52 protein-coding genes (1 of these 52 cut by a window edge) are annotated in these 55,607 nt (G+C 63.8%); 28 read left to right on the top strand and 24 right to left on the bottom strand.

Translation table 11 applies throughout. From position 1 onward, the window contains the following. Positions 1-126 precede the first annotated feature (126 nt). A complete protein-coding gene (locus AC3WR3_RS12330; RefSeq protein ID WP_319917233.1) occupies positions 127-1,392 on the top strand; it encodes a DUF1479 domain-containing protein in 1,266 nt (421 codons plus the stop codon). Positions 1,393-1,511: 119 nt separating this feature from the next. On the opposite strand, the gene ybaK is transcribed toward AC3WR3_RS12330, so the two are convergent. Next, the gene (gene ybaK / locus AC3WR3_RS12325; RefSeq protein ID WP_492291987.1) at positions 1,512-1,973 is read right to left on the bottom strand and encodes a Cys-tRNA(Pro) deacylase; all 462 of its coding nucleotides are present in this window, start codon (positions 1,971-1,973) and stop codon (positions 1,512-1,514) included. A 181-nt stretch (positions 1,974-2,154) separates the two neighbouring features. On the opposite strand from ybaK, the gene AC3WR3_RS12320 reads away from it, so the two are divergent. Beyond that, positions 2,155-3,636, top strand: coding sequence for a sensor domain-containing diguanylate cyclase (locus AC3WR3_RS12320; protein WP_492291986.1), 1,482 nt, complete (start codon positions 2,155-2,157; stop codon positions 3,634-3,636). A 384-nt stretch (positions 3,637-4,020) separates the two neighbouring features. Here the strand turns inward: AC3WR3_RS12320 and AC3WR3_RS12315 are convergent, their stop codons facing one another. The 3 genes from AC3WR3_RS12315 to argE all read right to left on the bottom strand — a co-directional run bounded on the left by AC3WR3_RS12315 (position 4,021) and on the right by argE (position 9,329). Further along, positions 4,021-4,599, bottom strand: coding sequence for a hypothetical protein (locus AC3WR3_RS12315; protein WP_492291985.1), 579 nt, complete (start codon positions 4,597-4,599; stop codon positions 4,021-4,023). A gap of 736 nt (positions 4,600-5,335) precedes the next feature. Further along, a complete protein-coding gene (gene ppc / locus AC3WR3_RS12310) occupies positions 5,336-7,969 on the bottom strand; it encodes a phosphoenolpyruvate carboxylase (RefSeq protein ID WP_492291984.1) in 2,634 nt (877 codons plus the stop codon). 214 nt (positions 7,970-8,183) lie between these two features. After that, positions 8,184-9,329 (bottom strand): acetylornithine deacetylase, encoded by a 1,146-nt coding sequence (gene argE, locus AC3WR3_RS12305; RefSeq protein ID WP_139433966.1) that lies wholly within the window; start codon positions 9,327-9,329, stop codon positions 8,184-8,186. A 261-nt stretch (positions 9,330-9,590) separates the two neighbouring features. Here argE and argC point away from each other — a divergent pair, with 261 nt between their 5' ends. From argC to AC3WR3_RS12275, 6 genes are all read left to right on the top strand, one after another. Further along, the gene (argC, locus tag AC3WR3_RS12300) at positions 9,591-10,598 is read left to right on the top strand and encodes an N-acetyl-gamma-glutamyl-phosphate reductase (protein ID WP_139433967.1); all 1,008 of its coding nucleotides are present in this window, start codon (positions 9,591-9,593) and stop codon (positions 10,596-10,598) included. 23 nt (positions 10,599-10,621) lie between these two features. Continuing rightward, positions 10,622-11,401 (top strand): acetylglutamate kinase, encoded by a 780-nt coding sequence (argB, locus tag AC3WR3_RS12295; protein ID WP_005324857.1) that lies wholly within the window; start codon positions 10,622-10,624, stop codon positions 11,399-11,401. Between the two features lie 25 nt (positions 11,402-11,426). Then, a complete protein-coding gene (locus tag AC3WR3_RS12290; protein ID WP_265435158.1) occupies positions 11,427-12,338 on the top strand; it encodes an ornithine carbamoyltransferase in 912 nt (303 codons plus the stop codon). Positions 12,339-12,392: 54 nt separating this feature from the next. After that, positions 12,393-13,628, top strand: coding sequence for an argininosuccinate synthase (locus AC3WR3_RS12285; RefSeq protein ID WP_202047235.1), 1,236 nt, complete (start codon positions 12,393-12,395; stop codon positions 13,626-13,628). Positions 13,629-14,023: 395 nt separating this feature from the next. After that, the gene (argH, locus tag AC3WR3_RS12280; protein ID WP_492291983.1) at positions 14,024-15,409 is read left to right on the top strand and encodes an argininosuccinate lyase; all 1,386 of its coding nucleotides are present in this window, start codon (positions 14,024-14,026) and stop codon (positions 15,407-15,409) included. 153 nt (positions 15,410-15,562) lie between these two features. Next, positions 15,563-16,090, top strand: coding sequence for an RBBP9/YdeN family alpha/beta hydrolase (locus tag AC3WR3_RS12275; protein ID WP_492291982.1), 528 nt, complete (start codon positions 15,563-15,565; stop codon positions 16,088-16,090). Between the two features lie 453 nt (positions 16,091-16,543). On the opposite strand, the gene AC3WR3_RS12270 is transcribed toward AC3WR3_RS12275, so the two are convergent. Continuing rightward, positions 16,544-17,434, bottom strand: coding sequence for a LysR substrate-binding domain-containing protein (locus AC3WR3_RS12270; RefSeq protein WP_492291981.1), 891 nt, complete (start codon positions 17,432-17,434; stop codon positions 16,544-16,546). Between the two features lie 96 nt (positions 17,435-17,530). On the opposite strand from AC3WR3_RS12270, the gene AC3WR3_RS12265 reads away from it, so the two are divergent. The 4 genes from AC3WR3_RS12265 to AC3WR3_RS12250 all read left to right on the top strand — a co-directional run bounded on the left by AC3WR3_RS12265 (position 17,531) and on the right by AC3WR3_RS12250 (position 19,567). Then, positions 17,531-17,857: a carboxymuconolactone decarboxylase family protein gene (locus AC3WR3_RS12265; protein WP_139433974.1), complete on the top strand. Its 327-nt coding sequence runs from the start codon at positions 17,531-17,533 to the stop codon at positions 17,855-17,857. Next, on the top strand, positions 17,848-18,240 hold the full coding sequence (locus AC3WR3_RS12260) for a tautomerase family protein (protein WP_492291980.1): 393 nt from the start codon (positions 17,848-17,850) through the stop codon (positions 18,238-18,240). The genes AC3WR3_RS12265 and AC3WR3_RS12260 overlap by 10 nt, the downstream gene beginning before the upstream one ends. Continuing rightward, the gene (locus AC3WR3_RS12255) at positions 18,237-18,764 is read left to right on the top strand and encodes a DUF4865 family protein (RefSeq protein WP_492291979.1); all 528 of its coding nucleotides are present in this window, start codon (positions 18,237-18,239) and stop codon (positions 18,762-18,764) included. Before AC3WR3_RS12260 ends, AC3WR3_RS12255 begins: the two co-directional genes overlap by 4 nt. A 140-nt stretch (positions 18,765-18,904) precedes the next feature. Continuing rightward, positions 18,905-19,567: an FMN-binding negative transcriptional regulator gene (locus AC3WR3_RS12250; protein WP_492291978.1), complete on the top strand. Its 663-nt coding sequence runs from the start codon at positions 18,905-18,907 to the stop codon at positions 19,565-19,567. A 153-nt stretch (positions 19,568-19,720) separates the two neighbouring features. Here AC3WR3_RS12250 and AC3WR3_RS12245 read toward each other — a convergent pair whose 3' ends face one another. The 9 genes from AC3WR3_RS12245 to AC3WR3_RS12205 form a co-directional block, all read right to left on the bottom strand. Next, complete coding sequence (locus tag AC3WR3_RS12245) at positions 19,721-19,933, bottom strand: hypothetical protein (protein ID WP_111873993.1); 213 nt, start codon at positions 19,931-19,933, stop codon at positions 19,721-19,723. A 95-nt stretch (positions 19,934-20,028) separates the two neighbouring features. Beyond that, entirely contained in the window at positions 20,029-20,370 is a 342-nt protein-coding gene (locus tag AC3WR3_RS12240) for a DUF1294 domain-containing protein (RefSeq protein ID WP_492291977.1), read from the bottom strand. Further along, complete coding sequence (locus AC3WR3_RS12235; protein ID WP_492291976.1) at positions 20,367-20,957, bottom strand: sugar O-acetyltransferase; 591 nt, start codon at positions 20,955-20,957, stop codon at positions 20,367-20,369. Before AC3WR3_RS12235 ends, AC3WR3_RS12240 begins: the two co-directional genes overlap by 4 nt. A 74-nt stretch (positions 20,958-21,031) precedes the next feature. Beyond that, complete coding sequence (locus AC3WR3_RS12230; protein WP_492291975.1) at positions 21,032-22,291, bottom strand: MgtC/SapB family protein; 1,260 nt, start codon at positions 22,289-22,291, stop codon at positions 21,032-21,034. A gap of 209 nt (positions 22,292-22,500) precedes the next feature. After that, positions 22,501-23,337, bottom strand: a complete 837-nt coding sequence (locus AC3WR3_RS12225; protein ID WP_492291974.1) for a transporter substrate-binding domain-containing protein — start codon at positions 23,335-23,337, stop codon at positions 22,501-22,503. Then, complete coding sequence (locus tag AC3WR3_RS12220; protein WP_492291973.1) at positions 23,334-24,095, bottom strand: amino acid ABC transporter ATP-binding protein; 762 nt, start codon at positions 24,093-24,095, stop codon at positions 23,334-23,336. Before AC3WR3_RS12220 ends, AC3WR3_RS12225 begins: the two co-directional genes overlap by 4 nt. Further along, positions 24,092-24,754: an amino acid ABC transporter permease gene (locus tag AC3WR3_RS12215; protein WP_492291972.1), complete on the bottom strand. Its 663-nt coding sequence runs from the start codon at positions 24,752-24,754 to the stop codon at positions 24,092-24,094. Before AC3WR3_RS12215 ends, AC3WR3_RS12220 begins: the two co-directional genes overlap by 4 nt. A gap of 74 nt (positions 24,755-24,828) precedes the next feature. Further along, positions 24,829-25,494 carry an amino acid ABC transporter permease gene (locus AC3WR3_RS12210; RefSeq protein WP_492291971.1) on the bottom strand — a complete coding sequence of 222 codons (666 nt, stop codon included), beginning with the start codon at positions 25,492-25,494 and terminating at the stop codon, positions 24,829-24,831. After that, entirely contained in the window at positions 25,491-26,702 is a 1,212-nt protein-coding gene (locus tag AC3WR3_RS12205) for a threonine synthase (protein WP_492291970.1), read from the bottom strand. The genes AC3WR3_RS12210 and AC3WR3_RS12205 overlap by 4 nt, the downstream gene beginning before the upstream one ends. 218 nt (positions 26,703-26,920) lie before the next feature. On the opposite strand from AC3WR3_RS12205, the gene AC3WR3_RS12200 reads away from it, so the two are divergent. From AC3WR3_RS12200 to AC3WR3_RS12190, 3 genes are all read left to right on the top strand, one after another. Continuing rightward, positions 26,921-29,068: a prolyl oligopeptidase family serine peptidase gene (locus tag AC3WR3_RS12200; RefSeq protein ID WP_492291969.1), complete on the top strand. Its 2,148-nt coding sequence runs from the start codon at positions 26,921-26,923 to the stop codon at positions 29,066-29,068. Positions 29,069-29,217: 149 nt separating this feature from the next. Then, complete coding sequence (locus AC3WR3_RS12195; RefSeq protein ID WP_492291968.1) at positions 29,218-31,383, top strand: AsmA family protein; 2,166 nt, start codon at positions 29,218-29,220, stop codon at positions 31,381-31,383. Between the two features lie 144 nt (positions 31,384-31,527). Further along, positions 31,528-32,262, top strand: coding sequence for an SDR family oxidoreductase (locus AC3WR3_RS12190; RefSeq protein ID WP_202047219.1), 735 nt, complete (start codon positions 31,528-31,530; stop codon positions 32,260-32,262). Between the two features lie 72 nt (positions 32,263-32,334). Here AC3WR3_RS12190 and glnE read toward each other — a convergent pair whose 3' ends face one another. From glnE to AC3WR3_RS12175, 3 genes are all read right to left on the bottom strand, one after another. Further along, on the bottom strand, positions 32,335-35,229 hold the full coding sequence (gene glnE, locus AC3WR3_RS12185; protein ID WP_492291967.1) for a bifunctional [glutamate--ammonia ligase]-adenylyl-L-tyrosine phosphorylase/[glutamate--ammonia-ligase] adenylyltransferase: 2,895 nt from the start codon (positions 35,227-35,229) through the stop codon (positions 32,335-32,337). A 138-nt stretch (positions 35,230-35,367) separates the two neighbouring features. Next, the gene (locus AC3WR3_RS12180) at positions 35,368-35,808 is read right to left on the bottom strand and encodes a GNAT family N-acetyltransferase (protein WP_429108556.1); all 441 of its coding nucleotides are present in this window, start codon (positions 35,806-35,808) and stop codon (positions 35,368-35,370) included. A 73-nt stretch (positions 35,809-35,881) separates the two neighbouring features. Continuing rightward, entirely contained in the window at positions 35,882-37,132 is a 1,251-nt protein-coding gene (locus tag AC3WR3_RS12175; RefSeq protein ID WP_139433997.1) for a methyl-accepting chemotaxis protein, read from the bottom strand. A gap of 32 nt (positions 37,133-37,164) precedes the next feature. Here AC3WR3_RS12175 and AC3WR3_RS12170 point away from each other — a divergent pair, with 32 nt between their 5' ends. The 9 genes from AC3WR3_RS12170 to AC3WR3_RS12130 all read left to right on the top strand — a co-directional run bounded on the left by AC3WR3_RS12170 (position 37,165) and on the right by AC3WR3_RS12130 (position 47,019). Beyond that, a complete protein-coding gene (locus tag AC3WR3_RS12170) occupies positions 37,165-37,986 on the top strand; it encodes a potassium channel family protein (protein ID WP_139433998.1) in 822 nt (273 codons plus the stop codon). A gap of 153 nt (positions 37,987-38,139) precedes the next feature. Beyond that, positions 38,140-38,745 (top strand): TIGR04211 family SH3 domain-containing protein, encoded by a 606-nt coding sequence (locus tag AC3WR3_RS12165; protein WP_139433999.1) that lies wholly within the window; start codon positions 38,140-38,142, stop codon positions 38,743-38,745. Positions 38,746-38,915: 170 nt separating this feature from the next. After that, positions 38,916-39,698, top strand: coding sequence for an NAD(+) diphosphatase (gene nudC, locus AC3WR3_RS12160; protein ID WP_492291966.1), 783 nt, complete (start codon positions 38,916-38,918; stop codon positions 39,696-39,698). Positions 39,699-39,834: 136 nt separating this feature from the next. Beyond that, a complete protein-coding gene (gene hemE, locus AC3WR3_RS12155; RefSeq protein ID WP_492291965.1) occupies positions 39,835-40,902 on the top strand; it encodes a uroporphyrinogen decarboxylase in 1,068 nt (355 codons plus the stop codon). 186 nt (positions 40,903-41,088) lie between these two features. Then, entirely contained in the window at positions 41,089-42,018 is a 930-nt protein-coding gene (locus AC3WR3_RS12150; RefSeq protein ID WP_404837150.1) for an ROK family protein, read from the top strand. A 49-nt stretch (positions 42,019-42,067) separates the two neighbouring features. Next, a complete protein-coding gene (epd, locus tag AC3WR3_RS12145) occupies positions 42,068-43,078 on the top strand; it encodes an erythrose-4-phosphate dehydrogenase (RefSeq protein ID WP_139434003.1) in 1,011 nt (336 codons plus the stop codon). 66 nt (positions 43,079-43,144) lie between these two features. Beyond that, entirely contained in the window at positions 43,145-44,308 is a 1,164-nt protein-coding gene (locus AC3WR3_RS12140) for a phosphoglycerate kinase (RefSeq protein ID WP_202047212.1), read from the top strand. A gap of 116 nt (positions 44,309-44,424) precedes the next feature. After that, complete coding sequence (gene fbaA, locus AC3WR3_RS12135) at positions 44,425-45,504, top strand: class II fructose-bisphosphate aldolase (RefSeq protein ID WP_005332814.1); 1,080 nt, start codon at positions 44,425-44,427, stop codon at positions 45,502-45,504. A gap of 210 nt (positions 45,505-45,714) precedes the next feature. Continuing rightward, the gene (locus AC3WR3_RS12130; protein ID WP_492291964.1) at positions 45,715-47,019 is read left to right on the top strand and encodes an NAD(P)/FAD-dependent oxidoreductase; all 1,305 of its coding nucleotides are present in this window, start codon (positions 45,715-45,717) and stop codon (positions 47,017-47,019) included. A gap of 30 nt (positions 47,020-47,049) precedes the next feature. On the opposite strand, the gene AC3WR3_RS12125 is transcribed toward AC3WR3_RS12130, so the two are convergent. From AC3WR3_RS12125 to cutA, 4 genes are all read right to left on the bottom strand, one after another. Next, a complete protein-coding gene (locus AC3WR3_RS12125) occupies positions 47,050-47,469 on the bottom strand; it encodes a hypothetical protein (protein ID WP_139434006.1) in 420 nt (139 codons plus the stop codon). Between the two features lie 79 nt (positions 47,470-47,548). Further along, positions 47,549-48,082, bottom strand: coding sequence for a GNAT family N-acetyltransferase (locus AC3WR3_RS12120; protein ID WP_492291963.1), 534 nt, complete (start codon positions 48,080-48,082; stop codon positions 47,549-47,551). After that, positions 48,083-49,858, bottom strand: a complete 1,776-nt coding sequence (locus tag AC3WR3_RS12115) for a protein-disulfide reductase DsbD (RefSeq protein WP_492291962.1) — start codon at positions 49,856-49,858, stop codon at positions 48,083-48,085. Next, positions 49,855-50,172: a divalent-cation tolerance protein CutA gene (gene cutA, locus AC3WR3_RS12110; RefSeq protein WP_139434009.1), complete on the bottom strand. Its 318-nt coding sequence runs from the start codon at positions 50,170-50,172 to the stop codon at positions 49,855-49,857. Before cutA ends, AC3WR3_RS12115 begins: the two co-directional genes overlap by 4 nt. Positions 50,173-50,366: 194 nt before the next feature. Between cutA and AC3WR3_RS12105 the strand changes: the two genes are divergently transcribed. Then, positions 50,367-50,708: a hypothetical protein gene (locus AC3WR3_RS12105; RefSeq protein ID WP_411668914.1), complete on the top strand. Its 342-nt coding sequence runs from the start codon at positions 50,367-50,369 to the stop codon at positions 50,706-50,708. 77 nt (positions 50,709-50,785) lie between these two features. Here AC3WR3_RS12105 and AC3WR3_RS12100 read toward each other — a convergent pair whose 3' ends face one another. Then, positions 50,786-51,223 carry a PACE efflux transporter gene (locus AC3WR3_RS12100; protein WP_139434011.1) on the bottom strand — a complete coding sequence of 146 codons (438 nt, stop codon included), beginning with the start codon at positions 51,221-51,223 and terminating at the stop codon, positions 50,786-50,788. 132 nt (positions 51,224-51,355) lie between these two features. Between AC3WR3_RS12100 and AC3WR3_RS12095 the strand changes: the two genes are divergently transcribed. Then, on the top strand, positions 51,356-52,237 hold the full coding sequence (locus AC3WR3_RS12095) for a LysR family transcriptional regulator (protein WP_319914098.1): 882 nt from the start codon (positions 51,356-51,358) through the stop codon (positions 52,235-52,237). Between the two features lie 6 nt (positions 52,238-52,243). Here the strand turns inward: AC3WR3_RS12095 and ygfZ are convergent, their stop codons facing one another. Next, the gene (gene ygfZ / locus AC3WR3_RS12090; protein ID WP_492292011.1) at positions 52,244-53,149 is read right to left on the bottom strand and encodes a tRNA-modifying protein YgfZ; all 906 of its coding nucleotides are present in this window, start codon (positions 53,147-53,149) and stop codon (positions 52,244-52,246) included. 119 nt (positions 53,150-53,268) lie between these two features. On the opposite strand from ygfZ, the gene AC3WR3_RS12085 reads away from it, so the two are divergent. Both AC3WR3_RS12085 and AC3WR3_RS12080 read left to right on the top strand, forming a co-directional pair. After that, positions 53,269-53,538 carry an FAD assembly factor SdhE gene (locus AC3WR3_RS12085; protein WP_492291961.1) on the top strand — a complete coding sequence of 90 codons (270 nt, stop codon included), beginning with the start codon at positions 53,269-53,271 and terminating at the stop codon, positions 53,536-53,538. An 18-nt stretch (positions 53,539-53,556) separates the two neighbouring features. After that, positions 53,557-53,931, top strand: a complete 375-nt coding sequence (locus AC3WR3_RS12080) for a protein YgfX (protein WP_265435192.1) — start codon at positions 53,557-53,559, stop codon at positions 53,929-53,931. Between the two features lie 173 nt (positions 53,932-54,104). On the opposite strand, the gene nadB is transcribed toward AC3WR3_RS12080, so the two are convergent. Continuing rightward, on the bottom strand, positions 54,105-55,607 hold the 3' portion of the coding sequence (gene nadB, locus AC3WR3_RS12075) for an L-aspartate oxidase (RefSeq protein ID WP_492291960.1). It continues 105 nt past the right edge of the window; 1,503 of the gene's 1,608 nt are visible here — the last part of the coding sequence; its start codon lies off the right edge, out of view — the gene reads right to left on this strand; the stop codon is at positions 54,105-54,107.

Genomic DNA, 55,607 nt, shown 5'->3' with positions numbered 1-55,607 from the left:
TCCCGAAGCAACCCGGGCCTTTCTCTTTACATCTCCCCCCTTGCATTAACTTCCGCTTACTGTATTTTACATTTAAAGATTTTAGTCTTTCGAACGAAAGCAAAAGGGAAGAGAGCGAGGGATATCATGGCTGACACTTTTACCTGTGAAACACTGCCTGCCGATCACAAGGCGGCTATCCGCGAGATGAAGCGGGCGCTGCGCGCCCGGCTTGGCGATGTGAACGCGCTGTTTCGGCGGCTGAGCCAGAGGATCGAAGAGCGCCTTGCCGAGATTGAACGGCTGAAGGCGAGCGGAGACCCCGTGTGGCCGGTGCTCGATTATCGCGATGTCGCCGCAGGCTGCGTGCCGGAGTCGGTGCGCGAGCTGATCAAGCGGCGGGGTTGTGCCGTCATCAAGGGCCATTTCCCCCGCGAGCAGGCGCTGGCCTGGGATCAGTCGATGCTGGCGTACCTGGACCATAACCGCTTCGACGACATCTACCAGGGCCCCGGCGACAGCTTCTTCGGCTCCCTGGAGGCCTCGCGGCCCGAGATCTATCCCATCTACTGGTCACAGGCACAGATGCAGGCACGCCAGAGCGAGCAGATGGCGTCGGTGCAGTCTTTCCTCAACCGGCTCTGGACCTTCGAGCGCGATGGCAAGCGGTGGTTCGACCCCGACATCAGCGTGATCTATCCGGACCGGATCCGCCGCCGCCCGCCCGGCACGACCTCGAAGGGGTTGGGGGCCCATACCGACTCGGGGGCGCTGGAGCGCTGGCTGCTGCCGGCCTATCAGCGGGTGTTCGCCAGGGTCTTCGATGGCCGGCTCGACAGCTATGATCCCTGGGATGCCGCGCACCGCACCGAGGTGGATGAGTATACGGTCGACAACACCACCAAGTGCTCCGTCTTCCGCACCTTCCAGGGGTGGACCGCGCTCTCCGACATGATCCCGGGGCAGGGTTTGCTCCATGTGGTACCCATTCCCGAGGCGATGGCGTACATATTGCTGCGTCCGCTGCTGGACGACGTGCCGGAAGACGAGCTCTGCGGCGTCGCGCCGGGCAGGGTATTGCCCGTCTCCGAGCAGTGGCACCCCTTGTTGATCAAGGCCCTGACCTCGATCCCTGCGCTGGAGGCGGGTGATTCCGTCTGGTGGCACTGCGATCTCATCCATTCGGTGGCCCCGGTCACCGACCAGCAAGGCTGGGGCAACGTGATGTATATTCCGGCGGCGCCCATGTGCGACAAGAACCGGGTCTATGCGCACAAGGTGAGGGCGGCGCTGGAGCTCGGCGCCTCGCCGGGCGACTTCCCGCGGGAGGACTACGAGACCGACTGGCGTGATCGCTTCACCCCAGCCGATCTGAACCGCAATGGCCGACGGGCGCTGGCGATGGAGGATTGATGGCCTCCTTCGCCAGCTGTATCGGGTTGGCGCCTTGAGGTGCGACCCGTCACGGGACAGGGAGAAACGACAAGGGCGGCCATCGGGCCGCCCTTGTCATCTACATCGCTTGCGCAGCATCACTCGCCTATGGGGGCGGCAATCCAGTTCATCAGGCGCACCATGTCTTCCGGGGCTACCCCGACCGAGAGGCCGCGCTTGCCGCCACTCACCAGTATCTCGTCAAAGGCCATGGCGGAGTCGTCCAGCACGGTCGGCAGCAGCTTCTTCTGGGCCAGCGGGCTGATGCCCCCCACCTTGTAACCAGTCAGCTTCTCGGCGTCGGCCGGCTTCATCATCTCCACCTTCTTGAGCCCGGTGGCCTTGGCGAGTCGCTTGAGGCTGCACATGCCGGAGGAGGGGACTATGGCGACTACCGCCTGCTTGTCGTGGTGGGCCAGCAGAGTCTTGAACACCTGAGCCTGGGGCAGGCCCAGCTGGGTCGCGGCATGCTTGCCGAAATCGTCGTGGGCCTCGCACTCGTAGGGGTAGAGCTTGTGGGGGATCTTGAGTTTCTTCAGCAGGTTGATGGCGGGTGTCATGGGGTCTCCTCGGGCCGGAACAAGGCCAGACAGTCTGCGCCCGGGCGACGGGCATGGCAAGTGTCAGCCTTCCCCCCCCATGGGGGCCTCTGTTCGCGCAACCGGATGCCGGATCCTATGATCTGAGCTCTTGTTCCCGCATTCCACCGCGATGCGATGGCGATCGAAAGGAATCGTAGCCATGAATACCCCAGCAATCCGCTCTCGCGATATCGACACGTTCGATCGTTATGAGGCCCTGGCCCGGCTGACCGCCCTCGACCGTACCTACGGCATGGTCGAGTTCGATCTGGATGGCCGCATGGTGTCGGTCAATCCGCTGTTCTGTCGCATGTTCGGTTATGCCGCCGATGCGCTGGTCGGCGAGTCCCATCTGCTGCTGTTGCCGCCGGAGCTGCACGCCGACTACGGACGCTTCTGGCAGGACGTGCTGAAGGGCGAGATCCACTCGGGGGAATTTCGCCGCATCATGCGCGATGGCGGTACCCTCTGGATCCACGCCACCTACATGCCCGTCACCGACGAGGCGGGGGCCCTGCTCGGGGTGATCAAGCTGGCCCACGACATCACCTCAGAGGTGCTGGCCAAGCAACGGGTCGAGCAACAGAGCCAGCTGTTCGACATCGTCGTGGCCGCCCACCAGAGCTTTCTGCTCGATCGCAATCTCGGCTCCGCCTGTGACACCGTGTTCGAGCGGCTGCTGAGCGTCAGCCAGAGCACCTATGGCTTCATCGGCATCGTCCAGTACGAGGAGGGGCGGCCCAGCCTCTACATCCCCTCCATCTCGAACGTCTCCTGGGACGAGGCGACCCATGCCTGGTACGAGCAGCAACGCCAGAACCGGGGCGGCCTCATCTTCAGCAAGCTCGACAACCTGTTCGGTCACGTGGTTACCCACAATGCCCTGGTGTGCTGCAACGATCTGCCGAGTCATCCGGCGAGCCGCGGCGTCTCCCCCCGGGGGCATCCCCGTCTGGACAGTTTTCTCGGCATCCCCATCCGCCACAAGGGGGAAGCCATCGGCATGATAGCCCTGGCGAACCGTCCCTGTGGCTTCGACGAAACCCTGGTGACCCAGCTCGAACCGCTCACCACGGCCCTGGGCACCCTGATCCACGCCCGCAATCTGGAGGACGAGCGCAGCCGGATGGAGCGGGTGCTGCGCTTCAACGCCGAGCACGACTTTCTCACCAAGCTGCCCAACCGCAGCAGCTTCTTCACCCAGGCCAATGTGCTGCTCGATCACATCCAGCGCCATCCGGCCGAGGGGGAAGCCTGCTGCCTGGTCCTGATCGATATCGACTTCTTCAAGCAGATCAACGATGAACATGGCCACCTTGCCGGGGATGCGGTGCTCGAGGAGCTGGCCCGTCTGCTGATGCAGTCGGTGCGCAGCCAGGATCTGGTGGCGAGGTTCGGCGGGGAGGAGTTCATCATGCTGCTGCGCGGCACCACCCAGGAGGAGGCTCGCGCCATCATGGAGCGCATCCGGCAACTGGTCGAGCAGCACAGCTTCCAGTATCAACACCAGACGATCACCGTCACCATCAGCCTGGGCCTCACCCCCTATCAGATGAGCTACCGCTGCATGGATGACTGGCTGCTGTGCGTGGATCAGCGCCTCTACGAGGCCAAGCGCCGGGGACGAAACCGGATTGCCTAGGCTGGTTGCCAGCTGACATAAAAGGGCGCCATATAGGCGCCCTTTTATGTCAGCTGGATAGCCCGGCCATCAACCCGTGTTTAGCATCTTGGATCGAGTTGCGACATGCTTGCCGAAATCGCCGTAGGCCTCGCACCGTAGGGGCAGAGCTTAAGAGGGATCTTGATCTCATTCAGTAGATTGATGGCGGTAGTCATCAGACTTCCTCTAGTCTGATCAAGGCCAAATAGTCTGCTCCTGCAGCGGGGATGCACCTTAGGTTCGATTAGCGAAGCGTAATAGAGCCTAAGTGGCAGGGTTACGGCAGGTATTTATTACTTTAATTTAAATAGCCATAAATATGTAGCCACAGCCAAGTGGCCACATGCTCCATGTTATTATTTACTACATAGGCTCAAGATAGATAAATATCGTGTCTTGGCCTGTTACGGCTGGGTCGTAATACCCTCTTAGCCTGGAGTTTTTATGGCCGCTAATACCATCGGTATCGTTAACAGTCGAGACTGAACCGGAAGTCATGTCGACGACTATGGCCTGCCTTTCCCCTCCATACTCATACTTCAAAAAGTCATTGCCGTTTGACTCATCAGGGAATAAATCATCCGATTTCCCCCCGTCATTCAGATCCAGCATCTGAATGCCAGCTCCAGTATATTCGAACCGGGCTTGTCCATTATCCCAGTCGAAGACGAACTCATCACCCATTGCAAAGGTTATGGTGTCAGGATCAGCCACATCATCCAAACGCACTTTGAGGGGGATGGTTCCTATCTTGTTGATAAGTTTTACATATCTTATATCTGCCTTGTTGAAATACACATTTTGTGTCGGGTCCCAGTTTGAGTTGGAAGCAGTGCTTGCTTGTTGAACACCTGCGGCAGCTGAGGCAACGTCACTATTTTCATCAGCAATTGCATTACCGACACATACGGAGAGCAAGGCTGTCAGTATGATTTTTTTCATAATATTTATCCCAGTGGTTATCTCATCGTTCAGTATTTTTATTTGGTACTGTTATCGTACCTGCTCACAATAAATGCGCACTTGATCTTACGCAATTAAAATGAGACCTGTGTTTTTTGGTTTTCAATTTACATCACAAAAAGAAGATTAGAACCTATTGGTTGCTCAATCGTTAAGTTTTTGTACAGAGTCATCTGCTATAGGAACGTCTCAATACTTTTTTAAGTATTATTCAGTTCTGGTTATGTTAATAATTATCAGTATGTGCAATTACCATATGCGAGTTTTCCTGTAGGTGGTTTCAGTAAGATATCCATATTGAAACTACTGAGGCGGTAATTTAAAAGGCTTCTGGCATCGGAAGTTTGTAACCTGGGTAGATGTCGAGGTGGGCAGGGTATCGATCCCTCTCTTATTCGCCGAGACGAGCCACTGGTCCAGGTCGCGAGACAGGGAGTAGAGCGGCACGGGGGCTGGGATGGCCCGTCGGCCTGTGCCGCTGGACAAGCGGGTGAGCGAAAAGAACCCGACGAAGTCGGGCGGAGCGGCGGGCGAAATCTCTTCGAGGCCAAGGGCCTCGCATACCACTCGGCGAAGTAGTGCCATCATCCCCCTATCACGGAGCTGTCGATTACGCCTGACGGTTAATCGACCCTACGACGACATGGCGCTACCGGCAGCAAAAACAACAAAGGGCGCCGAGGCGCCCTTTGTTGTCAGCGGGATAGCCCGGCCATCAACCCGTGTTGCGCATGCCTGCGGCAATACCGGCGATGGTGACCATCAGCGCCTGATCCAGCTCGGGGTGCAGGGTCTCAGGGTTCTTGCGCGAGCGGCCAAGCAGCTCGACCTGCAGCACGTTGAGCGGGTCTGTGTAGGGGTTGCGCAGCTTGATGGACTCCTTGATCCAGGGCTGGTCGTCCAGCAGATCTCCCTGCGGGCGCAGCTCCAGCACCACCTGGATGGAATCGGCAAGCTCCTGACGCAGCTGCTTGCCGAGGGCCCACAGCTCTTGCGGCACCAGACGGGTGTCGTAGTACTCCGCCAGCCAGAGGTCGGCTTTCAGGAACACCATCTCCAGCATCTCGAGACGGGTGCGGAAGAAGGGCCACTGGCGGCTCATCTCGTCCAGCACGCTCTTCTGGCCGTCGGCGATGGCCTGCTGCAGCCCCTTGTGGGCACCGAGCCAGGCCGGCAGCATCAGCCGGTTCTGGGTCCAGGCGAAGATCCAGGGGATGGCGCGCAGGCTCTCGACACCGCCGTTGGGCTTGCGCTTGGCGGGACGGGAGCCCAGCGGCAGCTTGCCGAGCTCCATCTCCGGGGTGGCGGCGCGGAAGTAGGGCACGAAGTCCGGGTGGCCGCGCACTATGCTGCGGTAGTGATCGCAGGAGACGGTGGCCAGCTGCTCCATCACGGCGCGCCAGCACTCCTTGGGCTTGGGCGGCGGCAGCAGGTTCCCCTCCAGCACGGCGCTGGTGTAGAGGTTCAGGCTGTGGATGGCGACCTTGGGCAGACCGAACTTGAAGCGGATCATCTCCCCCTGTTCGGTGACCCGCAGACCACCGCGCAGGGATCCCGGCGGTTGGGACAGGATCGCCTGATGGGCGGGGGCGCCGCCGCGACCCACGGTGCCGCCACGGCCATGGAACAGGGTGAGGCGGATGTTGTTGGCTTCAGCCAGCCCCACCAGGGACTCCATGGCGGCGTACTGGGCCCAGCCGGCGGCCATCATGCCCGCGTCCTTGGCGGAATCCGAGTAGCCGATCATCACGTACTGGCGACCCTGGATGTAGCCACGATACCAGTCCACCGACAGCAGGCGATCCATCACGGCGGTGCCCGCCATCAGATCTTCCTGGGTCTCGAACAGCGGCGCCACTGGCATGCGGAACTTGCAGCCAGCTTCCTTGAGCAACAGCTGCACCGCCAGGACGTCTGAAGGGGCACCGGCCATGGAGATAATGTAGATGCCGAACGCATCCGGGTCGTGACCGGCGATCACCCGGCAGGTGTCTATGGTCTCGCGGGTCTCGTCGCTCGGTGCCCAGTCGGTGGGGATCAGCGGGCGGCGGGAGTTCAGCTCGTTGAGCAGGAAGGCCTGCTTGTCGTCCTCGCTCCACTCGGCGTAGTCCCCCATGCCGAGGTAGCGGGTCAGCTCGGAGAAGACCTGACCATGACGCTCACCGTCCTGGCGGATATCCAGCTTGACCAGATGGATGCCGAAGCAGGCCAGCTTGCGCAGCACGTCCAGCAGCATGCCGTCGGCGATGTTGCCCATGCCGCAGGCGTGCAGGGAGTGGTAGCAGAGCTCCAGCGGCTCGCGCAGCTGGGCGGTGCTCTTGATGAGATCGCGGCTCTCGCTCGCCTGACCCTGCACCTTGGCGGTGAGGAACTCCTGGGTCTCGCGCAGCTGCTCGCGCAACTCGCGCACCAGGGCGCGGTAGGGCTCGGGGTTGTCACCGACCCGGGCGCGCACGGCGTCGGTGCAATCGGACATGGAGAGCTCGGAGGTGAGCTCCTTGATGTCCTTGTAGAAGAGGTTGACCGCCATCCAGCGGCCCAGCTCCAGCACCTCGGCGGTCACCTTGGCGGTGACGAAGGGGTTGCCGTCGCGGTCACCGCCCATCCAGGAGGTGAACTTGACCGGCGCGGCATCCAGGGGCAGTCGCACACCTAGGTGGTGTTGCAGACGCTCGTCCAGGTTGCGCATGAATTCGGGAATGGCCGGCCACAGGCTGTTTTCCACCACGGCGAAGCCCCACTTGGCCTCGTCCACCGGGGTCGGACGCTGCTCGCGGATCTCGTTGGTGTGCCAGGCCTGATTGACCAGCTGTTCGATGCGATTGAGGATCTTGTCCCGCTCGCGGGGCAGCAGATCGGAGAGTTCCAGCGCTTCCAGACAGTCGTTGAGCTGGACATGCTTGTGGATCAGGGTACGACGGGTCACCTCTGTGGGGTGGGCGGTCAGCACCAGATCGATGTCCAGCTCGCGCACCGCCTGGATGATGGCTTCCTGGGAGAGGTTGGACGCCTTGAGCTTGGCGAACATCTGCTCCAGGGGATCCGGGGTGCAGACCTGCTCTTCGCAGCGGCGGGAGATGGTGTGGAACTGCTCCGCCACGTTCGCAAGGTTGAGGAACTGGCTGAAGGCGCGGGCCACCGGCAGCAGCTCGTCATCGGAGAGGGTGCGCAGGGTCTCGAGCAGGCGCTCTCTGTCTGCCTCGTTCCCCTTGCGGGAAGACTTGGCCAGTTGACGAATGGTCTCAATCTTGTCGAGGAAGGCCTGCCCCTGATGATCCTTGATGGACTTGCCCAGCAGCTGGCCCAACATGCCTACGTTGGCCCGTAGTGCGGCGTACTTTTCGTTCATTCCACATCCTTATTTTGTTGGTGCCCCCTGACCTTCCAGGCGGGAGGCGACCTCACTTATTGTTGTGCGATTACAACATATGCTCCGTCATCTTAGGGGGACAATCTACCCAGATTGTCTGCGCAAGGTCAAATAACAAGCCGATTCAGAACATGTATTTCCCTCACCTGTCCCGTCCCGGCATGTCATGTAACTTACTTACATTCCCGTCGAGCTAGACGCAGAAACGTCGGATCAGGTGCTGCAGCACCGCCGTGGTCGGTTTGACGAACGACAGATCCAGATACTCGTCCGGCTGATGGGCCTGGGTGATATGGCCCGGGCCCATCACTATGGTCTCGCAGCCAAGCTGCTGAATAAAGGGGGCCTCGGTGCAATAGTTCACTGATTGCGCGGCCCGGCCGCTCGCCTTCTCGGCCTCGCGTACCAGATCCGAGTCATCCTCGCAGGCATAGGCCGGAATGGGCTCGTGCAGGTGCTGCAGGTGCAGGCAGCCCGGCTGATGGATCTCGATGGGGGAGAGGGCTTCTTTGAGCATGCCCATCAGCTCGTCGGGGCCCACCTGGGGGGTGGGGCGCATGTCGATGTGCAGCTCGCAGCAGCCGCAGATGCGGTTCGGGCTGTCACCCCCCTGGATGTAGCCCAGATTCAGGGTGGGCTGTGGCACCGCGAATCTGTGGTCGGCGTAGCGATCCTTGAGATCCCGCTGCAGCTTGAGCACCTGGCCCATGGCTTGGTGCATGATCTCCATGGCGTTGACGCCGTTGGCGGGATCCGAGCTGTGGCCGCTCTTGCCTGTGATGCGAATGGCCTCCGACATGTGACCCTTGTGGGCCACCACGGGCACCAGACCGGTGGGTTCACCGATCACCGCATAGTCGGGTTTGATCTCGGCGGCCGCGGCGATGGCACGGGCCCCCGCCATGGTGGTCTCCTCGTCGGCGGTGGCCAGGATGCGCAGCGGCTTGCTGAGGGTGGTGAGATCGATATCTTTCAGCGCCTCCACGATAAAGGCGAAGAAGCCCTTCATGTCGATGGTGCCGAGCCCGTACAGGCGGTTGCCCTCCTCGGTCACCTTGAAGGGATCCTTGCTCCAGCCCCCTTCGTCAAAGGGCACAGTATCTGTGTGACCCGCCAGCAGCAGGCCCCCTTCCCCCTGGCCATAGGTGGCCACCAGGTTGAACTTGCCCGGCAGGTCGGGCAGCGCCGTCACCTCGCACTGGAAGCCGAGCTGGCCGAACCAGTCGGCCAGCAGCCGGATCACCGCCTCATTGCTCTGATCCCAGCGGGGATCCGTGCTGCTGATTGAGGGAATCGCAATAATATTCTTATAAAGTGAAAAAAAATCCAGATTGGCCATCAGCTCCTCCTTGCGTCCCCGGAGTGTTTCTGTTAGAAAATACAAATGCAAAGTGAGTGCATGAATATTCTGTTCGAGTGCTCATCAACAAGGCTTCTAGTTGTAAGGGAAAGTTAATGTTCTGTCACCTGATCTGTAACCGACGACGCATATCCGCCTGAATTGCCCCTCCGCACTCGTTGCATCTAAGGGGCGATAGCCGACCCCTTGCACCGCAGCACCACGCTGTGAATTTCGAACCCAGACTTGGAATACTCAAACATGCTCAATACCGTTATCGTCGGTGCCAGTGGCTACGCGGGGGCCGAACTGGCCGCACTGGTCCAGAACCATCCAGAGCTCAAGCTGTTCGGCCTCTATGTCTCCGCCGGCAGCCAGGACGCCCACAAGCGTTTCTCTTCCCTGCATCCCCAGTGGGTCGGTGAGCTGGATCAGCCGCTGCTGCCGCTGGACGAGGACGGCATGACCCGGATCCTGACCCAGGCCGATCTGGTGCTGCTGGCCACCGCCCACGAGGTGAGCGCCGAGCTTGCCCCCAAGTTCCTGGCCAAGGGGCTGCCGGTGTTCGATCTCTCCGGCGCCTTCCGGGTCAAGGATCAGGGGTTCTACGCCTCCTTCTACGGCTTCACCCACGAGAGTGAGCAGTGGCTGGACCAGGCCGTCTACGGTCTGGCGGAGTGGAATGCCGATGCCATTGCCGCCGCCCAGCTGATTGCGGTACCCGGCTGCTACCCGACCGCGTCCCTCTGCGCCCTCAAGCCGCTGCAGCAGGCCGGTCTGATTGCCGAGGGGTGGCAGCCCATCATCAACGCGGTGTCCGGTGTCTCCGGGGCCGGTCGCAAGGCCGCCATCAACACCAGTTTCTGCGAAGTGAGCCTGAGCCCCTATGGCACCTTCAATCACAGACACCAGCCGGAGATCAGCCACCACCTCGGCAAGGGGGTGCTGTTCCAGCCCCACCTTGGCAACTATGTGCGGGGCATACTGGCCACCATCTATGTGCAACTGGCGGACGGGGTGACGCAGACCCAGGTGGATCAAGCCTATCTCAAGGCCTATGAAGGCAAGCCCCTGGTGCGCCTCACCGGCCAGATGCCCTCCATCCGTGGCGTGGCCAATACCCCTTACTGCGACCTCGCCTGGCAGCAGCAGGGCAACATGCTGGTGGTGGTGTCCGCCATCGACAACCTGCTCAAGGGCGCCGCCTCCCAGGCGATGCAGTGCATAAATATCAAGTTTGGTTTTGAACCGGCCACCGGCCTGATTTAACGCTTTAAGGAAGGATCGAGAAGATGGACAAGCAGACGCTGGTAATCAAGTTGGGCGGCGCCCTGATCGAGAACGACGAGGCCCTGACCGCCCTGTTCGCCACCCTGAAAACCTTCCTGGACGATCAGCACCGTCCCCTGGTGCTGGTGCACGGTGGTGGCTGCCTGGTGGATGACCTGCTCAAGGGGCTGGGGATGACCTCCACCAAGAAGAACGGCCTGCGGGTCACCCCGTTCGAGCAGATCCCCTTCATCGCCGGGGCCCTGGCGGGCACCGCGAACAAGATGATGATGGCCAAGGCCATCGCCACCGGCATCCCTGCCGTGGGGCTCTGCCTCGCCGACGGCGGCCTGTGCCAGGTGACCCAGCTCGATCCGGATCTCGGCGCCGTCGGTGACTGCCAGCCGGGCAACCCGGCGCTGGTGGCCGGCATCCTGGGACAGGGCTTCCTGCCGGTGGTGAGCTCCATCGGCATCACCGCCGACGGTCAGCTGATGAACGTCAACGCGGATCAGGCGGCCACGGCGATTGCCGAGGCGCTGGGCGCCGACCTGGTGATGCTCTCCGACGTGAGCGGCATCCTGGATGGCAAGGGCAAGCTGGTGCCGCAGCTGGACAAACAGAGCGCGCTGGACCTGATGGAGAAGGGCGTGATTCGCGATGGCATGGCGGTGAAGGTGAAGGCCGCCCTGCATGCCGCCGAGACCCTGGGCAAGCCGGTCTGTGTCGCCAGCTGGCGCTACCCGGACCAACTGCTCAAGCTGCTGGCGGGCGGCGCCGTCGGCACCCAAGTCACCCTCTAACCCTGGCCGGAAAAAGGAACATCCGATGCAACATCTTCTGAAAGACAGCGACTTGAGCAAGGCCCAGATAGAGGCGCTGATCGCCCTGGGCAAATCGGTCAAGGCGGACCCCAAGAAGTACGGCCAGGCGCTGGCAGGCAAGAGCGTGGTCACCCTGTTCGAGAAGCCCTCCCTGCGCACCCGGGTCACCTTCGACATCGGCATCGCCCGGCTGGGCGGTCACAGCGTCTACCTGGATCAGCAGAACGGCGCGCTCGGCAAGCGGGAGTCGGTGAAGGATTTCGCCGCCAACCTGTCGCGCTGGTGTGACGCCATAGTCGCGCGGGTGTTCGATCACCAGACCCTGGTCGAGCTGGCGGAGCATGGTTCTGTGCCCGTGGTGAACAGCCTGTGCAACCTCTACCACCCCTGCCAGGGGCTGGCGGACTTCATGACCATCAGCGAGCACTACAGCGATCTCTCCAAGGTGAAGCTGGCGTATCTCGGCGATGGCAACAACGTCAGCCACTCCCTGCTGCTGCTGGGGGCGACCCTCGGCACAGACGTGACCCTGGTCTGCCCCAAGGGCCACGGCCCGGATACCCAGATCTTCCTGCAGGCCCAGGCGCTGGCGGCGCAATCCGGCGCACACATCAACATCAGCGATGACGTGGGCGCCATCGAAGGCTTCGACGTGGTTTATACCGACACCTGGGTTTCCATGGGTGACAACACACCAATGGAGCAGGTAAAAGATATCTTCATGCCTTATCAGATCAACCAGGCCCTGCTCGATCGCACCGGCATCGCCCACGTGCTGCATTGTCAGCCGGCGCATCGGGAACTGGAGATCACCTCGGAGGTCATGGACGGACCAGCCTCCCTCATCATGGATGAGGCAGAAAACCGGATGCATATCCAGAATGCCGTGCTGCTGACGCTGTTGGGTCATAAATAAGCCGGCGACCGACCCTGAATCACAACCTTATCGAATCATCACGGAGAGAAGTAAATGAGCGGAATCAACAAGATCGTACTGGCTTACTCGGGCGGACTGGATACCTCGGCCATCATTCCCTGGCTCAAAGAGAACTACGATGCGGAGATCATCGCCTTCGTCGCCGACGTGGGCCAGGAGCGTGACGATCTGGAAGGGATCGAGCAAAAAGCCCTCGCCTCCGGCGCCACCAAGTGCATCGTCAAGGATCTGCGGGAAGAGTTCGTCAAAGAGTACGTCTATCCGACCCTGAAGACAGGCGCCGTCTACGAAGGCACCTACCTGCTGGGCACCTCCATGGCCCGTCCCATCATCGCCAAGGCGATGGTGGAAGCGGCCCTGGCGGAAGGGGCCGACGCCATCTCCCACGGCTGTACCGGCAAGGGCAACGATCAGGTGCGCTTCGAAGGCGCCGTGGCCGCCCTGGCCCCCCAGCTGAAGGTCATCGCCCCCTGGCGTCTGTGGGACATGCGCTCCCGTGAAGATCTGCTGGCCTATCTGGAAGCCCGCAACATCCCCTGCAAGGCGACCCTGAAGAAGATCTACAGCCGCGATGCCAACGCCTGGCACATCTCCACCGAGGGTGGCGAGCTGGAGAGCACCTGGAACGAGCCGTCCGAAGCGGTCTGGCAGTGGACTGTCTCCGCCGAGCAGGCGCCGAACGAGCCGGAATACGTCAAGCTGACCGTGGCCCAGGGCGAAGTGGTCGCCGTTGACGATCAGCCGCTGACCCCGCACCAGATCCTGATGACCCTGAACGAGCGTGCCGGCAAGCACGGCGTGGGCCGTATCGACATCACAGAGAACCGCATGGTGGGCATGAAGTCCCGTGGCTGCTACGAGACCCCGGGTGGTACCGTGATGGTCGCTGCGCTGCGGGCCGTGGAAGAGCTAGTCTTGGATCGCCCCACCCGCGCCTGGCGCGAGAAGCTGGGTGCCGAGTTCTCCCACCTGGTGTATGACGGTCGCTGGTTCACCCCGCTGTGCAAGGCCATTGTCGCCTCCGCCAACGCCATCGCCGAGGATCTCGATGGTGAAGTGGTGCTGAAGATGTACAAGGGTCAGGTCACTGCGGTGCAGAAGAAGTCGCCGAACAGCCTCTACTCCGAAGACTTCGCCACCTTCGGCGCCGACGAAGTGTACGACCAGAGCCATGCCGAAGGCTTCATCCGTCTCTACACCCTGGCCAGCCGGATCCGCGCCATGAAGGAGCAGCATCAGGCCATCGGCGGTGACCACACCCACGGCTAACCCTCGAGGTTTCAAGCCGCAGACAACCGGTGAGGGGGCTTGGCCCCCTCACTTATAAGCGGCGACCGGATTCCCTCGTCTGTAAGCGGGGGAAGGATAACCGATGAGCTGTGACAAGAGCGGCAGCGCCCGGGCCGCGTCTGTGAGATAACAGGGGCGGCTTTCAATGAGGGGTGTGCTTTGCCCCCTTCTCCGCTTGCGGGAGAAGGGTTGGGGATGAGGGGGAAATTGCCCTCACCCTAGCCCTCTCCCAAAGGGAGAGGGCACCGGTTCGCAGTTACTTGATGTGACAGCAGCAACATCGCTCGCTACCGCACTGTCATGCAGATAAACAGGGCACGATTTCAAGCTCGACGGCGCAAGGCGCCGCCGACAACGCATTCAAGGAGAGCAGTATGGCACTTTGGGGTGGACGCTTCAGTCAGGGAGCCGATAGCAGGTTCAAGCAGTTCAACGATTCGCTGCGGTTCGATTACCGGTTGGCGGAGCAGGATATTCAGGGCTCCATGGCCTGGGCCCGTGCGCTGGTGAAGGTGGGCGTATTGACCGCCGATGAGCAGGGCAAGCTGCAACAGGCGATGGAGGTGCTGCTCGCCTCCGTGCAGCAGGATCCCCAGCAGATCCTGAGCTCGGACGCCGAAGACATCCACTCCTGGGTCGAGGGCAAGCTCATCGATGCCGTCGGCACCCTGGGCAAGAAGCTGCACACCGGCCGCTCGCGCAACGATCAGGTCGCCACCGACCTCAAACTCTGGTGCAAGGCACAGGGCGAGCTGCTGCTCGGCTCCATCACGGCGCTGCAACAGGGGCTGGTCGCCTCGGCGCGCGCCAACCAGGCTGCCGTGCTGCCCGGTTACACCCATTTGCAGCGGGCCCAGCCGGTCACCTTCGCCCACTGGGCGCTGGCCTATGTGGAGATGCTTGAGCGGGACCATTCCCGTCTGCAGGATGCCCTCAAGCGCCTCGACACCAGCCCCCTCGGCTGCGGCGCCCTGGCGGGCACGGCGTACGCCATCGACCGTGAGGCGTTGGCGCTGGACATGGGCTTTGGCGGCGCCACCCGCAACAGCCTGGATTCTGTGTCGGATCGGGATCACGTGGTGGAGTTGATGCACGTGGCGTCCCTCTCCATGGCGCACCTGTCGCGCTTTGCGGAAGATCTTATCTTCTACAACACCGGCGAGGCTGGCTTCGTGGAGCTCTCCGATGCGGTCACCTCGGGGTCGTCGCTGATGCCCCAGAAGAAGAACCCGGATGCCCTTGAGCTCATTCGTGGCAAGACCGGCCGGGTGGTCGGCGCCCAGATGGGCATGCTGATGAGCCTCAAGGCGCTGCCGCTGGCCTACAACAAGGACATGCAGGAAGACAAGGAAGGGCTGTTCGACGCCCTCGACACCTGGCACGACTGCCTCGACATGGCGGCCCTGGTGCTGATCGATCTGAAGGTCAATGGCGAGCGCACCATGGCGGCGGCCCAGGGTGGCTACGCCAACGCCACCGAACTGGCGGATTACCTGGTGGCCAAGGGGATCCCCTTCCGCGAGGCGCACCATATCGTCGGCGAGACCGTGGTCTACGCCATCGGCGTGAAGAAGCCGCTGGAAGATCTCTCTTTGGCGGAGTTCCAGCGTTTCAGCCCGGTGGTGGGGGAGGATGTCTATCCGAACCTGGAGCTGGAAGCGACCCTGGCCAAGCGGGTCGCCAAGGGCGGTGTCGCCCGGGAGCAGATAGAAGCGGCCCTCACCGCCGCCGAAGCCTGGCTGGCCAAGCGGGCGGGCTGAGTCGAACCTGCCCGGACGAGTGAACAACGGCAACCCTATGGTTGCCGTTTTACTGCCTTGAGGTTCCTTCAGCTCATATGGCGAGCCGCCATCTGAGCGTTGGCACTGCCATAGAGCATGAGTGGGCTTGAGTCGCAAAAGGAAAATTGCAGCATGACAGTACTGATATTGCCCGGGATCGGAAATTCGGGAGCAGACCATTGGCAGAGTCACTGGGAGCAAGCCAACCCCCATTATGTGCGCGTCGAGCAGCGTGATTGGGACAGCCCCCATTGTGCCGACTGGGTGGCGTCACTGGAGGCCAGCGTCAAGTCCCATGGGGAAGAGACGATTTTGGTTGCCCATAGCCTGGCCTGTCTGCTGGTTGCCCATTGGGCGGCGCAGACGACGTTAAAGATCAAGGGTGCCTTGCTGGTTGCAGTGCCCAATCCGCAAGGCCCGAACTTTCCAGCGCAGGCGACGGGATTCGCGCCACTGCCACGGAAGGCTCTGCCATTCGCCTCCATGGTCATTGCCAGTACCGATGATCCCTATGGCGCAATCGCCTATGCAGAGCAGTGTGCGGCAGTCTGGGGGAGCGAGCTGGTCAATGTTGGCGAAGCCGGTCATATCAATGGCGCCAGCGGGCTGGGTTCCTGGCCAACGGGTCATGACTTGCTAAATGCGCTGACCCTGTCCTGAGTGCGGCGCATATAGTTGCATCGCTGTCATCAGCCATGGGAGGGAGAACCTGCTCTCTCTCCTGCTTCGCCCAGGAGAGCCATCTTAACCATCATCGGGTGATGCATCTCCCTGGCTGTGGGAGAGTATCAGCGCCCATGTTGCCCGTGCGGATCGCAGGCCTGCCATTGTCCAGGGAGCCGTCATGTCTCTTCCCCCTCACTTCGAAGCCCCCATCCCGAGGCCATGCACGAGCTGATGCGCGCCCGCTCTCTGGAAGATGGCGGATGCACCGCGAGACTATCTCGAGGCCATGGTGCAGGCCGTGGTAGGGGTGGAGACAGGGATCGACTGCCTGGTTGGCAAGTCCAAGCCGAGCCAGAACAAGGAGGTGGGGGACCGGCTGGGGGCGGTGATGGCTCTGGGCAATAGCGACAGGGGCGAGCTGGCCAGCAGCTATGGCAGCAAGTCTTCTCAGCCCTTGCGGGCATTGGCCCGATGCACGGCGTCGAGAAGCAGTGCCTGCAACTGGCGCTCGGCCTCGCTGGATTGGTGGTTGGCGCTGAGCAGGGCGACCCCCAATGTGCCCACTGACGGCAGCACGCTGCCGAGGGTCACCAGACTGGCCGGCATGCCGATGGTGGATCGCACCGTGAGCCCGAGCCCTGCCTGCAAGGCCGCCCAAATCCCCCCTAGACTCTGGCTGGTGAAGGCGATGCGCCAGGGGATCCCGGCCTCGTCGAGGGCCCGGGTGGCCCGTGATCGCATCAGGCAGGGGGCATCGAAGACCACCAGGGGCAGAGGCTCCCCCCGTGCCAGCAGAGGGGCGAGCTCCCAGTCCGGGTGCGCTATCCACTGCAGTGACACGAGATCGATGAGCCGGGCATCCATCCCCTCATCCTGTGGCTGCCAGGTCAGGGCCATGTCGAGGCTGCCCTCCTTGATCCCCTTTGTCAGCGGCCCATTGCGATCGATGCGGGTCGTCATGCGCAGCCCGGGATGCAGGCGACAGAAGGGCCCCAGCACAGCCGGCAGCAAAGATTCGCCAAAGTCCTCCTGTACCCCCAGCCTGAGCTCCCCTTGCAGCAGCTCCCCCTTGAGGGCGCGCACGGCCTCGTCATTGAGATCCAGCAGCCGTTTCCCATAGCCCAGCAGCAGCTCGCCCTGGGGGGTCGGGACCAGGTGGCGCCCGCTACGAGCGACCAGCGCCGTGCCGCATTGCTGCTCGAGTTTTTTCAACTGGGCGCTGACCGCCGAGGTGGAACGACATAGTCGCTGCGCCGCCAGCGCAAAGTTGCCGCACTCCATGCCGACGACATAGCTGCGCAGGGCATCGAGATCCAGGTTCAGGGGAATGGGTGTCATAATTATCCTGATAATCGGGATTGATGGTCTTTGATATTTCGATTTTCTAAATTGTAGCAGTGGGAGAGAGTGGCTTCACCATCCAAGGAGATTGCCATGACCCATCCTGTTCTTGATCGTGACGACCTGGCGCTGGTGGCGCCGAGACTGTCCCAACTGGCGGAAGACACGCTGTTTGGCGATATCTGGCAGCGGCCGGCCCTGTCAGCCCGCGAGCGCAGCCTGATCACCCTGGCCATACTGGCGTCGCTGGGGCGGGTGCAACAACTGCCGTGGCACATAGCGTTCGCCCAGCAAAACGGTCTGACACGGGATCAGCTGGAGGAGCTGTTCACCCATCTCGCCTTCTACGCCGGCTTGCCCGCCGCTGTCACCGCAGTGAGCCTGTTGCCCGCCCGCGAGGAGGCCAACCCATGCCGCTGACCCGCATCACAGTGCGCGAGGGGATGAGCGACGCGCGCCTGCAGCAGCTCTCCGCGCTCTATCACCAGACCCTGGTGGAGGTGTTCGAAGTGCCGCCGGAGGACAAGTTCCAGATCCTGGAGATCCTGCCTGCCAAGGCGCTCGTCTATCACCCCCACTACCAGACCGGCCGCCGGGACGGCGACTTCATCCTCTTCCAGATCCTGGCGGGAAAGCCGCGCAGCACTGAGGTCAAGGAGCGGCTCTATGAGCGGCTCGCCGAGCGCCTGCATGGGGAGCTGGGGATCCATCCCGACAACCTCATGGTGGTGATCCAGCAAAACGGCAGCGAGGAGTGGAGCTTCGGACGGGGTCTGATGTTCCAGCTAGGGGTGGCCATATGATCGCCATGCATTACAGATTCACCCTGCCCGCGGACTACGACATGGGGCTCATCGAGGCGCGGATTGCCAGCAATGGCGCCAGACTCGACGGCTTCCCCGGTCTGCTGTTCAAGGCCTATCTCTATGGCCGCCATGACGAGGCCGCACTGCCATGCCGAGAGAACCGCTATGCCCCCTTCTATGTGTGGCAAAGCGCCGAGGCGATGCACCGATTCCTGGCAAGCGAGGGCTTTGCGGCGCTCACCAGGCACTTCGGCTGGCCCCATATCGAGACCTGGCATCTGCTGTCAGCACCGCAGAGGGAGGATCTCGAGCAGGCCAGGGTGGCCATCTTGCGGCGCACTCCCATTGCCCCCCATGCCTGCCTGGCCGAGCTGCACACCGGGGCCATGGTGAGCGGCTGGGATCTTTCCCGCTGGCAGTGGCTGGAGGTGGATCTCTTGCCATCGCTCCCACAGGCGATGCCGGCAGGGGCCGATGCCTATCACATCGGCTACCTGGCCAAAGGGAGTCCTTTATCCTGAAAGGTGGCCGCTGTTCTCCGCTGGCGGCCAAGGCTTTCTTCGGTGGCGCTCGGCAGGCAAACTCGAGATGATGTTCTCCCGCCATGGGATCATCTCGACGGGTTTAGTACGGACACACCACCACGGATAAAGGAGCCTGCATGTACCTGCCACCCCATTTTGCCGCCACAGATCCCGCCTCTTTGCATCGGCTGATGCAGGCCCACCCCCTGGGGGCCCTGGTCACCCAGGGCGAGCAGGGGCTGGATGCCAACCACCTGCCGTTCGAGTTCGATGCCGATGAGGGGGAGCATGGGATCTTGCGGGCCCATGTGGCGCGCAACAACCCGCTCTGGCAGGAGGTGAAGGAAGGGCAGGAAGTGCTGGTGATCTTCAGGGCCGCCGAGGGCTACATCTCCCCCAGCTGGTATCCGAGCAAGCAGGCGCACCACAAACAGGTGCCCACCTGGAACTATGCCGTGGTGCATGCCCACGGCCGCATCCGGGTGCGGGACGATGCCCGCTTCGTGCGCCGCCTGCTCGCCACCCTGACCCGGACCCAGGAGGCTGAAGAGGCCGCTCCCTGGAAGATGGCGGATGCGCCGAGAGACTATCTCGAAGCCATGGTGCAGGCCGTGGTGGGCATAGAGATCGAGATCGATTGGCTGGTCGGCAAGTTCAAGCTGAGTCAGAACAAGGAGAAAGAAGACAGGGAGGGCGCCATCCAGGGGGCCCGTGAGCGGGGCGGGGAGGCGCTGGCCAAGGCCATGCAAGAGAGCATGCCAGCGGCCATGGCGGGGGCAGCGGCGCCTGCGGCAGACTAGCCGCGCCGCCCCGGAGTCCGGGGTGAGAGCGAATAAAAGAAACGGCAACCTTGGTTGCCGTTTCTTTTATTGCCGCGCCCGCGTCCCTGCCTTGGCTTTTCGTCGGAGGGCTGGGCGGGGCGCCGGTCTCCTGCCATTTGTCCGGCGGCATCTCTATAGCTCGTCGAAGGGGCGGCGCTTCTCCTGCTCCAGCACTATGGCCTCCAGGTTGGCGACCCGCTCCTGCAACTCCTTGATGATGAGATCCTGCTTGCCGAGGCGATCCGTGATGCGGACATCCCCCAGCTGGTAGCGGGCGCGCTTGCCGAGATAGCCAAACAGCACGCTGATAAAGACGATCAGGACTATGCCTGTCCACAGACTCATGAATGACTCCTTGCCTATGCCTGAACGGGAAAGGTCACCTCCCGGTCTCCCGTTGTCTCATACCCGCCCATGGGCGGCAATGCCCGCCTGGTGGTTCAGAGCCCCTGCCAGAGCGGCCGGCTGATCCAGAGTCCCCACAGGCCGAGGTGCAGCAGCACTATGGCCCAGAACCGCAGCCGGTAGCTGCCCTTCTGGGTCTTGTGGCGCAGCCAGTGGCGGGCCACCAGGGCGCCGGGCCAGCCGCCGAGCAGCTCCAGCAGGTGCAGGCGGGCTTCCGGGATGCGCCAGCCGCCACGCACGGCCTGGCGCTTGTCGTGGGCGTAGGCCAGCACTGTGAGCAGGCTCATGGTGGTGATCAGGGCCAGCGGCCACCAGTTGGCCTCCTGAATGCCGAGCCAGGCGGCCCAGATCAGGGGCAGCAGGGCCAGGGCCATCATGACCGCAGCGCCGGATCCCGGGTCTCGCCCGGGTGTAGCGTGCGGATCACCCGGGCCGGGTTGCCCACCGCCAGGGAGTCCGCCGGTATGTCGCGGGTCACCACGGCCCCTGCCCCTATGATGGATCGCGGCCCTATGGTGACGCCGGGGCAGATGATGGCGCCGCCGCCAATCCAGCAGTCATCGCCGATGCGCACCGGCTTGTTGTAGGCGGTCCAGTTGCGGCGCTCCAGATAGTCCATGGTGTGGGTGGCGGTGTAGATCTGCACGTTGGGGGCCAGCAGCACATGGCTGCCGATGTGCACCTCGCCCACGTCCAGTATGGTGACGTTGAAGTTGAAGAAGGTCTTCTCCCCCAGATGGATGTTGCGGCCAAACTCGCAGATGAAGGGGGAGCTTATCCAGCAGGAGTCGGGGCAGTGGCCGAACAGCTCGGCACACAGGCTCTGGCGCCCCTCGTGATCCTCCGCCGGTGTGGCGTTGAGTTTCGCCAGCAGGACCTGACCTCGAATGCGGTCGTTCGCTATCTCCTCGCTCTGGCTGTTCAGGGCGCCCCCCGCCAGTACCTTGTCCCAGTCGCTTGCCATGCTCACCTCCTCTCATGTGCCAAGAGGCGCCAGTATACGTGACGGGCAGGGCGGCGTCAGGCCTGGTGGCCGGGTCAGCCCGGCCAGAGGAGGGGCAGGATCAGCAGGGTGGAGAGGAGGTAGGGCAGCATGACCATCAGCCCCAGACGGCGACCGCCGATCACCAGCGCCAGCAGCCCCTTCACCAGGGAGTTGACCAGGCCGGCCAGCAGAATGGCCCGGGCCGCCACCTCCAGGGCCAGCTCCTTGTGGGAGAGCTGGGAGAGGGAGAGGGTGATGGCGTCCACGTCGGTGATGCCGGAGACCAGCGCCAGCAGATAGACCCCGGAGTTGCCTACCTTGCTCTGCAGCAAGGTGGCCATGAAGCCGATGAGCGCCAGCAGCAGGCCGAACTTGATGGCGGTGGCGAGATCCAGCGGGTTGCGGGTTTCGGGCTGCACCGGGTTGTCGCTCATCTCCTCGCGCTGGCGCCAGAACCAGAAGGCGAAGCCGTAGACGGTGGCCGCCAGCAGCAGCAGGGGGAGAGCCAGGCGCATGGCCAGTTCGTTGTGAATGAGCAGCACCAGCACCAGCAGTCGCAACCACATGGTGGCCCCCGCCAGCAGTATGCCGGTGGCCAGCAGCCGCTCCAGCCCGGGCTGCTCCTTGTTGAGGCGGGCAAATTGCAGGGTGAGGGCGGTGGAGGAGGCGAGCCCCGCCAGCATGCTGGTGAGCACCAGGCCGGCGCGGGTGCCGAGCAGGCGCACCGCGAAGTGACCGGAGAAGGAGATGCCGGCGATCACCACCACCATCAGCCAGATCTTGAAGGGATTGAAGGCGTCGAGGGGGCCCATCTCGACGTCGGGGAGCACCGGCAGCAGCACCAGGGAGATGAGCAGGAAGCGCAGGGTGGCGTGAAATTCCGTCTCGCTCAAGAACAGCATCCCCTGCTGGATCTGGCCCTTGAGTCCCATCAAGAGCGCCGCCAGCACGGCGCAGGCCACCGCCTCGCTCGGGCTCTGCAGCACAGACATCAGCCCCAGCAGGTAGGTGAGCACCATGGCCACCGAGCTGGTGAGGCCAAACTCCCCCTGCCAGCGCTGGGCCAGCCAGACCGAGAGGCCGCAGCCTGCCACCACAGCCAGCAAGCCGAGCAGGGCCAGCCAGGCACCCAGGGTTGGCAGCAGCAGGGCGCAGACGCCGCCGAGCAGGCCGATGAGGCCATAGGTCCGCATCCCGGCGATGCGCTGGTTGTCCCCCAGCTGGCGCACCTGCCAGCCCCGCTCCAGTCCGATGATGAGCCCTATGGCCAGTGACACCAGGGCGCCGTAGACGGGCTCAGCCTCGATCCACATGGGGTTCTCCTCTCATTGCTCTCCCTGTCAGGATGGCACAGACGGTGCGCCAGCAGGGGGAGCTGGCTCACAGAGCGGGCGCGCCGCCTGGCGCCTGCCAGGCACGCAAAAAAAAGGCGCCACCCAAGGGGGACGCCTGAAAACCAAACCCTGCGGTTTGAAGACCAACGGAACCAAAGATCACACACTCAGCACTTCCCTCGGCAGGATCAACCCTGCCATTTGCCTCCTTCCACTATGACATCGTTGGGATCGGTATTGGCGCTTAAGCGATCGCGCACATACTGGTCGTAGAGTTTCAGCAGGTACTTCTCTTCCCCCAGCCTGGCGAGGCGGTCGTTGACCCAGTCCCGCAGCTCGATATTGCCCTTCTTCACCGCCGGCGCGATGGGGTCTTCCGAGCCCAGCTTCTCGGGCAGCACCCGGTAGCCCGGGTTCTCCTTGGCCCAGCTGAACAGCACCAGGTTGTCCTGGGCGTAGGCGTCACCGCGCCCCTGGGCCAGGGCCTGCAGGGATTCGGTGTTCTTCTCGAACTTGAGCACCTTCCACTCCGGGTGGTTGCGGGTCAGCCAGATGTCCGCCGTGGTGCCGGTGGTGACGATGAGTGTCTTGCTGGCCAGATCATTGAGCTTTTTGGCCGGACTCCCTTGTGGCACCAGCACCTGCACCGCGACCTTGAGGTTGGGGTTGGTGAAGTCCACCACCTCGCGCCGCTCCGGGGTCACCGTCATGTTGGCGAGGATGAGGTCCACCTTGTCGCTCTGCAGGAAGGGGATGCGGCTGGCGGGCTCCACCGCCACGAACTCGACCTTGTTTTCGTCTCCCAGCAGATCCTTGGCGAAACGACGGCCGAGATCGGTATCAAAGCCGACGTAGTTGCCCTTCTCGTCCACATAGCCGAAGGGGGGCTTGTCGGTGAAGACGCCGACGATGAGCTTGTCGCGGGCCTTGATCTTGTCGAGGGAACCGTCCGCCGCCTGGGCGGCGCCGCCGGCGAGACCCAGGCCTATGAGGGCGCTAAACAGAACAGAGGTGATTATTTTCATGCTGACTCCTTTCGTTTGATGACATTTGTATAAGAGAACTTGGCGAGGAACTGGCGCGCGCGCAGGCTCCTGGGATTGTCGAAGAACTGATGGGGCGCGGCCTGCTCCAGGATCTGGCCGCCGTCCATGAAGAGGATGCGATCCGCCACCGCTTGGGCGAACGCCAGCTCGTGGGTGACGATGAGCAGGGTCATGCCGCTGCCGGCGAGATCGCGGATCACCTCCAGCACCTCCTGCACCATCTCGGGATCCAGCGCAGCGGTCACCTCGTCAAACAGCATCACCTGGGGGTTCATGCACAGGGCCCGCACTATGGCGATGCGCTGCTGCTGGCCGCCGGAGAGCTGGCGCGGATAGTCGTGGCGCCGCTCCCACAGGCCGATGCGGGTCAGCAGCTGTTCCGCTTGTAGCAGGGCCTCCTGCCGTTCCCGCTTCTGCACCTGGATGGGCCCGAGCAGCACGTTCTCCAGCACCGTCAGGTTCGGGAAGAGGTGATAGCTCTGGAACACCATGCCGATGCGCTGGCGCAGCCGCTGCCAGTCGGTATTGCCATCCAGCAGCACGCCGTCGAAGCGAATGTCGCCCCCCTGAATCGGCTCGAGCCCGTTGAGGGTGCGCAGCAAGGTGCTCTTGCCGCAGCCGCTCGGCCCCAGGATGACGATCACTTCCCCGGCGTTCACTGCGAGGCTGACCTCGTCCAGTACCCGGTGTTGGCCGAATTGTTTGCTGACAGCATTGAGCTCAAGCAGAGGTGTCATATCGCATTACCCCATTGTTGCTCCAGTCGGCGCGAGGCGAGCGAGAGCGGATAGCAGACCGATAAAAAGAACAGGAACAGCAGACCGTAGATAAGCAGCGAGCCATAGGTGCGCTCGATGATCTGCTGGCCCACCTTGATCACCTCCACCACCCCGATCAGCACCGCCAGCGAGCTGGTCTTGATGATGCGGGTATGGATGTTGATGGTGGGCGGCGTCAGCCGCTGCAGCGCCTGGGGCAGCAGCACGTGGCGATAGAGCTGCCAGCGGGAGAGCCCCAGCGCCAGGCCGGCCTCCTGCTGACCGCGGGCGAGGGACTTGAGCCCGCCGCGCACCACTTCCCCCACCTCGCTGGCGCCCCACAGGGAGAGCACCAGCACGGCGCACCAGAAGGCCGGGATATCCAGGCCGAAGAAGATCGGCAGCCCGAAGAAGAAGAGGTAGAGCCAGACCAGCACGGGTACCACCCGAAACAGCTCCAGATAGACCCTCAGCACTCCCCGGGTCAGCCTTCCCCCCTGCTGGGCCAGCACGCCGTAACCTAGGCCCCCCAGGGTGGCGAACAGGATGGCGAGCAGGGAGATGGCTAGAGTCTGACCCGCGCCCACCGCCAGCAGCGGCAGCGCCTGCGTCAGCTGCTCAGTGACCGGACTGGCCATATTGATCCCTCCTTTCCTCTGCACGGGTGGCGAGTGACGGTGGCTGCAGGACGATCGATGCCTGCATCAGCGATTCAGTGACCGAACTGACCATATTGCAGCCTCCTTTCAACGACGCGCAGGGCAAGGGAGAGCGGCAGAAAGATCAGCACGCACATCAAGGTCAGCACCGCCAGCATCTCGTAGGTCTTGTAGTAGAGGGCGATGTAGTTCCTGGTGGTGTAGAGGAGCTCTGGCACCGCCACCGCCGAGGCCACCGTGGTCTCTTTCAAGAGGAAGATGAAGTTGGCAAAGAGCGCCGGCAGGCTGGCGAGCCAGGCCTGGGGCAGCTGCACGTGGCGCAGCAGCTGCCAGCGGGAGAGACCTATGGCCCGCCCTGCCTCCAGCTGACTGGCGGGGACCGCCTGAACGCCCGCCCGCAGCGCCTCGGTGAGATAGCCGCCGCCGAGGAAGGTCATGGCGATCACCGCAGTGGCAAAGCCCGACAGCGAGATGCCGAGCGCTGGCAGCCCGAAGTAGAGAAAGAACAGCTGGATCAGCAGCGGCGTGTTGCGGGCCAGCTCCACATAGGCGCGGATCACCCCGTTCAGCCAGGGCTTGTGCAGGCTCAGCAGGGTCACGTTGAGCAGCGCCACGGTGAGGGAGCTGAGGATCACCAGGGCGCCGAGCTGCAGGGTGACCCAGACCGACTTGCCAAAGGCTGGCAGGGTGGTGAGGACAAAGGACCAGTCGAAGCTCATGCGGGGATACTCCCGTCGCGGCGCAGCCGCTGGGGCAGCACTGTGATGGCGTCCGGGTACTTGATGCCGGCGCCTGTGTTGAGCACCACCACCCGCTCGCCCCCCTGGATCCAGCCGCTCTCCCGCAGTTGGCGAGCGGCGGCGAAGGCGGCCGCCCCTTCCGGGCAGACGAAGCTGCCTTCGCGCGCGGCGAGCTGGCGGATCTCGCGCTGGATGGCGCCGTCATCTACTGCTATGGCGCAGCCCTCGGTGCGATAGAGGGCGTCCAGCACCAGAAAATCCCCCAGCGCCTTGGGCACATTGATGCCGAACGCCAGGGTCTGGGAGTCGGGCCAGAAGCGCGACTCGCGCTCCCCCTGCTGCCAGGCCTGGGCTATGGGGGCGCAGCCGCTCGCCTGCACCGCCACCAGCCTGGGCAGGTCGCCCTTGACCCAGCCCAGCGCCTGCAACTCCCGCAGCGCCTTGTAGATGCCGATGAGCCCGACCCCGCCGCCCGTGGGGTAGAGGATCACGTCCGGCAGGGTCCAGCCGAGCTGCTCGGCGATCTCCAGCCCCATGGTCTTCTTGCCCTCGATGCGGTAGGGCTCCTTGAGGGTGGAGGCATCGAACAGCCCCTGCTCCGCCACCGCCTGGGCCACCTGGCGACCGGCGTCGCTGATGAGGCCGTCCACTAGATAGAGGCGGGAGCCGGCGAGAGAGGTCTCCAGCCTGGTGATGGCGGGGGCCGCCTGGGGCATGACTATGGTGCTGCGCAGCCCGGCGCGGGCGCCGTAGAGCGCCCAGGCCGCACCGGCGTTGCCGTTGGTCGGCATGGCGAAGTGGGTGACGCCGAGTTCCCGGGCGCGGGAGACCCCGACTGCGGCGCCGCGGGCCTTGAAGGAGCCGGTGGGGAGGACGCTCTCATCCTTCATCCAGAGATCCGGAATGCCAATCTGCTTGCCGAAAGCGGGCAGGGGCAGCAGGGGAGTGAAGCCTTCTCCCAGGGTGACCACCTGGGCGGGATCTCGCACCGGCAGCAGCTCGTGGTAGCGCCACAGGCTGGCGGGGCGACCCAGCAGGGAGGCCGGGTGCCAGGCCTGCTTCAGAGCCTCGAGATCGTAGCTGGCCAAGAGCGGCGCCCCCGCCCTGCTCAGTTGCTGGGGCCGATCGGCATCATGGGTCTCGTCGGTCTTGCTGCACCTCAGATGTGATAGGTAGCTGTAGGGCATGCTTTATCCTGAATGGGTCACGTTGGCTGGTTTCTTATTCCATCCTGTGACCCAAGGGCCGGATAACAAACAAAATAAAGCGGCAAACCTAAGTGAAAAAATTCATATGACTCCGTCTTTGCCGGGGGCACCGCCCGTCGCCACCGGCCGGGGGGTTGGGCCATCCGGCACTCTTTGCTAACCTGCCCGCTTCACCGAAATCGCAGGGAGCCGCCTCGATGCGAGCCATTGTCAGCCTGCTGGCCCTGTCACTGCTGTGTGCGTGCAGCGGCCAGTCAACCGAAGAGGATGCCATGTCAGGGAAAACGCGCCTTCACTACCCCGTCACCCGCCAGGGGGATCAGGTGGATCACTATTTCGGCCAGGCCGTGGCCGACCCCTATCGCTGGCTGGAGGATGACAGCAGCCCCGAGACCGAGGCCTGGGTCAGGGCCCAGAACCGGGTAACTCAGGATTACCTTTCGCAGATCCCGTATCGGGCGGCCATCAAGGAGAGGCTCGCCTCATCCTGGAACTACGCCAAGGAGGGGGCGCCGTTTCGCGAGGGGCGCTACCACTACTTCTTCAAGAACGATGGCCTGCAGAACCAGAACGTGCTGTGGCGCCAGCTGCCGGGCAAGCCGGCCGAGGTGTTCCTCGATCCCAATACCCTCAGCCCCGACGGCACCACGGCGCTGGATCAGCTGAGCTTCTCCCGGGATGGCCGCATCCTGGCCTACTCCCTGTCGCTGGCCGGCAGCGACTGGCGCGAGATCCATCTGATGGACGTGGAGAGCAAACAGCCCCTGGAGGCGCCCCTCAAGGACGTGAAGTTCAGCGGCATCAGTTGGCTCGGCAACGAGGGCTTCTTCTACTCGAGCTACGATAAGCCGGACGGCAGCGAGCTGTCGGCAAAGACGGATCAGCACAAGCTCTATTTCCACCGGCTCGACACGGCGCAGCAGGATGACCGGCTGGTGTTTGGCGCCATTCCGGCGCAAAAGCACCGCTACGTGGGGGCGACCGTCACCGAGGATGACCGCTTCCTGCTCATCTCGGCGGCGAACTCCACCTCCGGCAACCGCCTCTATGTGAAGGATCTGAGCCGGGAGAACGCACCGCTGCTGACGGTGCAGGGGGATCTGGAGGCGGACGTGAGCCTGGTGGACAACAAGGGCGGTACGCTCTACCTGCTGACCAACCGGGACGCCCCCAATGGCCGGCTGGTGACGGTGGAGGCCGCCAACCCGGGCCCCGAACAGTGGCGCGACCTCATCCCCGAGCGTCAGCAGGTGCTGAGGGTGCACAGCGGCAGCGGCTATCTGTTCGCCGAGTACATGGTGGATGCCACCGCCCGGGTCGAGCAGTTCGACTACGAAGGCAAGCGAGTGCGCGAGGTGGCGCTGCCCGGCCTTGGCAGCGTCAGCGGCTTCAACGGCAAGCACGACGATCCCGCCCTCTACTTCGGCTTCGAGAACTATGCCCAGCCGCCCACTCTCTACCAGTTCGAGCCAAGGAGCGGGGCCATCAGCCTCTATCGCGCCTCGGCGGCGCCGTTCAAACCGGAGGATTACGTTTCCGAGCAGCGCTTCTACCGGAGCAAGGACGGCACCCGGGTGCCGCTCATCATCAGCTACCGCAAGGGGCTCAAACTCGATGGCAGTAACCCGACCATCCTCTACGGCTATGGCGGCTTCGACGTGAGTCTGACCCCGAGCTTCAGCGTGTCGGTGGCGAACTGGCTGGATCTGGGGGGCGTCTATGCGGTGGCGAACCTGCGCGGGGGCGGCGAGTACGGCCAGGCCTGGCACCTAGCGGGCACCAGGATGAACAAGCAGAACGTGTTCGACGACTTCATCGCCGCGGCCGAGTACCTCAAGGCCGAGGGCTACACCCGCACCGATCGGCTGGCGATCCGCGGTGGCTCCAACGGCGGCCTGCTGGTGGGGGCTGTGATGACCCAGCGGCCGGATCTGATGCGGGTCGCCCTGCCGGCGGTGGGGGTGCTCGACATGCTGCGCTACCACAGCTTCACCGCCGGGGCGGGCTGGGCCTATGACTACGGCACCAGCGCCGACAGCGAGGCGATGTTCGACTACCTGAAGGGCTACTCGCCTCTGCACAACGTCCGGCCCGGGGTCAGCTACCCATCGACCCTGGTGACCACGGCGGATCACGACGATCGGGTGGTGCCGGCCCACTCCTTCAAGTTTGCCGCCACTCTGCAGGCCGACAATGCGGGCCCCCATCCCCAGCTCATCCGCATCGAGACCAATGCGGGGCACGGGGCGGGCACGCCGGTGGCCAAGCTTATCGAGCAGAGTGCGGACCTCTATGCCTTCACCTTGTATGAGATGGGCTACCGGCAACTGCCGACCGTCCAGTGAGACCAGGGCCCTGCGGGGCCCTTTTCCGTGGTGGGACAGGCGGGCGCGACCATCCCTGTCTCGCCATTTGCCCGTTTTGGGGCCGGTACAGCCTGCGCCGCGCCCCCGGTGGTATAGTCAGCCACAGGATCTGCATTGAGGAGTTCGTCGTGAAGAAGATCATCTACATACTGCTGGGGTTGGCGCTGGCGGCCGTGGTGGCCATCGCCGCCCTGGTGTCTCTGGTTGACCCCAACCAGTTCAAGCCCCAGCTGGCGGAGCAGGTGCGCAAGAGCACGGGCCGCGAGCTGGTGATGGAGGGGGACATCGGCTGGCGCTTCTGGCCGAGCCTCGGCCTCTCTCTCGAGAAGGTGCAACTTCGCAACCCCGCGGGCTTTGCCGAGCCGGACCTGCTGCGCTTCGCGCAGGGTGACGCCTCTGTCGCCCTGCTGCCGCTGCTCTCCCACCGGCTGGAGATTGGCAAGGTGACGCTGAGCGGCGCCCATCTCTTTATCCAGACCAGGGCCGACGGCAGCTCCAACCTGAGCGGTCTGGTCAAGACAGCCACTTCCGACAAGGGCGATGGCGCTCAATCCCCTGCCGGCGATGGCCAGCCCGCCGCCCCTGCCGCCAGTGAAGAAAAACCCTGGCAGATCAGCCTACAAGGCATCGCGCTGGTGGATGCCAGCGCTCTGGTGCGGGACGATCGCAGCGGCGCCGTCTCCCGTCTCGACCGGCTGGATCTCGATCTGGGGCAGCTGACCCCGGGGGAGTGGGTGCCGGTGACCCTGGCCGCCAAGGGGGCGCAGGGGGATCTGGGGTTTGATCTCAAGGGAGAGGCCCAGCTCAAACCGGCCCAGGAGGCAATGAAGAGCGAGCTCAAGGATCTCAGCCTCAGCGGCAGCCTGAGCCAGCCATCGCAGCGGCTCGATGCCTTCACCCTCAAGGCCGATCGGCTGGCGCTGGGGCAGTGGAGCAGCCTGACCCTTAACCTGAGCGGCGCCCAGGGGGCGGCGGACAAGCCGACCCTGGCCGGTACCCTGGAGGGGACCCTCAAGGCGCGGCTCGACGAGAAGCGGCAACTGCTGGAGGTGTCGGATGCCGTGCTGGCCGCCAAACTCAGCGGCGATGCCCTGCCGCGCCCGCAGATGAACCTCAAGCTGGCGGGCTTTGCCCGCGCGGAGCTCGACAAGCAGAGCGTCACCCTGAGCAACCTGGTGATGGGGGCCGATGACGCCCTGCTCAGCGGCAACGGCACTGTGCATCTGGGGGCCGTGCCCAAGGTGGAGTTCGACCTCAAGGGAGAAAAACTCGACCTCGACGGCTGGCTGGGTCAGTCAGCCAAGGCGGCGCCCGCTGCGGCCACCTCGGGGGCGGCTGCACCGGCCGGAGCAAAGGCGCGGGCCGCGGCTCCCGCCACCAGGGCGCTCTCCACCATGGAGCCCGATCTCGCCGCCCTCAAGGCGGTGGACCTGGCCGGTCGGCTGCAACTGGGCAGCCTGAGGGTGAAGGGGCTGGATCTCGGCGCCGTCGACCTGCAGCTCGCCCTGGCCGGTGGGCAGCTAACGCTCAAGCAGTTCAGCGCCGGGGTGGCCGGTGGTCAGGTGACGGCGAGCGGCGTGCTCGATGCCCGTCAGCAACCCGCCCGCTATCAGGTGCACAAGCGGATACAGGGGGTGGATATTCGCCCCCTGCTGCAGACCCTGGCCCAGAACGATCGACTGGAAGGCAAGGGAGATCTCGAGGTGCAGGTGCAGGGCACAGGCTTGTCCGAGCAGGCCCTGCGCAGCCAGATGCAGGGCAAGGCGAGCCTCAGGCTGAGGGACGGTGCCCTGCACGGCATCAACCTGGCCGAGATGATCCGCGAGGCGCGGGCCACCCTGACCGGCAAGGGGGCGGATCAGGTGAAGGAGGCGCGCAAGACCGACTTCAGCGCCCTGACCGCCAGCTTCCAGATCGCCAATGGCGTGGCGCGCAGCGACGACATCCAGCTGCTCGCCCCCGCCCTGCGGGTGAAGGGCCAGGGCCAGACCGCCCTTGTGCCCGAGACCCTCGACTTCCTGTTCCTCACCTCAGTGGTGGAGAGCAGCAAGGGGCAGGGGGGCAAGAGCGTGGACGAGCTCAAGGACGTCACCATACCGGTGCGCATCGGCGGCCACTGGCAGTCACCCAGCTACCGGCTCGACGTGAAGGAGCTGCTCGGCAACAACAAGGTGCTGGAGGAGAAGGCCCGCAAGGAGGCCGAGCGCGGCCTCAAGAAATTGCTGGGAGACAAGGGCGACGACGAGCAGATCAAGGGGGTGGCGGATCAGCTGCTCAAGGGCCTGTTCAAATAGCCTGGACCTGTCGTCTTATCGCCATGCAGAGCCCGCCCAGTGCGGGCTCTTTGCTGCCGAATATAGGGGTATGGGGCCAGGCGTTGCCCCCGAGGATGGGGTAATATCCGGGTTGAGACGAGAGACAAGGAACAGGGAGCGTCCATGAGCAAACGGGTGCTGATCACAGGTGGCAGCAGGGGAATAGGGGCGGCGACGGCCCGTTATCTGGCGGGGCAGGGGTATCATCTGTGCCTCAACTATCGTCATGACAAGGCCAGTGCCGAGGCACTGGTGGCTGAGATCCGGGCCCGGTATCCGGTCTCCTGCATAGCAGTGCAGGCGGATGTTGGGGTGGAGGCCGAGGTGGTGCGCCTGTTCGAGGAGATGGACGCCCGGCTCGGGGCGATCACCCATCTGGTGAACAACGCGGGCATACTCCAGCCCCAGATGAAGGTGCTGGAGATGAGCGCCGAGCGCATCAACAAGACCCTGACCACCAATGTGACCGGCTATTTTCTCTGCTGCCGGGAGGCGGTGCGCCGCATGACGAGCGGGGGCGCCATCGTCAACGTCTCCTCCGCCGCCGCGCGCCTGGGCTCCCCCGGGGAGTATGTGGACTACGCCGCCTCCAAGGGGGCCATAGACGTGCTGACCAGGGGCTTGTCCCTGGAGGTGGCAGCCCAGGGGATCCGGGTCAACGGGGTGCGCCCGGGCTTTATCTATACCGAGATGCACGGGGACGGCGGCGAACCCGGCCGGGTGGACAGGATCAAGGGCAATATTCCGCTGCAACGGGGCGGTCAGCCGGTGGAGGTGGCCGCCGCCATCGCCTGGCTGCTGTCGGAGGAAGCCTCCTATGCCACCGGCACCTTTATCGATCTGGCCGGGGGGCGCTAGGGGCGGAGTCACACTCTCCCGACAGCAACAAGGGGCGCCATGGCGCCCCTTGTTATCGATGCGGCGAGAGCCTTACTCCCCCAGCAGCTGTTGCCAGACCGCCAGCACATGGCCCCGCTCGGTCAGCAGCTGATCGTCTCCCACCTTGCGGGAAACCTCGGAGAGGTTGAGACGATGGCCAAGGTTGCGGATCTCCAGATAGGCGTGCTTGAGCCCCTCCGCCTGCTCCAGGGTCAATACCCCCGCCATCACGCACTCGTCGAAGATGCGCACGTTGTCCGACCAGCGGGTCAGGGCCTCGGGCTCGCCGCAGGCGTGGGCCAGCACCAGGTACTGGGCGATGAACTCTATGTCCACCATGCCGCCGGGGGACTGCTTGAGATCGAACTCCCCCTCGCCGGCCTTGAGCAGGTGATCCCGCATCTTGTGGCGCATCTCCCGCACCTCGCGGGCCAGGGTCGGCAGGTCGCGATCCTTGGCCAGCACGTCGCGGCGGATGCGGGCAAATTCGGCGACCACGGCATCATCGCCATAGATGGGACGGGCCCGTACCAGGGCCTGATGCTCCCAGGTCCAGGCTTCCTGCTGCTGGTACTGCTCATAGGCGGCGAGGGAGGAGACCAGCAGGCCGGCGTCGCCGGAGGGGCGCAGCCGCATGTCGATCTCGTAGAGGATGCCGGACGGGGTGCGGGTGCTGAACAGGTGCAGGATCCGCTGGGCCAGGCGCAGGTAGAACTGGCGGCTGTCGATGGGCTTGCGCCCGTCGGTGTAACTGTTGGGGTCGCCGCCGTGCAGGAACACCAGGTCGAGATCCGAGCCGTAGCCAAGCTCGATGCCGCCGAGCTTGCCGTAGGCCACCACCGCAAAACCGCGCTGGCCGCTCAGCGCCACCTCGGGGGGCACGCCGTAGCGCTCGCTCATCTGGGCCCAGGCCTGATTGACCACCTCTTCGGTGATGGCCTCCGCCAGCCAGGTGAGGTGGTCGCTCACCTTCATCAGCGGCAGGGCGCCGGCGATGTCGGCGGCGACGATGCGCAGCAGCTGCACCTGCTTGAACTGGCGCAGCGCCTCCATCTGCTGCTCCACGTCCTCCTCCGGGATGCGCAGCAGGAACTGGCGCAGCTGGGGCTTGTACTGATCCAGCGGGGTGGGGTGGTAGAGGTGCTGGGGATCCAGCAGCTCGTCCAGCAAGATGGGGTAGCGGGCGAGCTGCTCGCTCACCAGGTTGCTCTCGTCGCACAGGCGCACCAGCTGGCGCAGGGCGGCGGGGTTCTCCGCCAGCAGTTGCAGGTAGGCGCTGCGGGTGAAGATGCGGGTCAGCAGGGTGCAGACCCGCTCGAACAGGCGGGCGGGCTCACGGCTCGCCACCACCAGTCGCAGCAGCTCGGGCATCAGCCAGTCCAGGGCGATGCGCCCCTGGGGCCCGACCTGGCGGCGCTTGTACTCCTCCTTGAAGCGCAGCAGGGCGGCGCAGAGAGGAACCGGATCGCCCACCCCCTGGGTGGTGAGCAGCTTCTCCAGCTCGGCGGCATCGAGCTCGGTGCGCCACAAGTCGAGCCAGAGCTGCTCCAGGTGGGCGGGGGCCTCCTTCTCTTCCCCCACCACGGCGACGAACTCCTGATGGACTATGGCCATCTCCTCGTCGAGGTGCGTCATGAAGCGCTCCCAGTCGGCGAACCCGGTGGCGGCGATCAGTCGCTGGCGATCCCGCTCCTCGGTGGGCAGGGTCTGGGTCTGCTGATCGCCGATCTCCTGCAAGATGTTCTCCACCCGGCGCAGGAAACGATAGGCCTGGAGCAGGCGCGCGCAGCGCTCCTCGTCGAGGGCGCCGCTCTGGGCTATGGCCGCCAGCGCCTCGGGCAGGTGGCGCACCCGCAGGGCGGGCTCGCGGCCGCCACGAATGAGCTGCAGCGCCTGGGCGATGAACTCCACCTCGCGGATGCCGCCGGCCCCCAGCTTGATGTTGCCCTCCAGCCCCTTGCGGCGCACCTCGGCGGCTATCATCGCCTTCATCTGGCGCAGGCCGTCGATGACGCCGAAGTCGATGTAGCGGCGGAACACGAAGGGGCGCAGCAGCTCGGTGAGGGCCTGGGCGTGTTCGCACTGGGGCCCCAGCACCCGCGCCTTGACCATGGCGTAGCGTTCCCAGTTGCGGCCATGGTGCTGGTAGTAATCCTCCATGGCGGCAAACGAGATCGCGAGCGGCCCCGCTTCGCCGAAGGGCCGCAGCCGCATGTCGACCCGAAACACCTGACCATCCTGGGTGGGCTGGTGCAGGGCGTTGATGAGGCGCTGCCCCAGCTTGATGAAGAACTGCTGGTTCGCGAGCTCCCGCCGCCCGCCGACCGTGTAGCCGTTGTCGGGGAAGGTGAAGATAAGGTCTATGTCCGAGGAGAAATTCAGCTCGCCGCCCCCCAGCTTGCCCATGCCGAGGATGAGCAGGGGCTGGGGGTCGCCGTTGCCGTCCATGGGGGTGCCGAGCTCGGCGCACTGCCTGGCGTAGAGCCAGTCCCGGGCGCCGCAGATCAGCGCGTCCGCGAGCCTGGTGAGATGGACAAAGCTCTCTTCGACCTCTGACTCCCCGAGCAGCTCGCGCCAGGCGATCACCAGCATGCGGCTGCGCCTGAACTGGCGCAGCACGCGCTTGAGCGCCTCCTCGTCATGGACTTCGGCGAGCAGGGCTGCGAGATCGCCCTCGTAGGCGGGCCAGCGCTCGGACAGCGCCAGATCCCCGGCGGCCAGGGTCTGCGCCAGCAGCTCGGGCTGCTTGATGAGGGAGTCTGCGACGAAATCGGAGAGGCCAAACAGGGTCAGCAGGGTCTGCTGCTCCATCGCTGGCAAATTGCCATAGTCGGGGGCCAGCGCCAGCAGCCGCTGCCACTGGCGCCCGGCCTGATCCTGCAGCAGGGGGGGCAGAGTGGAGAGGGATGCAGGCGATGGGGGAAGTGAAGAGGAATGCTGGGCCACGGTTGCCGTCCTTGTGATTAACGGGTCTGCAGAGGGAATGAAAACACCGGCAGCCAATCTAGCATTGTCCCGTGCCCGCGTCACAGCCCGGGAGAGAGAAGCATGAGCCGGCGGGGAAAATGGGCCGCCGGCGCGGGCTCAGGGGCGCCGATAGATCTCGGGGTCGTGCTTTTCCATCAGGCTGCCGGGGGCGCGGGGCGGCGCGAAGCCAAAACCGGCATAGAGGCCCTGGGCATCCGAGGTGGCCAGCATGAGGCGGCGCAGCCCCTGCAAGGCGGGATGGTCGACAATGGCCGCCATCAACGCCTTGCTATGGCCGCGACCGCGATGCTCGGGCAGCACGAAGACGTCGGAGAGATAGCCGAAGGTGGCCCGGTCTGTGATGACCCGGGCGAAGGCCACCTGCTGGCCGTCGACATAGCCGCCGAAGCAGAGGGAATGATTGATGGCCCGCTGCACGGTGGAGAGGGGAATGCCGAGGCTCCAGTAGGCCTCCTCGGACAGGAAACGGTGAATGAGCGGGACATCGAGCCGTCCCTTGTCGTCGCTGATCTCCAGTGGGGATGGGGTGTGCTGCATCCTGGCTCCTTGCCGTGACATGAGATGAAAAAAGGCCCCTCGTGGGGCCTTCCAGTTTACTCAAATCACGACCTCAGGCCAGCTTGAAGGCCTGGATATGTGTATCCAGCGTCTGGCTGTGGTGCTCCACCAGTTCGGAGGCATCTTTCAGCTCCCGCAGTACCACCACGGATCCTTCCACCACCTGCTTGACCTGCTCCAGGTTGGCGTTCATCTCTTCGGCCACCGAGCTCTGCTGCTCGGAGGCGGCGGCGATCTGGCGGTTCATGTCGGCCACCCCCTGTACCCGCTGCACTATGGTGGCGAGCTGATCGCCGGCCTGGGTCACCTGCTCGACCCCCTTGTCCGCCTGCTGCACGCTCTCGGCCATCAGGCCGACGGCCTGGCGGGCATTGCCCTGCAACTGCTCGATCATCTTCTGGATCTCGACGGTGGCGGCCTGGGCCCGGTTCGCGAGTTCGCGCACCTCGGAGGCGACCACGGCGAAGCCGCGGCCCGCCTCGCCGGCGCGGGCGGCCTCGATGGCGGCGTTCAGGGCCAGCAGGTTGGTCTGCTCCGAGATGCTGCGGATGGTGTCCACCACCGAGCCGATGCGATCGACCCCGTGTTCCACCTCGTTGACCACGGCGGAGGAGCGCTGGATGTTGCCGGAGAGGGTGTCTATGGTGCTGACGGTGGCGGCCACGCAGCGGCTGCCCTCCTCGGCCAGGGCGCTGGCGTCGGCAGTGGCGTGGGAGGCCTGCTCCGCATGGTTGGCCACCTCGCGAATGGCGCCCACCATCTGGCTCATGGCGCTGGCGAGCTGCTCTATCTGGGTGAACTCCTCGTTGATCGCCTCGTTGGCCTCATCCATGCAAAGCGTCACCTGGGAGGCGATGTCGTTGAGCTCCTTGCAGGCGGCGCGCTGGGTGCCGAACACCTCCTTGAGGTTCTCCTGGGAGTGGGCGACCGCCTTGGCGATGTCACCGAACTCGTCCCGGGACTTGAGCAGCACGCTGTGGCTGAGATCCTTGCGTGCGAAGCGCTCCAGCAGGCCCACCAGATAGTGCACCTGCTTGACCATGAGACGGGAGCCGGTCAGCAGCAGCACCACGAAGACGACCCCCATCAGCGCCGTCTCCATCAGACCGGTCCAGAGCAGGCGATCGGCAATGGCATTGGCCTTGGTGGCATCTATGCCCTCGCCGAGCAGGGTGGCTTCCAGGTTGCTGGCATCGAACCAGAGCTTGGCCAGCAGCAGCAGCGTGCTGAACACCATGAGCAGCACCACTTTGGGCACCAGTCGGATGTTGCTCATTCGCCTCTCCAGCGAGTTTAACTGCATAATCTTTCTCCTTCTTAATGGCCGGTTTTCCTTTGTCCTCAGGACTATCGGCATTATCTTCCTTTTTATTAATTCGCACCGTGCCTAAAGTAGGAAATTGTATGCGACATCACTTAACTCACCTGCGCGCCATGGATCTGCTGATGGCGTTTCTGTCGGTGATCTCCGTTTGCCTGGTCTGTGCCCGCTGGTGGGGTCACCGCGAGTGGAGCCCGCAGACCCTGCAACTCTTCTATGACGTCGACAGCCTGATCTGCTATTTCTTCCTCGCCCACTTCGCCTACGGCTGGGTGAGGGCCCCGGATCGCATGGCCTTCTTCAAGGCTAACTGGTTCTATCTGCCGGGCAGCCTGCCCATGGTGGAGCAGCTGCGCTGGGCGCGGCTCATCCAGCTGTGGCGGGTCTATCAGCTGCTGCGAGACAGGCCGGACCTGCTTGGCATGTTTCGCCGGGAGCGCAACGAGACAACCCTCTCCGGCATTCTGTTCCTCTTCTTCCTGCTGCTGGGGGTGGGCTCCGGCGTCATGTACTGGCTGGAGACGGGTCAGCCAGGGAGCCTGATCCAGACCCCCTACGATGCCTTCTGGTGGACGCTCGTCACACTCTCTACCGTGGGCTACGGGGATCTGGTGCCCAGGACGGAGGAGGGGCGCTTCGTCGCCAGCCTGCTCATCCTGTTCGGTGTGGGTCTGTTCGGTGCCCTCAGCGGTTTCATGGCCAGCCTGTTCGTCCATCCCGGCAAGACCAACGACGACACCACCCTGTGGCGGCGCCAGCAGAGCGAGCAGCAGGCGCAACTGCTGCAGGAGCTGAGGGCCCTGCGCGCCGAGGTGAAGGCACTGCAACAGAAGTAGCCTGCGGCGTCTGGAATGGTCGCGTGGCAAACGGGGGAAGCCGTGAGGCGCCTCTCAGTCAGGGGGGCGCCGCTTTTCTTTGCTTGTCCTTTGACCCGCTGGCGGCTTAACATTCGGCCTGCAACCTAATTCAACGAAGAGAATCGATCGACCATGCGCGCCCTTCTCGGGATCTTGATCTGCTTGTGTGCCCAACAGGTACTGGCCGATACCCGTTATGTCTCAGACAACATCTTTACCTATATCCACAACGGTCCTGGCACCCAGTACCGGATCCTCGGCAGCGTCAAGGCCGGTGAACCGCTGGAGGTCAAGGCGGTGAACAACGACGCCGGTTTCACCCAGGTGGTGGACGGCCGTGGTCGTGAAGGCTGGATCAAGAACAGCGAACTGCAGGGGGAGATCAGCCTGCGCGAGCGTCTGCCCCAGGTTCAGAAAGAGCTGGATGAGGCCAAGGCCCGTCTGCTGAACCTCAATGGCGACAACGAGCGTCGTTTCGCCGAGAAGGATGGCCAGATCACCGAGCAAAGCAAGGAGATCGCCAGCCTGAAGGCCCAGCTCGCCAGCCAGAGCACAGAGATGAGCAGCCTCAAGGAGCAGAACGACGCCCTGACCCAGAGCTATGACAACCAGGAGCACGACATGCAGATGGACTGGTTCATCCGCGGTGGTGCCATGGTGCTGGGGGGCATACTGCTCGGCATACTGCTTCCCATGCTGCCCCGTCGCCGCAAGAGCAGCGAGCGCTGGATGAATTGATCGCCCTGGCGGTCGCAACGAGAAAGGTCGCCATGGCGACCTTTTTTCATGGGCGCACACCGGGGCGGGATCTTGACCCGGTCGGGGGTCGCCAGGGGGCCTCTGCGGCCGTAAGATGAGCCGAACTATCCCGTGCCCTGCGCACCCTTCTCAACAAGAGCCTTCAACATATGTCATCAACCGAACAGGCCCGCTGGTTCGTGCTGGGGGGCGATCACCTCGTCCTGCTGGATGAACGGGGGCAGATCCCCCAGGGCCCCAAGGCCAGCCTGCCCGCCCATCTGCACGCCGCCCATTTCGAGGCTTTCGACGAGTGGGACGGACTGCCCTGCCTGCTGCTGGATCTGGGACCGGATGCCGAGATCGCCTCTCTGGCGGGGCTGCGCCAGCTGATGGTCGCGGGGGACGAAGAGGGTTTTCGCCTCGCTGGACGCGCCTGGCAGCTCGCCACCTTCCGCCGCACCCATCGCTTCTGCGGCGAATGTGGCGCCCCCATGACCCCCAAGGCGGGGGAGTGGGCACAGGTGTGCCGGCATGGCCACGTCGTCTACCCGCGCATCTCCCCCTGCATCATAGTGGCGGTGCGCAAGGGCCCGGCAATCCTGCTGGCGGCCCATCGCCGTCACTATCAGGCGGAGGATCCCATGTATACCGTGCTGGCGGGCTTCGTGGAGGCGGGGGAGAACCTGGAGCAGTGCGTGGCGCGGGAGGTGTTCGAGGAGAGCGGCATCCGGGTGTGCAATGTGCGCTATGTGGCGAGCCAGCCCTGGCCCTTCCCCCACAGCCTGATGATGGGCTTCACCGCCGACTACCAGAGCGGCGAGATCAAGGTGCAGGACGACGAGCTGGTGGCCGCCGGTTTCTTCGAGGCGGACCGGCTGCCACGCTTGCCCCCCCACGGCACCATAGCGCGGCGGCTGATCGAGCAGAGCCTCGCAGCAGAGAGGCCCTGAAAAGCGGGGCCCTGGTTTGCGCCCCCTCACATCTTTGCACTCCGGCGACCCTGCGGCGCGTTTGTGCCGCCCTTAGCCTTGCACAAAGTGGTATCATATCCGCCATTTTATGCTGGATATGAACTCAGGAACTGGGATGAAAGAGCTGAAGAACGATCGATACCTGCGTGCCCTGCTGCGCCAGGATGTGGACATGACCCCGGTGTGGATGATGCGTCAGGCTGGCCGCTACCTGCCGGAATACAAGGCGACCCGCGCCGTCGCGGGGGACTTCATGTCCCTGTGCCGCAACGCCGAGCTGGCCTGTGAAGTCACCCTGCAGCCCCTGCGCCGCTATCCCCTCGATGCCGCCATCCTCTTCTCCGACATCCTGACCGTACCTGACGCCATGGGGCTTGGCCTCTACTTCGAGCACGGGGAAGGGCCGCGCTTCGAGCGCCCCATCAAGTCCATGGCGGACGTGCAGGCGCTGCCCATCCCGGATCCGGAAGACGAGCTCGGCTACGTGATGAATGCGGTGCGCACCATACGCCGCGAGCTCAAGGGCGAAGTGCCGCTCATCGGCTTCTCCGGCAGCCCCTGGACCCTGGCCACCTACATGGTGGAGGGAGGCAGCTCCAAGGCGTTCACCAAGATCAAGCAGATGATGTATGCAGAGCCGCAGACCCTGCACCTGCTGCTGGACAAGCTGGCGGACAGCGTGATCGCCTATCTCAACGCCCAGATCAAGGCAGGTGCCCAGTCCGTCATGGTGTTCGACACCTGGGGCGGTGTGCTGACCCCCCGCGATTACCGCGACTTCTCCCTGCAGTACATGCACAAGATCGTCGATGGCCTGATCCGTGAGAATGAGGGGCGCCGTGTGCCGGTGACCCTGTTCACCAAGAACGGCGGCCAGTGGCTGGAGCAGATCGCCGCCACCGGCTGCGACGCCATTGGCCTGGATTGGACCACGGATATAGCCGACGCCAAGCGCCGGGTCGGCGACAAGGTGGCGCTGCAGGGCAACATGGATCCCTCCATGCTCTACGCCGCGCCTGGGCGCATCCGCGAAGAGGTCGCCACCATACTGGCGGGCTTTGGCAGCGGCAACGGCCACGTCTTCAACCTGGGTCACGGCATCCATCAGGATGTGGACCCGGAGCACGCCGGGGTGTTTGTGAACGCGGTGCACGAGCTGTCGGCCCAGTACCACGGCCGCTGAGCGCGGCAGACAGCACAATGAGAACGGGGCCTGCGGGCCCCGTTTTGCTGCCCGGCCTCGCGGGGGCTGCATCCTGGTCACCGCTCGGGTTACACTGCACCACCACTGAACAGGGTCGCGGACAGGATGGCGAGTGCGCCTCCTGACGACCCGGTGAGGGCGTCGTCGAACATGGCAGGAGGCAGGATGGGCAAGAGTGCATGGGACTGGGGAATCGATCTTGGCGGAACCAAGTGCGAGTGCGTGGTACTCGAGGGTGACGAGGTGCTGCTGCGCCATCGCATCCCCACCGAGCGCCGTGGCGGTTACGAGCACATGATAGGCCAGATCGCCAAACTGGTGGACGAGTGCGCCGAGCGGCTCGGCCAGCGTCCCGCCATCCTCGGCATGGGCACCCCAGGGGCGCGGGATCCCCAGACCGGGCTGATGAAGAACTGCAACACCACCGAGCTCAACGGCAAGCCGTTCAAGGAAGATCTGGAGCGCAGGCTCGGCATTCCTGTGCTGATCGCCAACGACGCCAACTGCTTCGCCCTGGCGGAAACCCATCTGGGGGCGGTGCGCCAGCACCATCCCGATGCCAAGGTAGTGTTCGGCATCATCATGGGCACAGGGGTGGGCTCCGGCATCGTCATCAACGGCCAGATCCTCAACGGCCATCACGGCATCGCCGGGGAGTGGGGCCACAACGTGCTCTCTCCCGACGGCCCCGAGTGCTACTGCGGCAAGCGCGGCTGCGTCGAGACCTTCATCAGCGGCCCGGCGCTGGAGGCCTGGTATGAGGCCAAGGCCAGGCGTCATCTGTCACTGGCCCAGATAGCGGCGGCGACGGCTCACGACCACGTCGCCAAGCTCACCATGGACCGGTTGCACCTGCTGTTCGGCCAGGCCCTGGCCAACGTGGTCAACATCCTGGATCCGGACGTCATCGTCATCGGCGGCGGGGTGGGCAACGTGCAGAGCCTCTACAGCGTCGGTCGGCAGACTGTGCTGCCATTTCTGTTCAACCCCCGCTTCGCCACCCCCCTCATTGCCCCGGCCCTGGGAGACAGTGCCGGTGTGTTCGGGGCCGCGCTGCTGGCCAGGGGCGTCTTCCAGGAGGCCCTGCTGTCGTGAACCAGTCAGGGACCCGTCACTTTGTCGCAGGTAAGGACACAGATTTTTCATGATCAAGATTGCCATCAACGGATACGGGCGCATCGGTCGCAACGTGTTGCGGGCCCTCTACGAGAGCGGCCGCGATAACCAGCTTAAGATAGTCGCCATCAACGAACTGGCGGCCCCCGAGGCCATGGTGCACCTCACCCGCTTCGACACCAGCCACGGTCGCTTCGGCTACCCGGTGCAGCTCGCGGGCAACAGCATGCTGGTGGGGGAAGATCTCATCGCCCTGTTTGCCGAGCGGGATCCGGCCAGGCTGCCCTGGCGGGCGCTGGGGGTGGATGTGGTGCTGGACTGCACCGGGGTATTTGGCTCCCGGGCCGATGCCGAGCTGCATCTGGGGGCGGGGGCGGGCAAGGTGCTCTTCTCCCATCCGGCGGATGCGGACGTGGATGCCACCATAGTCTACGGAGTCAACCATCAGGTGCTGACGGGAAGGGAGCGGATCGTCTCCAATGCCTCCTGTACCACCAACTGCGTGGTGCCCGTCATCGAAACATTGCATCGAGAATTCGAGATAAATTGTGGTACTATTACGACAATTCATTCGGCCATGCACGATCAGCAAGTCATCGATGCCTATCACAGCGACTTGCGTCGAACCCGGGCCGCCAGCCAGTCCATCATCCCGGTGGATACCAAGCTGGCAAAGGGGTTGGAGCGAATCCTCCCTCACTTCGCCGGCAAGTTCGAGGCGATCGCGGTGCGGGTGCCGACCATCAACGTCACCGCCATGGATCTGAGCATTACTGTTCGTAAAAAAGTGACAGTTAGTGACGTAAATCAAGCCCTGCAACGGGCATCCAGAGGTACATTACAGGGTATCCTGGACTACACGGAAGAGCCGCTGGTCTCCGTAGACTTTAATCATGATGCACACTCCTGCATCATTGATGGTACCCAGACTCGGGTGAGCGATGCCAACCTCGTCAAGATGTTGATGTGGTGCGATAACGAATGGGGCTTCGCCAACCGCATGCTGGATACCACCCGGGCCATGATGGCCGCAGGCTGAGAGTCTGCACCGGGCGCAAGGTTACTGTTTTTTTAACATTACCTGAAAATATATAGAGGACTGAATATGTCTGTTATCAAGATGACCGACCTGGATCTGGCGGGTAAACGCGTTCTGATCCGTGCTGACCTGAACGTGCCGGTAAAAGACGGCAAGGTCACTTCCGATGCACGTATCGTGGCGACGCTGCCGACCATCAAGCTGGCTCTGGAAAAGGGCGCCAAGCTGATGATCACCTCCCACCTGGGTCGTCCGACCGAGGGTGAATACAACGAAGAATTCTCCCTGGCCCCGGTAGTCAACTATCTGAAAGACGCTCTGTCCTGCCCGGTCCGCCTGGCCAAGGATTACCTGGATGGCGTAGACGTCGCCGCCGGTGAGCTGGTTGTGCTGGAAAACTGCCGTTTCAACAAAGGCGAGAAGAAGAACACCGAAGAGCTGGCCAAAAAATACGCCGCCCTGTGTGACGTCTTTGTAATGGATGCATTCGGTACTGCTCACCGCGCCGAAGGGTCCACCTACGGTGTGGCCCAGTTCGCTCCTGTTGCCTGTGCTGGCCCCCTGCTGGCCGGTGAACTGGACGCCCTGGGCAAGGCCATGCTGAAGCCCGAGCGCCCCATGGTTGCCATCGTTGGCGGCTCCAAGGTCTCCACCAAGCTGACCGTGCTGGAATCCCTCTCCAAGATCGCTGACCAGCTGGTTGTCGGTGGTGGCATCGCCAACACCTTCATCGCCGCTGCCGGTCACAACGTCGGCAAGTCCCTGTGCGAGCACGACCTGATCGACACCGCCAAGAAGCTGGCTGCCGAGACCAACATTCCGGTGACCACTGACGTGGTTGTCGGTGCCGAGTTCTCCGAGTCCACCCCGGCCACCATCAAGTCCGTTAGCGATGTGACCGACGGCGACATGATCTTCGACATCGGCCCTGACTCTGCCAAGGCCCTGGCCGACATCATCATGAACGCCAAGACCATACTGTGGAACGGCCCGGTCGGCGTGTTCGAGTTCGACCAGTTCGCCGAAGGCACCAAGGTGATCGCCGAAGCCATCGCCGCTTCCCCGGCCTTCTCCATCGCTGGCGGTGGTGACACCCTGGCCGCCATCGACAAGTTCGGCATCGCCGACAAGGTCTCCTACATCTCCACCGGCGGCGGCGCCTTCCTGGAGTTCGTAGAAGGCAAGGTACTGCCGGCTGTCGCGATTCTTGAAGAACGCGCCAAAGCCTAATTGACCCGGGACGGGGGGCAAAAGCCTCCCGTTTCGTTTATCATGTGGCCGCTGTGCCGGTTCATGATGAACCCCCCATTTTTTATTAACGGCATACGAGAACAGGACGATTAAACATGTCTAAGAAAATTTTCGACTTCGTAAAACCCGGCGTGATCACTGGTGATGACGTTCAGAAAGTGTTCGCCATCGCTAAAGAGAACGGCTTCGCTCTGCCTGCCGTGAACTGCGTGGGTACCGACTCCGTCAACGCCGTGCTGGAAGCTGCCGCCAAGGTCAAAGCCCCGGTCATCGTTCAGTTCTCCAACGGTGGTGCCGTGTTCACCGCCGGCAAGGGTCTGAAACTGGAAGGCCAGCAGGCTGCCATCATCGGTGCCATCTCCGGTGCCAAGCACGTGCACGCCGTTGCCGAAGCTTACGGTGTACCTGTCATCCTGCACACCGACCACGCCGCCAAGAAGCTGCTGCCGTGGATCGACGGTCTGCTGGAAGCGGGCGAGAAGCACTTCGCCGAGACCGGCAAGCCGCTGTTCTCCTCCCACATGCTGGATCTGTCCGAAGAGTCTCTGGAAGAGAACATCGACATCTGCTGCGAGTACCTGACCCGCATGGCCAAGATGAACATGACTCTGGAGCTGGAACTGGGTTGCACCGGTGGCGAAGAAGACGGTGTGGACAATAGCCACATGGATCAGTCCGCCCTGTACACCCAGCCGGAAGACGTGGCTTACGCCTACGAGCGTCTGTCCAAGATCAGCCCGCGTTTCACCATCGCTGCCTCCTTCGGCAACGTGCACGGTGTTTACAAGCCGGGTAACGTCAAGCTGACCCCGTCCATCCTGGACGCTTCCCAGAAATACGTTTCCGAGAAGTTCGGTCTGCCTGCCAAGTCCCTGGACTTCGTGTTCCACGGTGGCTCAGGTTCCACCCTGGAAGAGATCCGCGAATCCATCTCCTACGGCGTCGTGAAGATGAACATCGACACCGACACCCAGTGGGCTACCTGGGAAGGTCTGTTGAACTTCTACAAGACCAACGAAGCCTACCTGCAAGGCCAGCTGGGCAACCCGGAAGGCGCCGACAAGCCGAACAAGAAGTTCTACGATCCGCGCGTATGGCTGCGTGCCGGTCAGACTTCCATGATCGCCCGTCTGGAGAAAGCCTTCTCCGACCTGAACGCCATCAACGTACTGTAATTCGTTACCGTATCTTGATTGCTGAAGAGGCGCCCTCTGGGGCGCCTCTTTCATTTTGGGCCCTCGGCTGGCCTCTCAAAAGGTGTCCTTCGGGACACCTTTTGCATTTCTGTGATCCTGACAGGCTGGATTGGCGACCCTGGGCTGGGTATTATCGATGACACTCCGTTTAATTTAGTAAACAAGTGCAACCAAGGCAGGATGCTGAGCATGCAGACAGGAAGACACAACGGACACCAGGAGCACGTGGCCTCCTATTACGCGGCCACCCGCAACGACCATCGTCAGTGGCCCGAGCTCAGCGGTGAGCTGGATGCCGACGTCTGCATCATAGGCGGCGGCTTCACCGGCCTCAACACCGCCATCAACCTGGCCGAGGCCGGTTACAAGGTGGTCTTGCTTGAGGCCAACCGCATCGGCTGGGGCGCCTCCGGCCGCAACGGCGGCCAGCTCATTCGCGGCATAGGCCACGACACCAGCCAGTTTGCCCGCTGGATAGGCGAGCAAGGGGTACGGGAGCTGGACCTGATGGGGCTGGAGGCGGTGCAACTGGTGCGCGAGCGGGTCGCGCGGTTCAACATCGACTGCGACCTGACCTGGGGCTACTGCGATCTCGCCACCAAGGCGCGCCACCTCAAGGGATTTGAGGAGGATGCCGAGCACTTGGCGAGCCTGGGCTACCGGCACGAGGTCAGGCTGGTGCCCAAAAGCGAGATCAAGTCGGTGGTGGGGTCGGATCGCTATATCGGCGGCATGATCGACATGGGCTCAGGCCACCTGCATCCCCTCAACCTGGCCCTCGGCGAGGCGCGTGTGGCGGCCAGCCTGGGCGTCGCCCTGTTCGAGCACTCCAGGGTGACCCACATCGACTACGGCGATCGGGTCGAGGTGACCACGGCCCACGGCCGTTGCCGCGCCAGCTACCTGGTGATCGGCTGCAACGCCTACCTCAACGAACTCAATCCCGAGCTCGGGGGCAAGGTGCTGCCGGCGGGCTCCTATATCCTCGCCACCCAGGTGCTGGAGAAACGGCTGCGCCAGCGGCTGCTGCCGCAAAACATGGCGGTGTGCGATCAGAATGTGGCGCTCGACTACTACCGGCTGTCGGCGGACGGTCGCCTGCTGTTTGGCGGGGCTTGCAACTACTCGGGGCGCGATCCCAGGGACATCAAGGCGTTTATGCTGCCCAAGCTGCTGCGGGTCTTCCCGGAGCTCGCGGGCACCGCCATCGAGTTTCAGTGGGGGGGCATGATAGGCATAGGCGCCAACCGGCTGCCGCAGATCGGGCGCCTCAAGGAGCACCCCAATGTGTTCTATGCCCAGGCTTACTCGGGACACGGCCTCAATGCCACTCACATGGCTGCCAAGCTGGTGGCCGAGGCGATCAGGGGGGAGAGCCGGGGCTTCGATCTCTTCAGTCGCGTGCCCCACATGACCTTCCCCGGCGGGCCCGCCCTGCGCTCCCCCTTGCTGGCGCTCGGGATGCTGTGGCACAGAATGAAGGATCTGCTCTAGGGGGAGGGCTGGCGGCAGGGAGGAGGGTGCTTATCCCTGCTGCGCCGGTTCTGCCAGTTGCCAGCCCTGCTCCGTCTTCATCATCCAGACCTGGCTCTCCTGCGCCAGCGCCTGGCCTGCCTCGAACTCGCCGTATTTGCGCTCCAGCTCCATCAGGGCCATCTCCTGCTGGAAGGGGCCGACCCTGTCATAGACCAGATCCTCGTCGTGCAGCACCTGCAGCTGATCCAGCCCCTGCTTGAAGTGGAGCCGGTAGCTCACCCTGACCAGGTAGACCCCCTCCATCCGCTCCTCCTTGCCGAGCACGGCGAAGTCGCTGATCTCGAACAAGTTGGCGTCGGTTTCGGCCTGCAGCCTGGCGGTGACCTGGCTCTGGATCGCCTCTTCACCTGGACCTGAGTTGCAGCCATAGAGCCAGCAGGCCAGCAGGGGGATGAACCACTTTTTCATCAAAACTCCGGACGATGCGAGACGGGAAAGGGCAAATTCTGCCATGGCGCCTGCCATATACAAGGGATGGCCAGAAAAATCAGCGCGCAGTGGCCGAGTTGGCAGGATTGGGCCCATCTGGGTGGCAGACGGCACGGGTCATGACCAGGGTATCGCCGGTGAACCCGGCTATCTGCTTGCGATCCACCTGCTTAAAGCCGTGTTTCGACCAGAAATGCAGGGCGGGGACGTTGGTCTCGATGACCCCGAGTCGCAGGGTGGTGCAACCCCAGCCAGCCGCCATCCCCATGACTTGTGCGACCAGCTCGCTACCCATCCCCCGTCGCTGCCAGCACTCCTTCAAAAGCAGCAGGCCAAGATAGGCCGTCTGCTCATCCGGATAACCGTGGACCAGATCGATGCAGCCAATCAGCACCTCTCCCTCCAGGATGGCCAGCACAAACTTGTCATACTCTCCTATGCCCGGCGGGCAGGCCCTGAGTATCTCCAGGGCATCCGCAGGGTTGGGTGCCTTGCCTTCCGTCAGCCAACTGTAGGCAGGCGCCGCCAGCACGACCTCCTCCAGCCACGCTATGTGGCTCGAGTGAGCCGATGACAGGCGTCGCAGCTCCATCTAGCGCAGCTTGTCCAGCTGGCCGAGGAACTCGGCGGGTCCCATAAAGCCGGTCACCCGCTGGCCGCTCACCTCGTTGCCATCGCGATCGAAGAAGATCAGGGTCGGCAGCCCCAGCACGTTCAGGCCGTTGAGCAGATCCACATCGGCATCGTCGTTGGCGGTGACGTCCGCCTGCAGCAGCACCATGTCGGCGAAGCGCGCCCGCACCTCGGGATCGCTGAAGGTCTTGTGCTCGAACTCCTTGCAGGCCACGCACCAGTCGGCGTAGAGGTCCAGCAGCACCGGCTTGCCGCGGGCGGCCTCGAGCCGGGTCTTGAGGTCATCCAGGGTCTTGATGCGGACAAACCGGGGAGCCTGGGTTTCGGTACTGGCCTTGACGCCAGGCTCGGGCAGCAGCAGATCCTTGCCCATCACCACCAGGCCCATCATCGCCAGCAGCAGCACGAAGCCGCCGAGACTCTTGCCCACCGAGTGGGGGCGATGCTGGTTGTGGTGATAGAGATAGCCGCACAGCACCAGCCCCCAGCCGAGCCAGAGCAGGGTGGCGACCTGGTCGCTCAAGAGCCGTGACAGCAGCAGGATGGGCACCGCCAGCAACGCAAAACCAAACAGTTGCTTGATCACATCCATCCAGGCGCCCGCCTTGGGCAGCAACTTGCCCCCCGAGGTGCCGAGCAGCAGCAGCGGCAGCCCCATGCCGAGCGACAGGGCATAGAGGGCCGCACCACCGAGCCAGAGATCGCCGCTCTGGGCCACATAGATAAGCGCGCCGGAGAGCGGCGCCGTGGTGCAGGGGGAGCAGACCAGGCCGGAGATCATCCCCATGATGGTGACCCCGACAACGGAGCCGCCCTGCTGGCGGTTGGAGAGGCCGGAGAGCCGGGTTTGCAGGCTGCTCGGCAGTTGCAGGCTGTAGAGCCCGAACATGGAGAGCGCCAGCAGCACGAACATCACCGAGAGGCCGATCAGCACATAGGGGTGCTGCAGCGCCGCTTGGAACTTCAGCCCCGCCGAGGCGACCACCAGCCCGAGCAGGGTGTAGGTGACCGCCATCCCCTGCACATAGACGAAGGAGAGCAGGAAGGCGCGGCGGGTGGATAGGTGCTGACCGGCACCGGCGATGATGCCGGTCAAAATGGGGTACATGGGGAAGACGCAGGGGGTGAAGGCAAGCCCCAGCCCCAGCGCAAAGAAGGCGGCGATGCTGAGCCAGAAGCCCTGGCTGCCGAGGGCCGCCGCCAGTCTGTCCTGCTGGCTGCTGGCCGGCGCCTCGATGGCGTCAGCGGAGCCTGTCTGCCCGGCGTCGCCGGTGGCCGCGAGGGGCTGCACCGGGATCCGCTTGTCGGTGGGGGGATAGCAGAGGCCGTCGGTGCAACCCTGATAGCTTATCCTGAGGCTGGCGGCGTCCCCCACCTGGGTCAGGGTGACGGGGATCTGCAGCTCCTGATAGAAGACCCGGGTCTTGCCGAAGAAGTCATCCTCATGCTCGGTGCCTGCGGGCAGCACTGGGGGCTCGAAGGCGAGGTTGTCCCCCTTGACGCTGATGCTGTGGCGATAGAGGTAGTAACCGTCGGCGAGGCGCAGGGTCAGCAGCAGCTTGTTTCCCTGCTGCTCGCTCTCGAGGACGAAGGCCTCGTCGACTTTCAGAAACTTCGGCTGGGCACTGGCCTGGATGCCGAGGCTGCCGAGCAGATCCTGACTGCTGGCCTGGGCGGGGGCCGCGATCAGGCTCAGCAGGAGCAGCAGGGGGAAAAGCAGGGGTCGCAGAGTCATGAGGTCTCCTGTGTCAACCAGTCGAGGTAGGCTTGATGACCCTGGCTGGCGGGGATCGCCAGGATCTCCGGCACCTGGTAGGGGTGGTGAGCCAGGATGCACCGCTCGAGCTCGGCAAAGAGCGGCTGGCGGGATTTGATGATGAGCTGGATCTCCCGTGCCCGTTCAGTCTTCCCCTGCCAGCGATAGACGGAGGTGAGCCCTGGCAGCTGATTGATGCAGGCGGCGAGGCGCTGGTCGAGCAGTTGCTCGCAGATGAGGTCGGCACTGGCTTCATCAGGGCAGGTGCAGAGCACCAGAATGGCGTCGGTCATGGGGTCGGCGGTCTCGTCAGCGGGGGCGCAAAGGCCCTCTGGAACAACGGTTACTATACCGGGCAAAGGGGCAAATAGCACCCGGCCCGCGCCCCGCTGGCGGGACGCTCAATTAGTGATGCGCCCGAGATAGACGCTGTGAAAAGGACAGGGCAGAATGAGCGGGCTTGTTCCCACTCTACGTAAGGAAATGTATGACCCAACAGAATGAGCAGCAGAGAAACCGCATGTTGAGCCTGTTGCGTGAAGGCGAGCGCCGCATGTTGGTGCAACTGGCCGGTCTGCTGCGTACCAGTGTCGATGAAATCAATGCGGAGCTGGAAAAAGAGGAGTTGCTGTCTGCCCTGGAGCAACCCATCACGGTGGAGTACCTCAATGGCGTGGTGCAACACCATCTGTTCGAGCGTCTGCACAAGGGGGACATGGTCGCGGCCCAGCGCATGCTGAACCAGTATCAGAGCGACCTCGAGGCCATGCTGAACCAGGAAACGGCCCAGACCGAGGCCCCTGCCGACGAGGTGAAGGCGCAAGCCTGAATACTTGCCCCTCGAGGATCCAGATCAGCACCATCATGCCAGTCGCATGATGGTGCCTCGTTTTATCCCTTCTCTTGTCACCCCGTGACCGGCCGCGCCCCCTGGCCCGGGATGGGGAACACCTTGTCATAGCTCCAGTTGTAGACGAAGGCATAGACCAGGTAGAACAGCACGAAGCCCAGATCCAGCACCAGCGCCTCCAGCAAGCCGATGTCGAGCCACCAGGACATCACCGGCAGGGCGACGATCAGCAAGCCCCCCTCGAAACCCAAGGTATGCAGCACCCGTTGCCACAGGCTCTTGTGGGTATGGCCCTGCAGGCGCAGCAGCAGCCTGTCCACCCCGATGTTGTAGACATAGTTCCAGACGGTGGCGACCACCGAGAAAAACAGGGCCAGGGGGCCCATGTGGTTGAGACCGACGCCGGTGACCCAGCTTGCCAGGGGGGCGGCGATCAGCAGGCCAATCAATTCGAAGCCGATGGCGTGGCGCAGGCGATCACGGGTATTACGCATGGTCTGTCTCTCTGTTTCTCTTTCCGGGTGGGTATGGCGGCCAATTTATCGCTATTTTTCGATAGGTTCACGTTGGTATCTATCGCTAAAATAGATGGATCTGGGTGCAATAATCAGGGCAGGAGCAGGCGAATGACCCCTTCACTGGAACAATTCAAGGCGTTGCTGGCGGCCGCCGAGACGGGATCTTTCTCGGCGGCGGCGCGCAGCCTGGGCAAGGCGCAGTCGGTGGTGAGCACCGCCATCGCCAACCTGGAGATAGATCTCGGTCTCGAGCTGTTTGATCGCAGCGGCCGCTACCCCGTGCTGACCGAGGCGGGGGCCCGCATCAGCCAGGAGGCGGGGGTGCTGCTGGCCCAGAGCGAGCGGCTGCAGGCCATTGCCGGGGAGCTGGCCAGCGGCATAGAGTCGCGCCTCACCCTGGCCATCGACGATGACTCCCACCTGCCCTGGCTCGGTGCCCTGCTGGAGGAGTTCGCCGGCCGCTATCCGACGGTGGAGCTGGAGCTGCTGTTCCCGCTGATGGAGGATGTGACCGAGCTGCTCAAGAGCGGGCGGGCCCAGCTCGGCATCAGCTACCAGAAGGCGCACCCGGAGCGGGAGCTGGTCTCCCGCTCCCTGGGGAGTGTCGCCATGCCCCTGGTGGTCTCTCCGGATCACCCCCTGGCCCACAAGACGCCGCTGCACGAGAGCGACTTGCAAGGGGCCCGCCAGCTGATGGTGACGGGACGGCGGGAGGGCACGGAGCGCCATCGCTTCCGCCTCTCGTCCCAGGTGTGGTGGGTCGAGGGGGATCTCGGGATCCTGGAGCTGGTCAAGCTGGGGCTGGGGTGGTCTGCGGTACCCGAGTTTCTGCTGCACCGGCCGCTGGCGCGGGGGGAGCTGGTGGTACTCAAGCCGGATTTCCTTCCCCAGGCCGAGCTGGAGCTGGAGTTGCAGTGGTATCGCGCCCGCCCGCTCGGGCAGGCGGGGCGCTGGTTGAAGGAGGCCCTGTTGGCGCGGGTGCCTCGTTAGCGGACCTTAGTCGGTCAGGGAGTAGGGCAGGGGTTGCAGGGCGAGGCGGGAGCCTTCCTCCTGCTTGAGGCGGAAGCTGGCATCGGCCTCGGTGTCCTTGGGCAGCACGGCGGTGAGCCACACCTGGCCATCCTGCTGCCAGGCGTTCAGCACCATGCCGCTGCGCCGCCAGTTGTCACCGAGCTGGATCTCCAGGGTATCGCCGCTGGCCACGGGGCCACTGGCCTGCCCGGCCAGCACGAAGAGGGCGCGGTTGTTGGCGCCGCGATACTTGGCTCGGGCCACTATCTCCTGCCCCATGTAGCAGCCCTTGGTGAAGCTGATACCGTCCAGGGCCTGCAGGTTCAGCATCTGGGGAATGTACTCACCCTGATGGACCGCCTCCAGGTGCGGGATGCCTGCCTTGATGTCCAGACCCCACCAGAGCGCTTCGTTGCCAGCAGGCAGATCCAGTGTCAGTGGCGACTCGCTTGCCAGCAGCCAGCGATCGGCTTCCACCTTGACCGCCATGCCGCCCTCGACAAGGCCGGTTTCCTGAAGGCCGTATTGCGCCGCGATCCAGGCATCCGTGCCCTGACCGGCCAGGCCGACCGCCTGGCCCTGGAACTCGCCGATCTCCACCTTGGCGAACACCGCAAACTTCTTGAGTTCGGGCAGCTGGCGCGCCAGCACCGACGGCTTGGTCAGCAGCAGCAGGCTCTCATCGAGGCAGAGCAGGCGAAAATCGCTCCACAGCTTGCCCTTGGGATCGCAATGGCCGCCGAGGGTGCTCTGACCCGGTTGCAGGGCGTTGACGTCACAGGTGACCTGGCCTTGCAGATATTTCACGCGATCATTGCCGGTGAGGCGGGTGATGGCCAGATCGGTCAGGGAAAACAGGGTTGGCTCGGCAGGAAGAACTGGGGTCGGCAGGCTCACGATGGTATTCCAGAGACAGAAAGTATGTGACCTGCATGGTAAAGACGTAAGGAATGTTTGTCAGCCGGAAAATCCAGCTGCTACCATCCCCGGGTCTTTGTAAGGAGAGTTCCATGTTGAGCCCAATTGAAAAGTCCCGCCTGAAGTGGGCCTGCCGTCGCGGCATGCTCGAGCTGGATGTGATCTTTATGCCCTTTTTCGAGCACGAGTTCGACTCCCTGAGCGAGGCCGAGCAGCAGACCTTCATCCGTCTGCTGGAGTGCGAGGATCCCGAGCTGTTCCGCTGGAGCATGGGCCACGGTGTGCCGGGCGACCCCGATTTCGCCGCCATGATCCCCCTGATCCTGGAGCGCAATCAGGCCCGTCATGATCGCCTGAGCTGAGCCCCGATGCGGGTCCTGATGCCCGTCATTCCCTCCCGGCGGCAGCGCCTGCTGCTGCTTGCCCTGTTTGGGCTGTTGTTATGGCCCACCGCCAGCCTGATCCAGGGCTGGCAATGGGGGCTGTTTCTCCCCTGCTGGTTGCTGGGGCTCTGGCTGGCCTGGCGCCCCGTCACGCAAGGGCGCCAGGCGCTGCTCTGGGATGGGGAGTGGCTGGAGTGGCAGGGCCGGCGCCATCGCCTGGATGACCGCAGCCGCATCCTGCCCGGGGTACTCTGGCTGAGGCTGGTGGCAGAAGAGGGCGCCGAGTGCCACCTCTGGCTCTTCTCCGACGCCCTGGCACCCGAGCACTACCGCGCCCTGGCCCGCGCCATTCACCTCGCCGTTCCTCGCTGACCCCATCTTGCCCCCAATAAATGACCCCGCCGAAGCGGGGTCATCTGATGGACTGCGGTGGGTTGTTTACTCCCGTTCCGGCGTCAGCACAGTCGGCTTGGGATTCGGCTGCCTGTCCGGGTCGTCCGGGTGCAGGCAGTGCAGTCCGCAACACGCCTCTGGCTTGTGCCGGATCACTCCCGATCCGGCGTCAGTACCGTCGGCTTGGGATTCGGCTGCATGTCCGGGTAGTCGAGGTTATAGTGCAGTCCGCGGGACTCCTTGCGCTCCAGGGCACAGTTGACGATGAGCTCGGCCACCTGCAACAGGTTGCGCAGCTCCAGCAGGTTGTTGGAGACCCGGAAGTTCGCATAGTACTCCTGCACCTCCTGCTTGAGCAGGTCGATGCGGCGCTTGGCGCGGGCCAGGCGCTTGTTGGTGCGCACTATCCCCACGTAATCCCACATCATCAGCCGCAGCTCGTGCCAGTTGTGCTGGATCACCACCTGCTCGTCCGAGTCATCCACCTGGCTCTCGTCCCAGGCGGGCAGGCTCGGCGGCTCCACGCTGGTGGGCAGCTTGGCCAGGATGTCGGCCCCCGCCTGATGGGCGTAGACCACGCATTCGAGCAGGGAGTTGGACGCCATGCGGTTGGCACCGTGCAGCCCGGTGTAGGTCACCTCGCCGATGGCGTAGAGACCCGGGATGTCGGTCTGGCCGTTGTTGTCTATCATCACGCCGCCACAGGTGTAGTGGGCCGCCGGTACTATGGGCATGGCCTCCTTGGTGATGTCGATGCCGACCGCAAGGCAGCGCTCGTGGATGGTCGGGAAGTGCTTGATGATGAAATCCGCCGGCTTGTGGCTGATATCCAGATACATGCAGTCGGCGCCGAGCCGCTTCATCTCGTGGTCGATGGCGCGGGCGACTATGTCCCGCGGCGCCAGTTCGGCCCGCTCGTCGAAGTCCGGCATAAAGCGGCTGCCGTCGGGACGGCGCAGATAGGCCCCTTCCCCGCGCAGGGCTTCGGTCAGCAGGAAGTTGGGATCATCGGGGTGGAACAGGCTGGTGGGGTGGAACTGGTTGAACTCCAGGTTCGCCACCCGGCAGCCGGCGCGCCACGCCATGGCGATGCCGTCCCCCGAGCTCACGTCCGGGTTGGAGGTGTATTGGTACACCTTGGAGGCGCCGCCGGTGGCCAGTGCCACGAAACGGGCGCGGATCACCTCGACCTGCTCGACGTTGCGGTTCCAGACATAGGCGCCGAGCACCCTGTTGCCCGGCAGGTCCAGCTTGCGAGTGGTGATGAGGTCGACCGCGTTGAAGCGCTCCATCAGCTGGATGTTGGGGTGGGCGCGGACCTGATCGATCAGGGTGAGCTGCACTGCCTTGCCGGTGGCGTCCGCCGCGTGGAAGATGCGGCGATGGCTGTGGCCCCCTTCCCGGGTCAGGTGATAGTGGGATTCCCCCTCGGCATCCTCTTCCTGATCGAAGGGCACGCCCTGCTGGATCAGCCACTGGATGGAGTCGCGGGCGTTGCGGGCGGTGAACTCCACCACGGCCGGGTCACACAACCCGGCGCCGGCGTTGAGCGTGTCGCTCACATGGGATTCGATGCTGTCGGTCTCGTCGAACACGGCAGCGATGCCTCCTTGCGCATAGAGAGTGGCCCCCTCACTGATGGGCCCCTTGCTCAG

Source organism: Aeromonas sp. EU05-FHT14A05 (assembly GCF_058791175.1).
This window is presented reverse-complemented; position numbering and strand designations above follow the sequence as displayed.

Bases quoted from the DNA above. Each gene is read 5' to 3' on its own strand.
- AC3WR3_RS12330 (WP_319917233.1), top strand. From the start codon at position 127: ATGGCTGACACTTTTACCTGTGAAACACTGCCTGCCGATCACAAGGCG.
- ybaK (WP_492291987.1), bottom strand. From the start codon at position 1,973: ATGACACCCGCCATCAACCTGCTGAAGAAACTCAAGATCCCCCACAAG.
- AC3WR3_RS12320 (WP_492291986.1), top strand. From the start codon at position 2,155: ATGAATACCCCAGCAATCCGCTCTCGCGATATCGACACGTTCGATCGT.
- AC3WR3_RS12315 (WP_492291985.1), bottom strand. From the start codon at position 4,599: ATGAAAAAAATCATACTGACAGCCTTGCTCTCCGTATGTGTCGGTAAT.
- ppc (WP_492291984.1), bottom strand. From the start codon at position 7,969: ATGAACGAAAAGTACGCCGCACTACGGGCCAACGTAGGCATGTTGGGC.
- argE (WP_139433966.1), bottom strand. From the start codon at position 9,329: ATGGCCAATCTGGATTTTTTTTCACTTTATAAGAATATTATTGCGATT.
- argC (WP_139433967.1), top strand. From the start codon at position 9,591: ATGCTCAATACCGTTATCGTCGGTGCCAGTGGCTACGCGGGGGCCGAA.
- argB (WP_005324857.1), top strand. From the start codon at position 10,622: ATGGACAAGCAGACGCTGGTAATCAAGTTGGGCGGCGCCCTGATCGAG.
- AC3WR3_RS12290 (WP_265435158.1), top strand. From the start codon at position 11,427: ATGCAACATCTTCTGAAAGACAGCGACTTGAGCAAGGCCCAGATAGAG.
- AC3WR3_RS12285 (WP_202047235.1), top strand. From the start codon at position 12,393: ATGAGCGGAATCAACAAGATCGTACTGGCTTACTCGGGCGGACTGGAT.
- argH (WP_492291983.1), top strand. From the start codon at position 14,024: ATGGCACTTTGGGGTGGACGCTTCAGTCAGGGAGCCGATAGCAGGTTC.
- AC3WR3_RS12275 (WP_492291982.1), top strand. From the start codon at position 15,563: ATGACAGTACTGATATTGCCCGGGATCGGAAATTCGGGAGCAGACCAT.
- AC3WR3_RS12270 (WP_492291981.1), bottom strand. From the start codon at position 17,434: ATGACACCCATTCCCCTGAACCTGGATCTCGATGCCCTGCGCAGCTAT.
- AC3WR3_RS12265 (WP_139433974.1), top strand. From the start codon at position 17,531: ATGACCCATCCTGTTCTTGATCGTGACGACCTGGCGCTGGTGGCGCCG.
- AC3WR3_RS12260 (WP_492291980.1), top strand. From the start codon at position 17,848: ATGCCGCTGACCCGCATCACAGTGCGCGAGGGGATGAGCGACGCGCGC.
- AC3WR3_RS12255 (WP_492291979.1), top strand. From the start codon at position 18,237: ATGATCGCCATGCATTACAGATTCACCCTGCCCGCGGACTACGACATG.
- AC3WR3_RS12250 (WP_492291978.1), top strand. From the start codon at position 18,905: ATGTACCTGCCACCCCATTTTGCCGCCACAGATCCCGCCTCTTTGCAT.
- AC3WR3_RS12245 (WP_111873993.1), bottom strand. From the start codon at position 19,933: ATGAGTCTGTGGACAGGCATAGTCCTGATCGTCTTTATCAGCGTGCTG.
- AC3WR3_RS12240 (WP_492291977.1), bottom strand. From the start codon at position 20,370: ATGATGGCCCTGGCCCTGCTGCCCCTGATCTGGGCCGCCTGGCTCGGC.
- AC3WR3_RS12235 (WP_492291976.1), bottom strand. From the start codon at position 20,957: ATGGCAAGCGACTGGGACAAGGTACTGGCGGGGGGCGCCCTGAACAGC.
- AC3WR3_RS12230 (WP_492291975.1), bottom strand. From the start codon at position 22,291: ATGTGGATCGAGGCTGAGCCCGTCTACGGCGCCCTGGTGTCACTGGCC.
- AC3WR3_RS12225 (WP_492291974.1), bottom strand. From the start codon at position 23,337: ATGAAAATAATCACCTCTGTTCTGTTTAGCGCCCTCATAGGCCTGGGT.
- AC3WR3_RS12220 (WP_492291973.1), bottom strand. From the start codon at position 24,095: ATGACACCTCTGCTTGAGCTCAATGCTGTCAGCAAACAATTCGGCCAA.
- AC3WR3_RS12215 (WP_492291972.1), bottom strand. From the start codon at position 24,754: ATGGCCAGTCCGGTCACTGAGCAGCTGACGCAGGCGCTGCCGCTGCTG.
- AC3WR3_RS12210 (WP_492291971.1), bottom strand. From the start codon at position 25,494: ATGAGCTTCGACTGGTCCTTTGTCCTCACCACCCTGCCAGCCTTTGGC.
- AC3WR3_RS12205 (WP_492291970.1), bottom strand. From the start codon at position 26,702: ATGCCCTACAGCTACCTATCACATCTGAGGTGCAGCAAGACCGACGAG.
- AC3WR3_RS12200 (WP_492291969.1), top strand. From the start codon at position 26,921: ATGCGAGCCATTGTCAGCCTGCTGGCCCTGTCACTGCTGTGTGCGTGC.
- AC3WR3_RS12190 (WP_202047219.1), top strand. From the start codon at position 31,528: ATGAGCAAACGGGTGCTGATCACAGGTGGCAGCAGGGGAATAGGGGCG.
- AC3WR3_RS12180 (WP_429108556.1), bottom strand. From the start codon at position 35,808: ATGCAGCACACCCCATCCCCACTGGAGATCAGCGACGACAAGGGACGG.
- AC3WR3_RS12175 (WP_139433997.1), bottom strand. From the start codon at position 37,132: ATGCAGTTAAACTCGCTGGAGAGGCGAATGAGCAACATCCGACTGGTG.
- AC3WR3_RS12165 (WP_139433999.1), top strand. From the start codon at position 38,140: ATGCGCGCCCTTCTCGGGATCTTGATCTGCTTGTGTGCCCAACAGGTA.
- nudC (WP_492291966.1), top strand. From the start codon at position 38,916: ATGTCATCAACCGAACAGGCCCGCTGGTTCGTGCTGGGGGGCGATCAC.
- hemE (WP_492291965.1), top strand. From the start codon at position 39,835: ATGAAAGAGCTGAAGAACGATCGATACCTGCGTGCCCTGCTGCGCCAG.
- AC3WR3_RS12150 (WP_404837150.1), top strand. From the start codon at position 41,089: ATGGGCAAGAGTGCATGGGACTGGGGAATCGATCTTGGCGGAACCAAG.
- epd (WP_139434003.1), top strand. From the start codon at position 42,068: ATGATCAAGATTGCCATCAACGGATACGGGCGCATCGGTCGCAACGTG.
- AC3WR3_RS12140 (WP_202047212.1), top strand. From the start codon at position 43,145: ATGTCTGTTATCAAGATGACCGACCTGGATCTGGCGGGTAAACGCGTT.
- fbaA (WP_005332814.1), top strand. From the start codon at position 44,425: ATGTCTAAGAAAATTTTCGACTTCGTAAAACCCGGCGTGATCACTGGT.
- AC3WR3_RS12130 (WP_492291964.1), top strand. From the start codon at position 45,715: ATGCAGACAGGAAGACACAACGGACACCAGGAGCACGTGGCCTCCTAT.
- AC3WR3_RS12125 (WP_139434006.1), bottom strand. From the start codon at position 47,469: ATGAAAAAGTGGTTCATCCCCCTGCTGGCCTGCTGGCTCTATGGCTGC.
- AC3WR3_RS12120 (WP_492291963.1), bottom strand. From the start codon at position 48,082: ATGGAGCTGCGACGCCTGTCATCGGCTCACTCGAGCCACATAGCGTGG.
- AC3WR3_RS12115 (WP_492291962.1), bottom strand. From the start codon at position 49,858: ATGACTCTGCGACCCCTGCTTTTCCCCCTGCTGCTCCTGCTGAGCCTG.
- cutA (WP_139434009.1), bottom strand. From the start codon at position 50,172: ATGACCGACGCCATTCTGGTGCTCTGCACCTGCCCTGATGAAGCCAGT.
- AC3WR3_RS12105 (WP_411668914.1), top strand. From the start codon at position 50,367: ATGACCCAACAGAATGAGCAGCAGAGAAACCGCATGTTGAGCCTGTTG.
- AC3WR3_RS12100 (WP_139434011.1), bottom strand. From the start codon at position 51,223: ATGCGTAATACCCGTGATCGCCTGCGCCACGCCATCGGCTTCGAATTG.
- AC3WR3_RS12095 (WP_319914098.1), top strand. From the start codon at position 51,356: ATGACCCCTTCACTGGAACAATTCAAGGCGTTGCTGGCGGCCGCCGAG.
- AC3WR3_RS12085 (WP_492291961.1), top strand. From the start codon at position 53,269: ATGTTGAGCCCAATTGAAAAGTCCCGCCTGAAGTGGGCCTGCCGTCGC.
- AC3WR3_RS12080 (WP_265435192.1), top strand. From the start codon at position 53,557: ATGCCCGTCATTCCCTCCCGGCGGCAGCGCCTGCTGCTGCTTGCCCTG.